Raw genomic sequence first — 56,906 nt, forward strand, 5'->3', positions numbered from 1 at the left:
GTTGCTTGTACTGGGTTCTTTCGTTCATCGCAACACCTTATATGAGACAGGTGTTGCACTTCAGATTTGAGGCCGCCCCACCAAAGCCTTATGCCGATTGGCCTATCGCAGATTTTTGATACTCGTATTAGGTGAGCGAAATATCCGCGACGCGCCGTGGCGCCTCGAGATACTCCTTCGACTGCATCTCGATGATGCGCGACACCGTGCGCGCGAATTCGTTGGCCATGGGCCCTTCCACGTACAGCTCTTCCGCGGGCACGGCTGCCGACATCAGCAGCTTCACCTTGTGGTCATAGAACACATCGATGAGCCACGTGAAGCGACGCGCCTCGGACGCCATGCGTGGCGTCATCTGCGGTACGTCCGACAAGATCACCGCATGAAACCGGTTCGACAGTTCCAGATAGTCGTTCTGCGAGCGCGGCCCGCCGCAGAGCGTCGCGAAGTCGAACCACACGACGCCGTCGGCACGGCGCAGCGCCTTGATCTCGCGCTTTTCGATGTGCAGGATCGGGCTTTCGTCGGGGACGGCCGCGAGCTTTGCGTAGTCCGCGCGCAACGCCTCGCTCGCCGCCGCCCCGAGCGGCGTGTGATACGCCTTCACCTGCGACAGCGTGCGCTTGCGGTAGTCGGTGCCGGCGTCGACGTTGAGCACGTCGAGATGTTCCTTGATGAGCTCGATCGCAGGCAGAAGACGATCGCGATGCAGCCCTTCCGGATACAGCGTGTCCGGCTGGTAATTGGACGTCATCACGAACTGCACGCCGTTCTTGAAGAGGCGGTCGAGCAGGCGATAGAGAATCATCGCGTCGGCGATATCCGAGACATGGAATTCGTCGAAGCAGATCAATCTGAAACGCTTGGCGATGCGTTTCGCGAGTTCGTCGAGCGGATCGGCCTGCCCTTTCAGCTCTTCCAGCTCGCGATGCACCTCGCGCATGAACTCGTGAAAATGCAGGCGCGTTTTGCGCTGCACGGGCACGACGGCATAGAAGCTGTCCATCAAAAAGCTCTTGCCGCGCCCGACGCCGCCCCACAGGTAGACACCGCGCGGCAGGTCCGGACGCACGAGAAACTTCTTGAGCGCGTTGGAGCGGCGGCCCTTGTAGGCGACCCACTCCTCGTAGCAGCGCTGCAGGCGCGCGACCGCCGCGAGCTGCGCCTCATCCGATTGATAACCCCGCGTGCGCAGTTCGCTTTCGTAGTATTCGGTGACGTTCATCTTCTGCCGTATGAAGTGACGAAGGCGAGCGGTTTCATCCGCTCGCCTTCGTGTGCGATGCCTTACTGCCCGAAGCCGAGCTTCTTACATGTTCAGCGCGCGCTTGTCGACGGCCAGCGCCGCTTCGCGCATCACTTCCGACAGCGACGGATGCGGATGGCAAATACGGCCGATGTCTTCCGACGCCGCCTTGAACTCCATCGCGACGACCGCTTCCGCGATCAGATCCGACGCGTCGGCGGCGATCACGTGCACGCCGAGGATTTCGTCGGTCTTCGCGTCCGCGATCATCTTGACGAAGCCTTCAGCCTTGCCGATGCCCAATGCGCGGCCGTTGGCCATCATCGGGAACTGGCCGGTCTTGTACTCGCGGCCTTCGGCCTTGAGCTGCTGTTCGGTCTTGCCGACCCACGCGATTTCCGGTTCCGTGTAGATGACCCACGGAACGCAGTTGTAGTCGATGTGCGGCTTCTGACCATCGATGATCTCCGCCACCGCCACGCCCTCGTCTTCCGCCTTGTGCGCGAGCATCGGGCCGCGCACGACGTCGCCGATTGCGTACACGTTCGGCACGCTCGTCGCGCAATGATCGTCGACGTCGATGAAACCGCGCTCGTTGGCCTTCAGGCCGATCGCTTCCAGACCGAGGTTATCGGTGTTCGGCACGCGGCCGATCGACACGATCAGGCGGTCCGCTACCAGCGTTTGCGCGTTGCCCGCGTTATCCGTGTAAGCGATCGACACGCCGTTGCCCGTCGTCTTCACTTCGCCGATTTTCACGCCGAGGTGAATGTCGAGGCCCTGCTTCTTGAACTGCTTCGCGGCTTCCTTGGCGAGGGCTTCGTCGGCGGCGCCGAGAAATTGCGGCAGCGCTTCGAGCACGGTCACGTCCGCACCCAGACGACGCCACACCGAGCCGAGTTCCAGACCGATCACGCCCGCGCCGATCACGGCGAGCTTCTTCGGCACCGAGTCGAACGAGAGCGCGCCTTCGTTGTCGGCGATCAACGTGTTGTCCACCGGAATGTTCGGCAGATGACGTGCCTTCGAGCCCGTCGCGATGATGACGTTCTTCGCCGTAACGACTTCCGTCTCGCCTTCGCCCGAGACTTCGATCTGCACGCCGGCGTTGTTCTTGCCCGTGAACTTGCCGTGCCCCTTGAGCCACGTGATCTTGTTCTTGCGGAACAGGAACTCGATGCCCTTCGTCATCTTCTCGACGATGCCGTCCTTGCGGGCGAGCATCTTCGACACATCGAGCTTCACATCCGACACGCTGATGCCGTGATCGGCCAGATGCTTCGACGCATTCTCGAATTCTTCCGACGACGCGAGCAGCGCCTTCGACGGAATGCAGCCCACGTTCAGGCACGTTCCGCCGAGCTTCAGCGCGCCGGCCGGATTCTTCCACTTCTCGATACACGCAACCGTCTTGCCGAGCTGCGCTGCGCGAATCGCCGCGATATAGCCGCCAGGGCCCGCGCCGATCACGACGACATCAAATTCTTTGGACATGACTTTCCTTGGTCTATCTCCGCTCATGCGGAGCAGCCTCATGCGATGCGCGCGAGCCTATCGCGCGCATCGAAGGCACTGAGTTCTTACAGGTCCAACAGCAGACGGGCCGGATCTTCCAGCGCGTCCTTCATCGCGACGAGCGACAGCACGGCTTCGCGGCCGTCGATGATGCGGTGGTCGTACGACAGCGCGAGGTAGTTCATCGGGCGGATCACGATCTGGCCGTTCTCCACGACCGCGCGTTCCTTCGTGGCATGCACGCCGAGAATCGCGGACTGCGGCGGGTTGATGATCGGCGTCGACAGCATGGAGCCGAACACGCCGCCGTTCGAGATGGAGAACGTGCCGCCGGTCATTTCTTCGATCGACAGCTTGCCGTCCTTCGCTTTCTGGCCGAATTCGGCGATCTTCTTCTCGATGTCGGCGAGGCTCATTTGATCGGCATTACGCAGGATCGGCACCACCAAACCGCGCGGCGAACCGACCGCGATACCGATGTCGAAGTAGCCGTGATACACGATGTCGTTACCGTCGATCGAAGCGTTCACGAGCGGGAACTTCTTCAGCGCGTGCACGGCGGCCTTCACGAAGAACGACATGAAGCCGAGCTTCACGCCGTGTTCCTTCTCGAAGCGATCCTTGTACTTGTTGCGCAGATCCATGACGGGCGCCATGTTGACTTCGTTGAACGTCGTCAGGATGGCGTTGGTTTGCTGCGATTCGAGCAGACGCTCGGCGATACGCGCGCGCAGACGCGACATCGGCACGCGCTGTTCCGGACGGTCCTTGAGCCATTGATCCGCCGATGCCGGCGCCGAAACTTGCGGCAGCGAGGGCTTGGCGGCGCGCGCGGGCGCGGCGGCCGGAGCCGGCGCGGCAGCCTTGGCGGCGGGTGCGGACGCCGAAGCGGCGAGCGCGTCGCCCTTCGTGATGCGGCCGTCACGACCCGAGCCGGAAACCTGATCCGCCGACACGCCCTTCTCGGCCAGAATCTTCGTCGCCGCGGGCGATGCTGCACCACCGGTCGAACCCGCCGATGCCTGCGCGACTGCGGGAGCTGCCGTCGCGGCGGCCGCTTCAGCTACGGGCGCGGGTTTCACTTCGGAGTCGCCGGCAGCGGCGACCGCTTCGCCCGCTTTCGCTTCGGTGTCGATCTTGGCAATGATTTCGTCGGCGGCAACGATATCGCCGTCGTGCTTGATCACTTGCGCGAGCACGCCTGCGGACGGCGCGGGCACTTCGAGCACGACCTTGTCGGTTTCGATTTCGATGAGGATTTCGTCCTGGGCGACAGCCTCGCCCGGCTTCTTCTTCCATTGCAGCATGGTCGCTTCCGAGACCGACTCGGAAAGCTGGGGAACCTTGACTTCTACGATAGCCATTTCTGTATTGTCCTAATGCGTGTCTGTGTGTTCGAGCGTCGGGACCGGGCTGCGGCGCGCGCGCCCGGTCTCTCAAGCGTTGATTACTTCGCGATGACCTGCGCGCCCTTCAGGCGGCCGAACGCGCCTTCCACGAGCGCCTTCTGCTGCTCGTAGTGCTTCGCGTAGTAGCCGACCGCCGGCGAAGCCGAAGCCGGACGGCCGCTGTAGGCCAGCTTCATGCCTTCGCGCATGCCTTCGCGCAGATGGTGCTCGACGTAGAACCAGGCGCCCTGGTTTTGCGGCTCGTCCTGCACCCAGACCACTTCGGTCGCGTTCTCATACTTCTTGAGTTCCGCGTCGAACTGCTTGTGCGCGAACGGATACAGCTGCTCGATACGCACGATGGCGACATCGTTGCTCTTCGCTTCGCGGCGATGCGCGATGAGGTCGTAGTACACGCGGCCCGAGCACACGATCACACGCTTGACCTTCTTCGCCTCGATCCCTTCTTCCACTTCGCCGATGACCGGCTGGAACGAGCCCTTCGACAGTTCCGCCAGATCCGACACGGCTTCCTTGTGGCGCAGCAGCGACTTCGGCGTGAAGATGATGAGCGGCTTGCGGAACAGGCGGATCATCTGACGGCGCAGCAGATGGAAGACCTGCGCCGGCGTCGTCGGCTGGACCACTTGCATGTTGTGATCCGCGCACAGTTGCAGGAAGCGCTCGATACGCGCCGACGAGTGCTCCGGACCCTGACCTTCGTAGCCGTGCGGCAGCATCATCGTGAGACCGGAGACGCGGCCCCACTTCACTTCGCCCGACGAGATGAACTGGTCGATCACGACTTGCGCGCCGTTCACGAAGTCGCCGAACTGCGCTTCCCACGCGACGAACGTGTTCGGCTCGGCCGTCGAATAGCCGTACTCGAAACCGAGCACCGCTTCTTCGGACAGCACGGAATCGATCACCGTGAACTTGGCCTGGCCTTCCGCGATGTTCTGCAGCGGAATGTACGTGCCGTCGTTCCAGCGCTCGCGGTTCTGATCGTGCAGCACGGCGTGACGGTGCGTGAACGTGCCGCGGCCCGAGTCCTGGCCCGTCAGACGCACGGCGTAGCCCGATGCGACCAGCGACGCGAACGCGAGATGCTCGCCCATGCCCCAGTCGAGCTTGGCTTCGCCGAGACCCATCGCGCGGCGGTCGTTGATCACGCGCTCGACGAGCGGGTGAACCTTGAAGTTCTCGGGAATCGTCGTGATGCGCTCGGCGAGACGCTTCAGTTCGGCGAGCGGCACGGCGGTGTCGGCCGCGTCCGTCCACTTGCGGTTCAGGAACGGCACCCAGTCGACCGCGTACTTGCTCTTGTAGTTCGAGAGCACAGGATCGATCGTGTGATGGCCTTCGTCCATCGCCTGACGATATTCCTTGACGTACTTGTCCGCGTCGTCGGCCGTGATCACGCCTTGCTGCACGAGCTTTTCCGCGTAGACGGCGCGCGTGCCCGGATGCTTCGCGATGGTCTTGTACATCAGCGGCTGCGTGACCGCGGGGGTATCCTGCTCGTTGTGGCCGAGCTTGCGGAAGCAGATGATGTCGACGACCACGTCCTTGTGGAACTTCATGCGGAAGTCGATCGCGAGCTGCGTGGCGAGTACGACGGCTTCGGGATCGTCGCCGTTCACGTGCAGCACCGGCGCTTCGATCATCTTGACGACGTCCGAGCAGTACAGCGTCGAGCGCGCATCGCGCGGGTCCGACGTGGTGAAGCCGATCTGGTTATTGATGACGATGTGCAGCGTGCCGTGCGTGCCGTAGCCGCGCGTCTGCGCGAGATTCAGCGTTTCCATCACGACGCCCTGGCCCGCGAAGGCCGCGTCGCCGTGCACTTGCACCGGCAGCACTTGCAGACCTTCTTCGTCGCCGCGGCGGTCCATACGCGCCTTGGCCGAACCTTCGACCACCGGATTCACGATTTCCAGGTGCGACGGATTGAACGCGAGCGACAGGTGAACCGGGCCGCCTTCGGTCGACACGTCCGACGAGAAGCCCTTGTGGTACTTCACATCGCCGGCCGGCAGGTCATCGACGTGCTTGCCTTCGAATTCGGCGAAGAGGTCCGCCGGCATCTTGCCGAGCGTATTGACCAGCACGTTCAGACGCCCACGGTGCGCCATGCCGATGACGATTTCCTGCACGCCGCTCTTGCCGGCGTGGCGCACGACTTCGTCCATCGACGCGATGAAGCTCTCGCCGCCTTCCAGCGAGAAGCGCTTCTGACCGACGTACTTGGTGTGAAGGAAACGCTCGAGGCCTTCGGCCGCCGTCAGGCGATTCAGGATGTGCTTCTTCTTTTCATTGGAGAAGTTCGGCGTCGAGCGGATCGACTCGAGCTTCTCCTTCCACCAGCGCTTTTGTTCCGGATCGCTGATGTACATGAATTCGGCGCCGATCGTGCCGCAGTACGTATCGCGCAGCGCCTTCACGATGTCACGCAGCGATGCCTGCTCGAAACCGAAGTACAGGTTGTTCGCGTTGAACACCTGATCCATGTCGGCTTCGGTGAAGTCGTAGAAACCGGGTTCGAGTTCGGGGATGGCCGGACGCTCGCGGCGCTTGAGCGGATCGAGGTTGGCCCATTGCGTGCCGAGGAAGCGATACGCCCCGATCAGCGATTGAACGTAGACTTGCTTGCGTGCGGTGGTGAGGTCGCCAGTGCTTTCACGCGGCAGAAAGGCATTCGCCTTCGCGCGCTGGGCAAAAGACTCGACGATCGGGCCGTGGGCCACGTCGTTGTGAGCCGTGCCGTCCGAAGCGGGCACGTTCTGCAACGCGTCGAAGTAGGCTCGCCAGGTCTCGGGCACTGACGCGGGATTATCGAGATATTGCTCGTACAACTCTTCGACGTACGGAGCATTACCGCCGAACAGATAGGAGTTCGACTGGAATTGCTTCATCATTTTACGCTCACCTTTCTTCGAGTTTCTCGAGGAAGTGCGGGTTACGAAACCTTCCGCGCCACGGCCTGACCGTTTAGCGGATTGCGCGAATCAAGTCTGCTTGGAAGGACCTAAAAAGCGACAGCTAATCTGAGAAGCATAGCACAGAACCAATCGTCATATGACCGATCGCCGCATGCGCTCGACCTCGTCATCCTTTATGCAACAAGCATGTGCGGGCTTTCACGAGATAAGCAAGGGACTCTTGCACGCAGTCGAAAAAGGAAAAGCCGCCCGAAGGCGGCTTTTGCCCTGTCAATGCGAACCGATGCCTGAAGCTTACTCGGCGTTCGCCTCGCGGCTCGCGCGGCGGCGCTCGTGCTCCTTCAGATGACGCTTGCGCAGGCGGATCGATTGCGGCGTGACTTCAACGAGTTCGTCGTCGTCGATGAACTCGACCGCGTACTCCAGCGACAGCTGGATCGGCGGCACGAGGCGCACGGCTTCGTCGGTGCCCGACGCGCGCACGTTGGTCAACTGCTTGCCCTTGATCGGGTTCACGACGAGGTCGTTGTCACGGCTATGAATGCCGATGATCATACCTTCATAGAGCGCATCCCCAGGCGACACGAACATGCGGCCGCGATCCTGCAGCTTCCACAGTGCATACGCCACGGCGGCGCCATCGTCCTGCGAGATCAGCACGCCGTTGCGACGCTCGCCGACCGAGCCTTCCTTTACCGGCGCGTACGAATCGAACGTGTGGCTCATCAGACCCGTGCCGCGCGTGAGCGTCAGGAACTCGCTCTGAAAGCCGATCAGACCGCGCGCCGAGATCTTGTACTCGAGACGCGTGCGGCCACGGCCGTCGGAGGTCATATCGAGCATTTCGCCCTTGCGGCGGCCGAGTTCTTCCATCACGCCGCCCTGATGCTGGTCTTCGATATCGACCGTCAGGTTTTCATACGGCTCGCACTTCACGCCATCGATTTCCTGCAGCACGACGCGCGGACGCGACACCGCGAGCTCATAGCCTTCACGGCGCATGTTCTCGACGAGAATCGTCAGATGCAGTTCGCCACGGCCCGACACTTCGAACGTGGTTTCGTCGCCCGTGTCTTTCACACGCAGCGCCACGTTATGGTTCAGTTCCTTGGTGAGACGGTCGCGAATCTGGCGGCTCGTCACGAACTTGCCTTCCTTGCCCGCGAGCGGCGACGAGTTCACGAGGAAGTTCATCGTGAGCGTCGGTTCGTCCACGGTGATCATCGGCAGCGCTTCGGGGTTATCCGGCGAGCAGATCGTCACGCCGATGCCGATTTCCTCGATACCGTTGATCAGCACGATATCGCCGGCCTGCGCTTCTTCGACCTGCACCCGCTCGAGACCGTGGAACGACAGCACCTGATTGATCTTGCGATTGATGATCGCGCCGTCCGGACCCGACCGCACCGCCACCTGCATGCCAGGACGAATGCGGCCACGCGCGACACGGCCCACGCCGATACGTCCGACGTACGAGTTGTAGTCGAGCGACGTGATCTGCAGTTGCAGCGGACCGTCAGGATCGGCCGGACGCACCGGCACGTGTTCGAGAATGGCTTCGAAGAGCGGGCGCATCGTGCCTTCGCGCACTTCGGGGTCGAGGCCGGCGTAGCCGTTCAGACCCGACGCATACACCACCGGGAAGTCGAGCTGCTCTTCGGTCGCGCCGAGCTTGTCGAACAGATCGAAGGTCTGGTTGATCACCCAGTCGATACGCGCGCCCGGACGGTCCACCTTGTTGATGACGACGATCGGCTTGAGACCCAGCGCGAGCGCCTTTTTCGTCACGAACCGCGTTTGCGGCATCGGGCCTTCGACTGCGTCGACGAGCAGCAGCACGGAGTCGACCATCGACAGCACGCGCTCCACTTCACCGCCGAAGTCGGCGTGTCCCGGCGTATCGACGATATTGATGTGCGTGCCTTCGTATTCGACAGCGCAGTTCTTCGCCAGGATCGTGATGCCACGTTCCTTTTCGATGTCGTTCGAGTCCATGACGCGCTCGGCGACCTGCTGGTTTTCCCGGAACGTGCCCGACTGACGGAGCAACTGGTCGACGAGCGTGGTCTTGCCGTGGTCGACGTGGGCAATGATGGCGATATTGCGGAGGGCGCGAGTCATATAGAGATGTCTTGGTTGTGCGCCGTCGGAGCGAGTCTCTTCAGTGAGACTTCATGGCTCGGCAAGCCCCCCTTGAAACCGTCATGCAAGCATGACTACGCGGGCCCGGCGCGGTGAGAACCGTAAATTATAGCACGCATGGATGTCCTTCCCTTGCAATAGGACGCAACCCGTAAGACGGCCAGGCAGGAGCCCCCATCGCACCCGCATGGATTGGATTGTTAAGCAGATTCAGAAAAGCTTCTTGCAGCGACTGAAATGCCCCCCTATAATCCTGCCTAGTCAACTATTGCAACCGCATAATATTTTCCATGAGCGACGCTCCGAAATCTGCGGCGATCGGCGATTACGTGCTCGCCGAGAGCGTCGGCTACCTGATCAGCCGGGTGCGCTCGACCATGTGGAACATGGTCACGCAACACACGACCTCCGAACTGGGCATCACGAGCACACAGGCGAGCATCCTCTTCATGCTGGCGGTCGGCAAGTGCCTGACGGCCGCGGACATCGCTCGTGAATACGGCATAGACGCGAGCGCCGTGACGCGCCTCATCGACCGGCTGGAAAAACGTGACTTGCTTTCGCGCGTCCGCAGCGAGGAAGACCGGCGCGTCGTGCGCCTCGCGCTGACGGACGAAGGCCAGGCAACGGCCGAGAAGATTCCCGCCATCTTTACGCGCGTGCTGGACAACCTCCTCGCGGGCTTCACGCCCGAAGAAGTGGGCTTCCTGAAGAGCATGCTGCGCCGGATTCTGGCCAACTCCTGTGATCCCTCCGTGGCATCGTTGCTCGCCGGAAACGATAAGCCTGGTACGTCATTGCGATGACAAGCAAATTTGTCGTCGGCAGCCTACAAAATGATTGCAACGTCCATCTTTAAGTCTCATCTCAAGAAACGAGATATGAAACAGCTTTCCCTGTCCGCGCTGCGCGGCGAGCGCCGTGTCAATAGCGCCGTGGTCGCCGCAATAGCCGCGCTCGCGCTTGCCGGTTGCGCGAACTACGCAGGCATCTCGAGCGACAAGCAGATTGCCGCGCCTGAAAACTTCGAGGCTACGCAAAGCCTGCCGGGACAAGGCGGCCAATGGCCGGCGCTCGATTGGGCGAAGCAGTTCGGCGATCCGCAGTTGCCGCGACTGATCGACGAGGCGCTCGCGGACAATCCCACCATCGCGCAGGCGCAGTCGCGGATCGCGAAGGCGTCGTCATATATCGAAACGTCACGCTCGGCGCTCTATCCGAAGGTCAACGGATCGTATTCGTGGACGCGCGAATTGTATTCGGCCAACGCCCTCTTCCCGCCACCCTACGGCGGCACCTGGTTCAGCGAGAACAACGTGCTCGCGAGCGCGTCGTGGGAACTCGATCTGTGGGGCAAGAATCGCTCGCGGCTGAACATGGCGGTGTCGCAGGAGAAGGCCGCCGAAGCGGACATGCAGCAGGCGCGTGTGACGCTGGCGGCATCGGTTGCGCGCACGTACAACCAGCTCGCGCTGCTGTACGCGCTGCGTGACGTCGCCCAGCGCGAGATCGCGAACCGGCAGGACGTCGGGCGCATCACGAACGGACGGGTCGCGGCCGGGCTCGACACCAGGGTCGAGAGCCGCACGGCGGAAGGCAACGTCGCGACGAGCCAGACCAATATGACCGAGCTCGACGGACAAATCGAAACCGTCCGCTATCAGCTCGCCGCGCTGCTTGGCAAGGGCCCGGACCGCGGTCTGCAGATCGCCAAGCCCGTGATCGATCCGAACGTCAACATGACGCTGCCGGACAACGTTCCCGCCGACCTCATCGCGCGCCGCCCGGATATCGTCGCCGCGCGCTGGCAGGTAGAAGCCGCGACGCACAACATCAAGGAAGCGAAAGCCGAGTTCTTCCCGGACATCAACCTCGCGGCGGCCTTCGGTTTCGACGCGTTCGGCTGGAGCCGCTTCCTGCAGGCGAGCAGCCGCCAGATCCAGATCGGGCCGGCGGTGCATCTGCCGATTTTCGATGCCGGCGCCCTGCGCGCCCAGTTGAAGGGCCGTTACGCCGACTTCGAGGGCAATGTCGCGAACTACAATCAGACGCTCATCAATGCGATGAACGATGTCGCGACCAACATTTCCGCGATCCGCTCGCTCGACAAACAGATGGCGGATGCGCAGCGCGCGCTCGCGGCGGCGACGAGCGCGTATCAGCTCGCGGTAATCCGCTACAAGGCCGGCCTGTCGCCGCAGTTGCAGGTGCTCAACGCCGACGAAAACCGTCTCGCCAACGAGCAGACCGTAACGAACCTGCGCCTGAAGCGCACCGATCTGCAAATCGCGCTGATCAAATCGCTCGGCGGTGGCTTCGACGCGACGAGCACGAATCTCGCGATCGACGGCAGCGGGCAGAATCAGGCGAACACGCAAGCGGCAAATCAGGCCACGCCATCGAAGTAAGCCGCGCACAAGAACACGCATCAGACCAATACGGAATATTCGGAGTCTTTCATGAGCGACCCTCAACAAACCGCGGCCGCGCCAGCGCCGAAGCAAAACAACGGCAAACGCCGCCGGCTGATGACGCTGATCGTGCTGGTCATCGTCATCGCCGCTGTCGCGTACGGGCTGTATTACTTCCTCGTCGCGCGCTTTCACGAAGCCACCGACGATGCGTACGTCAACGGCAACGTCGTGCAGATCACGCCGCAGGTCGTCGGTACGGTGATCTCGGTGAACGCGGACGACACGCAGACTGTGAAAGTGGGCGACCCGCTCGTCGCGCTCGATCCGGCCGATTCGAAGGTCGCGCTCGACCAGGCCGAAGCGAATCTCGCGCAGACGGTGCGTCAGGTCCGCACGTTCTTCGTCAACAACAACCAGTACGAAGCGCAGATCGCATTGCGCAGATCGGATCTGTCGCGCGCGCAGGACGATCTGAAGCGCCGCATGCAGGTCGCACAGACGGGCGCGGTGTCGCAGGAAGAAATCTCGCACGCACGCGACGCCGTCCGTAGCGCGCAGGCCGCGCTCGACGCCGCCGAGCAGGAACTCGCGTCGAACCGCTCGCTTACGGCAAACACGACGATCGCCGAGCATCCTAATGTGCTTGCGGCCGCCGCCAAGGTCCGCGACTCGTACATCAACTTCGCGCGCAACACGCTGCCGGCGCCGGTGACGGGCTACGTCGCGAAGCGTTCGGTGCAGGTCGGCCAGCGCGTCGCGCCGGGCAATCCGCTGATGGCGATCGTGCCGCTCAACGCCGTGTGGGTCGATGCGAACTTCAAGGAAGTCCAACTTAAGCACATGCGCATCGGCCAGCCGGTGGAACTGACTGCCGATCTGTACGGTTCGAGCGTCGTGTATCACGGCAAGGTCATCGGCTTCTCGGCCGGCACGGGCTCGGCGTTCTCGCTGCTGCCCGCGCAGAACGCGACGGGCAACTGGATCAAGGTCGTGCAGCGCCTGCCGGTGCGTATCGAACTCGATCCGAAGGAACTGGAGCAGCATCCGCTGCGTATCGGCCTCTCGATGAACGTCGACGTGACGATCAAGAACGAGGAAGGCGGCCAGCTCGGCAACGCGCGGAACACGGTGTACCAGACCAACGTGTTCGACAACTACGGCGCGCAGGCCGATCAGGAAATCGCGCGCATCATCCAGCAGAATGCGGGCACGGGCACGGGTTCGTCGGCGCAGAGCACATCGTCGGCGCGCGGCAAGGCGACGAAGTCCGCATCGGCCGCCAAGCTGATGTAAGCGGACTCGCCCAATGTCTTCGCAAAACGTCGTTCATCCCCCGCTGTCGGGCGGAAAACTCGTCATCGGGACGATTGCCGTATCGCTCGCGGTGTTCATGAACGTGCTCGACACGTCGATCGCGAACGTCTCGATTCCATCGATATCCGGCGACCTCGGCGTGTCATCGGATCAGGGCACGTGGGTCATCACGTCGTTCGCGGTCGCCAATGCGATCTCGGTGCCGCTCACGGGCTGGCTCACGCAGCGCATCGGCCAGGTGCGGCTCTTCCTCGGCTCGATCATCCTGTTCGTGCTCGCGTCGTGGCTCTGCGGCCTTGCGCCGACGCTGCCGTTTCTGCTTGCCGCGCGCGTGCTGCAAGGCGCGGTCGCCGGCCCGATGATCCCGCTGTCGCAGACCCTCCTGCTCGCGAGTTATCCGCGCGAAAAAGCGCCGATGGCGCTCTCGATGTGGTCGATGACCACGCTCATCGCACCTGTCGCGGGTCCGGTGCTCGGCGGCTGGATCTCGGACAACATCTCGTGGCCCTGGATCTTCTACGTGAACATTCCGGTCGGAATCGCCGCGGCGATCGCCACGTTCGCGATCTTCCGGGATCGTGACTCCGCGATCCGCAAGTCGCCGATCGACACCGTCGGGCTCGCGCTGCTGGTAATCTGGGTGGGCTCGCTGCAGGTCATGCTAGACAAGGGCAAGGATCTCGACTGGTTCAACTCGACGACGATCGTCGTGCTCGCGCTGATCGCGGTGATCTCGTTCGCCTTCTTCATCGTGTGGGAGCTGACGGCGGAGCATCCGGTCGTGGACCTGTCGCTGTTCGAACTGCGCAATTTCACCGGCGGGACGATCGCGCTGTCGATCGGCTACGGGCTCTATTTCGGCAACCTGGTGCTGCTGCCGCTATGGCTGCAAACCGATATCGGCTACACCGCGACGAACGCCGGCCTCGTGATGGCGCCAGTCGGCCTGTTCGCGATCCTGCTTTCACCGATCACCGGGAAGTTCCTGCCTCGAACCGATCCGCGCTATATCGCGACCGCGGCGTTTCTCGTGTTCGCGTTGTGCTTCTGGATGCGCTCGCGCTATACGACCGGCGTCGATACGTGGGCGCTCACGTTGCCGACGGTGATTCAAGGCATCGGCATGGCGGGCTTCTTCATTCCGCTCGTGTCGATCACGCTGTCGGGCTTGCCTGGGCATCGGATTCCTGCGGCGTCGGGCTTGTCGAACTTCGTGCGGATCATGTGCGGCGGCATCGGCACGTCGATCTTTTCGACGGCGTGGGAGCATCGCTCGATCGTGCATCACGCGCAACTCGTCGAGCAGGCCAACTCGTATAACCCTGTCTTCGCAAACTCGATGCAGCAGATGGGCACGCTCGGCTTCTCGAAGGAACAGTCCTACGGCCTGTACAACAGCATGGCGACACAGCAGGCCGCGCAACTCGGCGTGAACGACATGTTTTATATCTCGGCGGGGATTTTCGTCGCGCTGATCGCGCTGATCTGGATCACACGGCCCGAGCGTTCGGGCGGCGGGGATTCGGCAGCGGCGGCGTCGGCGGCGCATTGACCGAATTGTCGCTGTAGAAAGAAAAGAGCCCGATTGATCGATCAATCGGGCTCTTTTTCATTGCGCTGTAACGATCAGCCGCTCGGGCGCAAGCACACCTTCGCCCGCGCGCGCCACGCCGAGCAAGCGACCGCCGCCCTGCGCATAGACGCGCACGCGGCCTTCTTCGAGACGAGTTTCGACGACGTCAGCCAAACGCAGGCGTTGGCCGTGCAGGAAGCGCTTCGTCGCTTCATCGTTCAACTGGACCGCGGGAAAGGTCGAAAGAAGCGCATCGACGGGCTGAAGCCGTGCATCGCGCTCTGCTTCGTTCATGCCGGTCAGTTCGTCCAGCGTGACCGCGTGCTCCAGAGTCAACGCGCCGACGCCCGTGCGCCGCAGCGCCGTCAGATGCGCGCCGCATCCGAGCGCCTCGCCAATATCTTCCGCCAGCGTGCGCACATACGTGCCCTTGCTGCACGTTACGCGAAACGTCACGAGCGGCAATGCGCATGCGAGCAGCCGCAACGCGTGAATCGTCACCTGGCGACCTTCGCGTTCCACCGTCTGACCCGCACGCGCGTATTCGTAAAGCGGCTTGCCGTCGCGCTTCAGAGCGGAGTACATCGGCGGGACCTGCATGATGTCGCCGAGAAACTTCGTCATCGCTTCGGAAACCGCCGCCTCGTCGCACGTAACGTCACGCGTGTCGATGGCCTCGCCTTCGGCATCGCCGGTCGTCGTGCGAATCCCCAGTCGCATGGTCGCTTCATATGCTTTGTCGGCATCGAGCAGATCTTGCGAAAACTTCGTCGCTTCGCCGAAGCACAGCGGCAGCAAGCCCGTCGCAAGCGGATCGAGCGTGCCCGTGTGGCCCGCCTTTTTCGCGAGATAAATCCGCTTCGCCTTGATGAGCGCGTCGTTGCTCGACAGCCCGAGCGGCTTGTCGAGCAACAGCACGCCATCCAGCGCGCGGCGCGCAATCTTCGGCCGCGCCTCGTTCTTCGAACCGCTCATCGCTCAGGCGCCTTCCTGACCATCGTCGGCATCCTTCGCACGCGAAGCGTTCGCTTCGTCGATCAGGCGCGACATTTCGACGGCCTTCTCGATCGTCTGGTCATAGTGGAAATGCAGCGTCGGCACCGTGTGGATATGCAGGCGCTTGAACAGCATATTGTGAAGATGTCCCGCGGCGTGATTCAGACCCTGCTCGGTCTGTTTCGGATCGCCGGTGAGCGTCGTGAAATAGACCTTCGCGTGGGCGTAGTCGGGCGTGAGCTCGACGCTCTGAATCGTCACGAGACCCACGCGCGGGTCTTTGACCTCGCGCATGAGCTCCGAAAGATCGCGCTGAATCTGGTCCGCAATCTGCACGTTGCGGTTCGTGGATGTCCGTCTTTTAGCCATGATGTCGTTTCCGTGTTTCTTTTCGCGCCGCCTGAAGCAAAAAGGGCGGAGCGAGCCGCCAGGCTCACCCCGCCCTTTTCTCGGCGGCTAGCGCATTACAGTGTGCGAGCCACTTCCGTCACTTCGAAGACTTCGAACTGGTCGCCTTCCACGATGTCGCTGAAGTTCTTGATCGACATACCGCACTCGAAGCCCTGACGCACTTCCTTCACGTCGTCCTTGAAGCGCTTGAGCGAATCGAGCTCGCCGGTGTGGATCACGACGTTGTTGCGAATCACGCGCACCGACGAGGAGCGCTTGACGACACCGTCCGTCACCATACAACCTGCGATCAGGCCGACCTTCGGCACGCGGATGACCTGACGCACCTCGACCATGCCCGTCACCGTCTCGCGCTTCTCCGGCGCAAGCATGCCGGACATCGCCGCCTTCACCTCATCCACTGCGTCGTAGATGATGTTGTAGTAGCGGATGTCGATGCCGTTCGACTCGGCCAGCTTGCGGGCTTGCGCATCCGCACGCGTGTTGAAGCCGATGATGACCGCCTTCGACGCCGTCGCCAGGTTGACGTCCGATTCGCTGATGGCGCCGACCGCGCTGTGCACGATCTGCACGCGCACTTCGTTGGTCGACAGCTTCTGCAGCGACTGAACCAGCGCTTCCTGCGAGCCTTGCACGTCTGCCTTGACGATGAGCGGCAAGTTCTGCACTTCGCCTTCGCCCATCTGTTCCAGCATGTTCTCGAGCTTGGCGGCCTGCTGCTTCGCCAGCTTGACGTCGCGGAACTTGCCTTGACGGAACAGCGCGATTTCGCGCGCCTTGCGTTCGTCCGGCAGCACGATGACTTCCTCGCCCGCCGCCGGCACTTCCGAAAGACCCTGGATTTCCACCGGGATCGACGGACCGGCCGATTTCGTCGGCTTGCCGGTTTCGTCAAGCATAGCGCGCACACGGCCGTAGGCGCTGCCCGCGAGAACCACATCGCCGCGATTCAGCGTGCCCGACTGCACCAGAATGGTCGCGACCGGACCCTTGCCCTTGTCGAGCTTGGCTTCGATGACGAGACCCTTCGCAGCGGCCTCGACCGGCGCGGTCAGCTCCAGCACTTCGGCTTGCAGCGACACGTTTTCCAGCAGGTCGTCGATGCCGCGGCCAGTCTTCGCCGACACTTCGATGAACGGCGAATCGCCGCCGTACTCTTCCGGCACCACGCCTTCCGCGACGAGCTCTTGCTTCACGCGGTCCGGGTTGGCTTCCGGCTTGTCGATCTTGTTGATCGCGACGACGATCGGCACGCCGCCCGCCTTCGCGTGGGCGATCGCTTCCTTCGTCTGCGGCATCACGCCGTCATCCGCCGCGACCACCAGAATGACGATGTCGGTCGCTTTCGCGCCGCGCGCACGCATTGCCGTAAAGGCTTCGTGACCCGGCGTGTCGAGGAAGGTGATGACGCCGCGCGGCGTTTCGACGTGATATGCGCCGATATGCTGCGTGATGCCGCCCGCTTCGCCCGCCGCCACTTTCGCGCGACGGATGTAGTCCAGCAGCGAGGTCTTGCCGTGGTCTACGTGGCCCATGACGGTGACGACCGGCGGACGCGGCAGCTTTTCTGCCGTGTCTTCCGTGGCTTCGCCTTCGACGAGCAGCGCTTCCGGATCGTCCAGCTTCGCCGCAACCGCGCGATGGCCCAGTTCCTCGACGACGATCATCGCCGTTTCCTGATCCAGCACCTGGTTGATCGTGACCATCTGGCCGAGCTTCATCATCACCTTGATGACTTCCGAAGCCTTCACCGACATCTTGTGCGCGAGGTCGGCCACGGAGACGGTTTCCGGCACATGCACTTCACGGATGATCGGCTCGGTCGGCGCCTGGAAAGACGTCGACTGGTCCTGATGCTTGCCGCGACCCTTCGGACCGCCGCGCCAGCCGCGATCAACGCCGCCGCTCGAATCGCCGCGTGTCTTCATGCCGCGGCGCTTCGAGGCGTCGTCTTGCTGCCAGCCGCCCTTGCCGGCCTTCTTCTTGTCGCCAGCGCCTGCCGGAGCCGTCGACGCGGGAGTCGTCGCACCGCCTGCAGCCGGCTTCTTCGCCGCCGGACGTGCCGCCTGCGCGCCTTCCGGCTTCGCGGGCTTGTGCAGCGTGCCCTTTGCTTCGGCGGCCTTCGCCGCTTCCACCGGCTTCGGTGCGGGCGCGGGTTCCGGCGCCTTCACCTGCGCCTTGCGCGGGGTGTTCATCATTTCGCGGATCGCGCGCGCTTCGGCTTCCGCCGCTGCACGGCGCTTCGCGATGGCTTCCTGCTCCAGACGCGTCTTTTCAGCCTTGGCTTTCGCGTCTTCTTCCGCCTTCTTCGCGGCTTCACGCTGAGCAGCACGCTCGCTCGCAGCCTTCTCTTCCGCTGCCTTTTCCGCGGCTTCGCGTCGAGCGGTGTCGTCCTGCTTCGGTTCCGGCTTCGCTTCGACTGCCGGTTGCGTGCGCGTTTCCTGACGCGCGGACTGCACCGAACGCGAGATTTCCGCGGCCTGAGCCGCGGCCGCCGCACGGCGCGCCGCTTCCGCTTCTTGCTTCTTGCGCTCGGCTTCCGCCGCTTCCTCGCGGGCGCGGCGCTCGGCCTCTTCGCGTTCGAGCTTCGCCTGTTGCTCCTTCAGTTCGCGCTCTTCGCGCTCGAGCTGCTCGGCGGCGTGGCGCGCTTCTTCCTCGCGACGCTGCAGTTCGGCCTCGTCGACTTCCGGCTCTTCGACGTGATTCGGCGCCGCCTCGGCCTGCTCGAGACCGGGTTCGTCACGCTTCACGAAAACACGCTTCTTGCGCACCTCGACCTGAATGGTGCGAGCTTTACCCGTTGCGTCGGATTGCTTGATTTCCGACGTATGCCGGCGGGTCAAAGTGATCTTGCGCTTGTCGGCGTCGGCGGAACCGTGCGACTTGCGCAAATGATCGAGCAGACGCGCCTTGTCCGTTTCGGACAGGTCGTCATTCGCGCTCGCTTTCTGGACGCCAGCCGCCTGCAACTGCTCGAGCAGGACGCCCGCAGGCATTTTGAGTTCCGCGGCAAATTGGGCTACGTTGTTACTCGCCATTCATTCCTCTTGATGCAAGGACAGATCCTTGCGGTTAGATCGGGGTCACGCGGCCAAACAGGCCGCCAAATATCAGTGCGCCATGGTCATTTCTCACTGGAACCAGTGTTCACGTGCTTTCATGATCAACGCCTTAGCGGCATCCTCTTCCATACCGGTCATTTCGACCAGTTCATCGACTGCCAGCTCCGCGAGTTCGTCGCGGGTCTGAATCTGGTGCTCCGCGAGCTTTGCAAGCAGCTCGTTGTCCATGCCATCGAGGCTCTTCAGATCGAGCGCGACGCCTTCCACTTTCTCTTCGTTGGCGATCGCCATCGTGAGCAGCGCGTCGCGTGAGCGGTTGCGCAGTTCGTGCACGGTGTCTTCGTCGAAGGCTTCGATTTCGAGCATTTCGTTGAGCGGCACGTAGGCGATTTCTTCGAGGCTCGTAAAGCCTTCGTCGATCAGGATGTCGGCGACTTCCTCGTCCACATCCAGACGCGCCATGAACAGGTCGCGCAACTTGCCACGCTCTTCGTTCTGTTTCAACGCCGACTCGTCCGGCGTCATGATATTGATTTGCCAGCCGGTGAGTTCGCTCGCGAGTCTCACGTTCTGGCCGGCACGGCCGATGGCGACGGCGAGCTCGTTCTCGTCCACGACGACGTCCATCGAGTGCTTTTCTTCATCGACGACGATCGACTGCACGGCTGCCGGCGCGAGGGCGCCGATAACGAACTGCGCGGGGTCTTCCGACCATAGCACGATGTCGACGTTCTCGCCACCGAGCTCGTTGCGCACGGCCTGTACTCGCGAACCGCGGATGCCGACGCACGTGCCGATCGGGTCGATGCGCTTGTCGTAGGCGATCACCCCGATTTTCGCACGCACACCGGGATCGCGCGCTGCCGCCTTGATCTCCAGCAGCCCCTGTTCGATTTCCGGTACTTCCAGTTCGAAGAGCTTCATCAGAAACTCGGGCGCGGTGCGCGAGAGCTCGATCTGCGGACCGCGCGCGGTGCGGTCCACCTTCGCGATATATGCGCGCACGCGGTCGCCCACGCGCAAATTTTCCTTCGGAATCAGCTGATCACGGCGCAGCAGCGCCTCGACCCGGCCCGACTCGACGATGAAATTGCCCTTGTCCAGGCGCTTCACCGAGCCGGTCATAATTTTTTCCCCGCGCTCGAGGAAGTCGTTCAGGATCTGCTCGCGCTCCGCGTCACGCACCTTCTGCAGAATGACCTGCTTGGCGGCCTGCGCGCCGATGCGGCCGAACTCGATCGACGGAATCGGCTCCTCGATGAAGTCGTCCACCTCCGCGTCGGGCTTCTGCTCCTTCGCTTCGAACAACAGGATTTCCTGATCCGGCTCTTGCAGGCCGGCCTCGTCCGGCACGACGCGCCAGCGGCGGAAGGTTTCATGCTCGCCGCTCTCACGGTCGATGGCGACGCGGATATCTACGTCTTCTTCGAAGAGCTTCTTCGTTGCGGAAGCAAGCGCAGCTTCCAGCGCTGCGTACACGACGTCCTTGTTGACGTTCTTTTCGCGTGCCAGCGCATCCGCCAGCATCAATACTTCGCGACTCATTGTTTGCGGCTCCTAAAATCAACCTTGGGGACGAGACGTGCTTTATCGAGGTCCGCGAGCGTGAAATCGAGCATCGCAGCGCCGTCCTTCCCTTCAAATTCCAATCCGATCTTTTCGCCGTCAGGCGCGTGCAAGATGCCACGGAACGATTTGCGCCCGTCCAGCGGCTTTTTCAACGTGATGGAGACTTCGCTCCCCGCGAAGCGCTCGAAATCCGCCAGTTTCTTGAGCGGGCGGTCGAGCCCCGGCGACGATACTTCGAGCCGGTCGTAATCGATGTTCTCGACTTCGAGCAAGTATTGGAGCTGGCGCGTGACCTTCTCGCAGTCTTCGATGGCGATACCAGCCGGCTGGTCGATATAGACACGCAACATGCCGCCTCCCGAACGTTCGAGATCGACAAGCTCGTAGCCTAAGCCCGAGACCGTGGTTTCTATCAATTCCGTCAGTTGCACAGTAACTCCAAGGTGTTTCGCGCGCTCCACGCCAAAACACCTGCGGGCGAGCGCCTTCATGCGGGCGCGCACCCCTGCTCCCGAGATGCCGAACCGAAAAGCCAAAAAAAAATGGGCGCAACGCCCATCTTCTTCAACCGAGGTCGCACCCGGGCAGCGAAAAAACTACGTGCCCAGCGACTTTGTGATTTTAGCCATTTTTCAGGATAAACACAAACGTAACGCGCTCTTTCAGCCTGTTGAGCCCAAGTTCACGTTGATCTGTCTGCGCGATCCCGAAGCGTCAGCCACATGTTTTTCGTCACCGGAAGCAGGCGCGAGTCATCGCACCCGATTCGCGGCGACGTATATGTGCATTCTTTGCGCTTTACCGCGGTCAGCGACCGCGTGAGCGGTTACGCCCGCCCCGGTTGGCGCTGCCGCCGGCCTTGCCCTGCCCCAAACCCTGCTGCGCACCGCCCTGGCGATTGCCACGCGGCGCATTTGCGCCCGCGGCGCGCTTGCCCGCGCCGCCCATGCCCTGCGTCGCGCCTTGCGGACGAGCGCCGCGCGGACCCTGCCGGCCGCCGTTGCCACGATTGCCGTTCGGCTCGTTGCCGACGCGATTGCCGTTCGCTTCGCGCCCGCCGCGACGGCCCATGCCACCGGCGTTGCCCGTGCCCGCGTTGCCGCCGAATCCGCCCATGCCGCCGAGCCCGAAGCCGCCTGCCATGCCGCCCGGCTGACCTCGTCGCCCGCCGCGTCCCGGCGTCTGCTGCTGCGTCATGCGCGCGTGCGAGCTCAGCGCGGGCTCGCGCGTGATGAATCCCATCGACGTCTGCATCGGATCGGGTTGCACGCGCGGCGCCGCATTGCGCCCGCCCTTCTCGGCTGTCGGCAGCTTCAGGCCGACCGACTCCATCAGGCTGCGCACTTGATTGTCTTCGAGTTCCTCCCACCGGCCGCGCTTCAAACCTCGCGGAAGCGCGATCGGACCGTGACGCGTACGGATCAGGCGGCTCACCATCAGACCCGCCGCCTCGAACATGCGGCGCACTTCGCGATTGCGGCCTTCAGCCAGCGCGACGTGATACCAATGATTCGTGCCTTCGCCGCCGCCGTCCTGAATGCGCAGGAAGTTGGCCGGACCGTCGTCGAGTTCGACGCCCTTCAGCAGCTTCTGCTTCATCGCCTCCGACAACTGGCCGACCACACGCACCGCGTATTCACGCTCGACGCTGTAGCGCGGATGCATGAAGCGGTTCGCCAGATCGCCCGACGTCGTCAGCAGCAGCAGGCCTTCCGTGTTGAAGTCGAGACGGCCGACCGCGAGCCATTTCGCGGTTTTCATCGACGGCAGCTTGTCGAACACGGACGGACGGCCTTCCGGATCCGCGTGACTGACGATCTCGCCCGTCGGCTTGTGATAGAGCAGGATGCGCGGCGGCTTGCTCGCGAGCTTGCGCTTGAGCGGCTTGCCGTTGATGCGCACCTGATCGGACGGCATGATGCGCTGGCCGATATGCGCCGGCTCGCCGTTCACCGACACGCGGCCGGCGATGATCAGCTCTTCCATGTCGCGGCGCGAACCCATGCCCGCATCGGCGAGCACCTTGTGCAGCTTCGGCGCATCGTCGTCCGGTTCCAGCACGCGCTTTTGCTGCGGGGCGTTGCGGCCGCGTCGCAGCATAGGTGCACGCACGCCGCCCGAACCGTTGTCGGCGTCGAAAGCCGGGGAAGTCACGTAGGCGAACACGTCGTCGACGGCGGCAGCGGCTGCGCTCTCGGCGGTCGCGGGGCCCGAGTCGTTGCGCTTGCCGCGCTTTTGCTGCGGCGGGTTCTTGCGCCGCCCGCCTTCACGCGGCGCGGGCACGGCGGCCTGCGCGACCGGTTCGTCCGCCGCGTCGACACTGGCCTCACCCGTCGCGGCGCGCACGTTCTTTCGACCGCGCGGGCTGGCCCCTTCGCTCTTGCGCGGCTTTGCGCTTGGGTCCCTGCGCGGGGTGCGGACCGGTGCGGCGACGACGCCATCGGGCGGCGTCTCGTTCACGGCATCCGGCGCGCCTTCGGCGTCCTTGGTCTTCGCGACAGCGCGACGCCGTGCGATCAGGCTGCGTGGCCCGCGGCGCAGTCCGCGACGCGGGCGATCTTCGCCCTCGCTGCCTTCATCGGCGCGGTCGGCGCGCGTGCGTTCGCCGGCATCGGCCGACTCGGGTGCGTCCGCGGCATGCGCCGGGCGCGCGGATTCAGGCGAATCGCTGTCGTGGGAGTGTGTCAAAACAACCTCAAATGTCGAAGCGCGCCCGTCGCGGGCGCGTCTAAAAATCCGCTGATCGGTCCGGCTGGTCGTCTCGAAATGATCTTTATGGAGAGCCGGGTTGCGAGATCAGGGGCCTTGCAATTTGCGTCAGGCGCGGCGCGCCTTCGGTTCTTCGGAGTCGTCGTCCAGTTCTGCGTCGTTCGATGGACTCGCGTCTCGTTCCTCTTCACGCGGCAACGACGCGGGTGCGTCGTGCGCGCTGCTCAGCGGCTGCGCGTGAATCCCGGGCGGCAATGCGACGCGCTCATCTCGCGCATCGAAATGTTCCACTCCGAGTGTTTCCTGCTGTTCTTCTGCCTGTTCTTGCTTCACCGAGACATCGGCTGCGCTCTCATCGCCGCCGGGCACTTCGGTTTCGACGGTTTGAGCCGATTGCATCGCTTCAACGGCGTTGACCGGCGCGAACGCATCGTGTTCCCCGTTATTCATTGCGTCCGGCACGCCGTGCGTCTGGGCGCTGGCCGGCTGCGCGTCCCCGGCAATGCTGTCGGGGAATTCGATGGAATGCTGCGCGAGCAGCGATGCCTCGAGTTGCGCCGCCGGATTGTCCAGCGCAGGCAGCTCGTCGAGCGCGCTCAGGCCGAGGTCGTCGAGAAACTGCTTGGTCGTCGCGTACAGCGCCGGGCGGCCCGGCACATCGCGATGACCGATCACTTCGATCCAGCCACGGTCTTCCAGTTGCTTCACGACCTGCGTGTTCACCGTCACGCCGCGAATCTCTTCGATATCGCCCCGCGTTACAGGCTGCCGATACGCAATGATTGCCAGCGTTTCGAGTACGGCCCGCGAATACCTGGGCGGCTTTTCCGGGTGCAGCCGGTCGAGATAGCCCCGCATGGCAGGCTTGCTCTGAAAACGCCAGCCCGAGGCAAGCGCTACCAGCTCGACGCCGCGTCCCGACCAGTCGGCCTTGAGCGCTTCGAGCAACGTGCGAACGGTATCCGCCGAAATGTCGTCGGCGAACAGCTTGCGCAATTCATTCAGCCTCAGCGGTTCCTGCGCGCAGATCAAGGCAGTCTCGAGGACGATCTTCGCCTCTTGGGTATTCATGCAGCTTGGGTCAACCCTGTATGGTCAATGATTCAATTCAAAATCGGGCTTGCGCAGGACCGAACGCCACCAAACTGGTGCGAACGATAAAGCTGGACGCGGAGTTTCAAGACGCGCTCGCCCGATTGTAATCGGTCATATTGATTGGGAGCACGCACCGGGGAGAGGCGGTAAAGGGCGATCGGTGAGCGAATCGCCGGGCCATCCCAGCCGGACGAGGTGGCGCTTTCCTAGGCGAAAGCGCGTGACTGAGCGCCATATTACGCAAAAACAACCGGGGCGTAAAGGTGATCGCTTGATCGTCGGCCGAACTCACTCGACGCCGGTCCTGACCGACCGGCGTGCGCCGGCACGACTCAGGTGACGGCGCGCGCCGCCAGAAAACGCTGCAAACGCTCGACACCCGCGTCGAGCCGCGCCGGATCGCACGCGTAGCACCAGCGCACGAAGCCTTCGCCTTCCGGGCCGAACGCGCTACCCGGCGCGAGTCCGAGGCCGGCTTCGCGCACGAGCGACTTGCACAGATCGAGACTGCTGGACGCGCCCGGCAGCGAGAAGAACAGATACATCGCGCCATCGGGCGCGCGAACATCGACGCCTTGGATCGTCTTCAGCGCCTTCACCAGATGATCGCGGCTCGCGCGCAAATCGGCGACGAGCGCCTGAGTGAAGCGTTCGCCCTCTTCGACCGCGACGATGCCCGCCTGCTGCACGAACGACGGCGCGCACGAAGTGTTGTATTCCACGAGCTTGCCGAGATCGTCCATCAGTTGCGTCGGCGCGACGAGCCAGCCGAGCCGCCAGCCGGTCATCAGCCAGGCCTTCGAAAACGAATTCACCGCGATCACGCGCTCGTCGCGCGCGGCGAGATCGAGGAAAGAAGGCGCGACGCGCGCGCCATCGCCGTAATACAGACGCTCGTAGACTTCGTCCGCGACGATCCAGATGCCGTGACGGCGGCAATGCTCCAGCACGGTGCGTTGCTGCTCGCGCGTCATCGTCCAGCCGGTCGGGTTGTTCGGCGAGTTGATCATCAGCATGCGGGTGTCCGGCGTGAGCGCCGCGAGCAGGCGGTCGAGATCGAGCGTCCAGCCCCGCGCGCCATAGGTCAGCGAGACCGTGTCGACACTCGCGCCGAGAATTTTCGGAATCTCGACGAGATTCGGCCAGAGCGGCGTCACCGCGACGACGCGATCGCCCGCTCCGACGACGAGCTGCGCCGCGAGCATCAGCGCATTCACGCCGGCGCTCGTGACGGCGATATGCGCCGGCGCCGTCGCGCCATGCAGCGCGCTCACGTAGCGGCTGAGCGACTCGCGCAGCGGCGCGATGCCGAGATTGTGCGTGTAGAAGGTGGCGCCATCGGTGAGCGCGCGGCTCGCGGCGTCGCGAATGAACTGCGGCGTCACGCGGTCCGATTCGCCGAACCAGAACGGAAGCACGTCGGGTACGCCGAAGCCGGCGTTCGCAACCTCGCGGATCTGCGACGGCCTCAACGCGCGCACCGCGTCGCGGGCATTCGGCGCACCGGACCCGTGCAGGCCGGCCAATTGACTCAGTTCGCTGACCACCGCTCCTTCCGACTCACTCATCGCTCGCCCCGTCGTCTTGTCTAAAAAAATGAAGTCTAACGCGCGCGCCGCGTTTTCGAGACGGCAGACCGGCTTATACGAGGTCTTCCGCACGCCGCGGCAGCGATGCGATCAGCGACCAGACCGACTCCGCCGCTGGCGACAGCGAACGATCGCGCCGGCGCACGAGTTCCACGGTGCGCTCGGCGCGCGGCTCGAGCGGCAACGCAACGAGCGACGAGTCCGCCGGCAGCGGCAATGCCAGCCACGGCAATACGCTCACGCCGACGCCCGCCTCCACGAGGCCGAACACCGTCGCCGAATGGCCGAGTTCCTGCACCACTTGCGCTTCGACGCCGTGCTCCTGCATCACGGCGTCGATGATCGGCCGGCTCCCGGACGCGTAGTCGAGCATGACGAGCCGCTCGCCCGCGAGCGCCTCCCATGGCACCGCCGTCTCGCGTCCGAGCGGATGATCTCGCCGCGCGACGAGACAGAACGAATCGGTCATTACGGGCTCGCCATGCAGATCGTCGGAGGAAAATGGTCCGATCACCACGCCGAAATCGACTTCGCCGGACTTGACCTTTCGCAGGACATCGGACTGAACGTCATCGCGCAGACTCAGCGTGATCAGCGGAAATTGCTGCAGGCACGAAGCGATCACGCGCGGCATCAGCCGGCAAGCGACAGTCGGGCTCGCCGCGACGATCACGCGTCCGCGACGCTGCTCCCCGAGATCGCGCACTTCACGCAGCGCCTCGTCGAGATCCGCCAGGAGACGCGACACAGTGCCGACGAGGTTCGCGCCGACGTCGGTCAAGAGCACCTCACGCGTCGTCCGATCGATCAGCTTGAGGCCGATTTCCCCTTCCAGTTCGCGCACGCAACGGCTGACCGCCGACTGCGTCAGGCCGATCTCATCACCCGCGCGGCTGAAGCTGCGCAGCCTCGATACCTCGATAAAGACGCGCAGTTGCCGCAACGTCACGTTCAATGGCGCACTCATTCGAATTGCTCATCAATTAGCCGATTTCATGCGCGAGTATAACGACGGTTCGTATGATTTCATGCGCGAACGTACGTTACGCTGCGGTGCAGCAATTTACTGAAACGCACGCTGGATGGGCCTATTGCACTTGATTGGTGATTGTCCCGATTTCTTAATCAGTCTGTTTCGGGTCTGATACGGGCCATGCTGGCATCGCGTCAGCCTACTGCCATGCGGGTTTCCCGGATTTCGCAACATGCATGGCACGGTTCTCGCATTTCTTTGCGTACAGAGGTCGGAGCGACAGGCGGTCATTGAACGTTGTCCGCCGCCACCGCTTTGACCTTCCCAGGCATTCGTTTATCGGATTCCGCCCAGAGTGCGCGGCGCGGGGCAGCGCACCGGGGTTAGCTTCGCTGAGGTGAGATATGGTGCTGTTCGACGATTTGAGAGATAACGAGTGGGCGCTGGTCGAGGCGTTGTTTTGTGCCGAGCCGGCACGCAGCGAACGGCGCGGACGTCCGCGCGTCGAGGCGCGAGCCGTGGTGAACGCGGTTTTGTGGGTGCTGTCGACTGGCGAAGGCTGGTCGAAGCTGCCCGGACGCTACCCGTCCCCGCCGACCTGCCGCCGCCGCTTCGATGAATGGCAAGCGGACGGTACGCTCGCCGAGATCGTGAAACGTCTTTCCAGCAACGGCCGTGAAGTGTCGCTGCGCGGACGCATAGGGTCGAGCGCCGCGAAACCCCCGGCGCCGCCGAGTCGCGATCGTCTGCGCGGCGCGTTCTGGACGAACCCGGAATCGTGGCGCGCTCCGGCGAAGATGGCCTGATCGGATTTGCTTCAATTCGAGGCCGGTAACCGCCGGCCTCGCGCAGATATTCTGACTCTCGCGCAGGTCACGGCCTTCGCGATCTCCACTCTCTTCCGAATTCGACTAGCGGCATCGATGGACCGCATCTGTCCGTGTCGACGGTCGCACGGCGCGCCGTCGCGACGAAACAACTCTTTACTATTCCTTACAGCGCCACTGCGGAACACAGCATAGCTTGGTGAATGATCGAACAGGCCCCACGAAGGCTTCGAGGATTTCATCATGAAGGCATCGACTCTGCTCGTGCACGGCGCCGTTGTCGCGCTGACGAGCACCGCGGCGATGAGCCAGGCCCAGCCCCCGCCGCCTGCTTCCGATTTCCATGTGGGCACGAAGGCCTCGGTGGCCGCGTCGCAGAGCGCCAGCCGGAATCGCGACGCCGCGCCGCCCGCGCCGCGCGGCGATCTGCGCGGCGACATTGCGAGCAACGCGCGCCCTCGCCCGGATTCGGACCGCGATCCGCATGTCCAACATCGCTGAATGCGCCTGCATCAATGATGCGCGCTTCGCGGAACCACTTCGGCGCGCGTCAGTCACACCCCATGCCATGAACAGCGCGTGGCAACAGTGATATCCGGTCTGCCCGTGTCGTTCGCGGCACGGGCGCTTTTTTGGCTGGAGCGCCGACTGCAGGTCGATTGCCGGGTGTTTTGTCCGACGACAACGTGCCCTCGACCCATGCGTCGACTGTCCACCGCTTCCGGCGTATCCGGCAGGCTAGACGCGCGCCTCCAGAACCGCTTCCTGTCCACCGAACGTGTAAGGCTCCGCACGACGCAGATCCCAGTCGCTCGAGCGTTCATCACGTGAAAGGCGCAGGAATTCGTGCTTGCCGCGCTCGGTGACGACCGCGATATCGACGGGAGCATGAAATCCGGGCGCAGGTGCCACGGTGCGCTGCCGGGTGAGTTCGAGCAAACCTAGCGCGCGCAGGAGGTCGAAAACGTTGGGACGTTTTGCCCAGGGAACCTGACGATACTGCGCTCGGCGAAGTGCTTCGAGTACAACTTCGTTGGAATACGTGGTCATCTCGTTCTTTCTTCCTGTGCAGCCATGACGACGCTCGTGACGGTCGCAAGACGGTTCGCGACGTCGACTAAACGCGGCGCGCCGAATCTCGTCTGCGATGGCGATTCGCAGCTGAATGTTTGGCCGCCGCTTGCGTTAGGTGCTGCTTTCTATTACAAGCCCCCGTTGAGAGCGCGCTAATCACGCGCTTTACTGCGACAACCGCCGATGCGTTCCAAAGCACGCGATGACGGAACGAATTGTCCTCAAACCAATACGTTACCCCAATCAAATTGGTTCTATTCACTTTATTGCTGCTTTTTTTTGCATTATTTGCGCTGTGGCGGCGCCGCCGCTTTCAGATCGCGATCATCGTGGCTGCGCTCGCGTGGGCAGTCGGCTCCGGCTGGCTCGCGACTCCGCTGCTCGATCTCGCCCAGCACGGCTATCGTCATACCGATGTGCCGACCTTCGCTCCCCGGACGACGATGGTGCTCATGGGCGGCGGAACGGCCCGCAGCGAAGGGGGACTTGTTCCGCAGTTCAATGCGATGCGGCGTATCGACGCGATCGGCATGTTGTATCGCGAGTGCCGCGAAACCGGCGCGTCCTGCAAGGTGATCCTGAGCGGCGGCGACCCGCAACGCCACGGGCAGGCCGAAGCCGACAATTACGCGCCTTACGTGCTCGCGCAGGGCGTCGCTCCGGATGATCTTGTGCGCGAGAATCAAAGCCTCAACACTTACCAGAACGCGCGCAACGTGGCCGACATCCTGGGCCCCGCACATGACAACCGTTTGATCGTCGTCACATCTGCGTATCACATGCGGCGCGCGTTGCGTGCCTTCGAGGCGTTCGGCTACGCGCCGGTACCCTATGTGTCGGATGTGCGGCCCAATCGCGTCACGTTGTTTCCGCGCATCCGAGGCTTTGCGAACAGTGAACTCGCCATGCACGAACTTGTCGGGCTCGCGCGCTTCGATGTGTATCGCTGGCTGCATCTCTACTAGCGGCGACGCACCCAGCGCGACGGATGCTAAGGACTCTGGAACAGTTCGACCATGACACGCGACACACCGTTGCCCGATTCCGGGCTTATGATTCACGTTGTCTGAACGTTAGGCGCGTGAAGTTCGCGGCTGACGTCCCGCGATGCGGCGGGAGCGATTTTTGCTCGGATGCAAGCGTCATTCCACCGGATCGGACAGACGATTCCCGGGTTCAACTGCTACTAGGAGGTAACAATGAAGAAAGTGTCCCTGGCTGTTCTGTTGTCCCTCAGCGCGGTCGCATCGGGCGCTTACGCCCAGAGCGATCAGGGCGTGACCATGAGCACCGATCCTGCGAAGATTTCCGATATCGAATCGCGTGCGCAAAATTTGCAGTCGCAGCAAGACAACATGCAAAACATGCGCTCGCAGACACCTTCGCACAAGTCGATGCATCACAAGAAATCGCCTAACAAGCCGGCGGCTGGCTCGAGTCAGTAAGCCCGGCGCGCCTCAGGCACGGGGCCATTCACGCGCCGCCTTCAGTCGACCCGTCGGCACGAAGGCGGCGCGAGAGTATGTGCACGTCGTATTCGCCAACGCTCATGCGCGGTTAGCGCGGTGCGAAACCCAGTCGCCGCTTTCAATGCGCGGCCGTCCGGCAACGGCGGCAGCCGCGACCGGATAGATCAGGCAATCGATCCGATCCGTTCTGCCTTCGACATTCACGTCCACATGCAGGCGATGCGAGCGGAATAACCCTTCGACGCCCGGATACACTTCTTCGATTTCATCGAGCACAGGCACAAGCGCGTCGTCGATGCGATAGACGTCGCCGCGAATCGGCGCGCCCTCTTCGTCGATCACAAGCCCCGGATAGCTGCCGAAGTCGAAAAGCCGCCCCTGAACATGCGCGGCGCCGATCCATTCCGGCATGGCGATGCCGTTGCGCCCGGCCGCCCGGTTGATATCGTTGACCTCGCCAGCGCGCAACGTGCCGTAAACGAAAACGTATTGCATCGAAAAGCCCGCTCCTGTCGTCGGAAGATGATCGACGGCCATTATGCGCCGCGAAAAATCGCGGCGCGCTCCGGTAAGCGCTTTCGGCTACCATCGGCGCGTGCCCCCTGATGACTCCGCACGTCCGATCACACTCCAACCTGAGCGAACATGGCTACGTTAGTCGAATCGAGAACGTCGAGCGAGGAAGTCGAGCATCTCGACATTCCCGTCGAGCATTCACCGACGCTCGATCATCCGATTCGCGTGCGGTCGCGGCCGGTTCCTTATGGCGTGCGTATCGCGCTGCATACGCATCCCTGGGCTCAGGTCGCGTACACCTCGCGCGGCGTGCTGCGCGTCGCAACCGCCGATTCCACCTGGATGGTGCCGCCCTCGCGCGCGATCTGGGTGCCGCCCAATGTCACGCATGAAGTCGTGATCGTGGAGGATGCCTATCTGCGCACGCTGTATGTCGATGCGAGCGTCGTGCCGGCCGGACTCGGCGCCTGCCGGGTCGTCGAAGTGTCGGCGCTCTTGCGCGAAGTCATCGCCGCTCTCGACGACGAAGCGATTTCCCGTCAGCGCGAGCGGCTGCTCGGCACGCTCGCACTCGATGAAATCATCCGTTCGCAGCCGTTGCCGCTTTCTGTGCCGATGCCGAGCGAGAAGCGTCTGCGCGCCTTGTGCAACGCCGTGCTGGCCGACCCGTCGCATTCGGATCTGGAGCGTTGGTCGTCCGAAGCGGGCGCGAGTTCGCGCACCATCGCGCGGCTCTTCAGACGCGAGCTTGGGGTGAGTTTTTCGCAGTGGCGCCAGCAGGCCGTTCTCGCACGCGCGATCCCTTTGCTGAGCCAGGGCCGCCCGCTCGCGCTGGTTGCGCGCGAACTGGGCTATCAGAGCCAGAGCGCGTTCTCCGCGATGTTCCGTCGCGCGTTTGGCGAGAGCCCGCGCGCATTTTTCGCGCGCGATAGCCGCGATGATCGCGATACGCGCGACATCGACGGTGCATAGGACACGGACGCTCCTGCGTCAGACGCGCCGCACCATGTGCCGGATCGCGCCGAGCTGCGCGAGACGCGAGCCGGCCGGCCGGTAGCCGAGACGACTGTAGAGACGCGCCGCCGGGTTATCGACGAACACGCGCAACTGACATTCGGCGAGCCCGCGCGCTCTCGCCCAGCGATGCGCCGTGTTGAGCAGGAACGTTCCGGCTCCGCGCCCGCGATAACCCGGTGCAATTTGAACGTCGCGAATATGCAGGGAATTGTCTTCCTCGGTGACGCGCATGACGCCGATCGGAATGCCGTCCGCCTGCAGGATGAAATTCTCTGACTCGCGCCAGCTCGAGAGGAAGAGATCGCCGCGCCACACGAGGTTATGACGCCGGTAATAACCGACCATGTTGTCGTGCGTGAGCGCTTCGGCGAAGGCGAAGTCCGCCATGGTCGCCTGGCGCAGTTGATAGAGCGAGAGGTCTTCGGTCGGATCGAGCATCGCACGGGCACGAGAACAAGTGCCTAAACACTAAGACAGTGCGCGCGGGCTGGCAATGGCCATTATTACGGTCGAGTGCGGATCGAACGCGTACTTGAGGGATCGTCCCGGCGAGCAGGCAAAAAAAATCCAGCCGACAGGCTGGATTTTTCGCACAACGATTTGGCGGAGCGGACGGGACTCGAACCCGCGACCCCCGGCGTGACAGGCCGGTATTCTAACCAACTGAACTACCGCTCCACTTCTTTTCATCGATTCGCGGCGTGACCTGCGAATCTTGCAGCGCTTCTACTAGCAGCCGCCGATGTTCTGGCGTCCCCTAGGGGATTCGAACCCCTGTACTCACCGTGAAAGGGTGATGTCCTAGGCCTCTAGACGAAGGGGACTTCAACTTCTACGCAGCCTGCGGCGAAAAAAAACCGGCTCTCATTAGCCGGAGTGTTCCTGCTCGCAAGTGTTGGCGGAGCGGACGGGGCTCGAACCCGCGACCCCCGGCGTGACAGGCCGGTATTCTAACCAACTGAACTACCGCTCCACTTCTCTTCATCGACCCGCCGTGTCACCTGCGAGCCTTGCAGCGCTTTCTACTAGCAGCCGCCGATGTTCTGGCGTCCCCTAGGGGATTCGAACCCCTGTACTCACCGTGAAAGGGTGATGTCCTAGGCCTCTAGACGAAGGGGACAGAAACTTGTGATTCTGTCTTTACCACGCTCCGCTTATTGACTCACTTACTGCCGCCAATCAGCGAAGACCGAGATTCTAAACAACTTCGCGTTGCTTGTGAAGTATTTTTTGCGACTTCCGTTTTCGGACAACCAACTTCGCGTTACTTCACCTGTTCTTTGGTGGAGGTAAGCGGGATCGAACCGCTGACCTCTTGCATGCCATGCAAGCGCTCTCCCAGCTGAGCTATACCCCCTTGCAGAACAGAAACGAGATTGTATAGGGCGTTTTTTAAGCTGTAAATACCTTCTGACGACTTAAGTGAAACTTTTTTGTCTCGCCTGACGCCGATGCGCGCAATGGATGGCGCGCGGCGGCCGCCGCGAGCCATCCGCCGTTGCGCGTCAGCCGTTCGCCTTCTCCAGACGCTTCAACACGGTCTCACGACCGAAGAGCATCAGGACCGCGTCGATCGATGGCGTATGGGTCGTGCCCGCGACCAGCAAGCGCACCGGCATCGCGAGTTGCGGCATCTTGAGCTTGTGCGCCGTGAGCGTCGCCTTGAGCGCCGCCGCGATCGCCTCCTTGCTCCACTCGACGTCCGCGAGCGCCGCACGCAAGTCTGCGATGGCCGGACGCACAGCATCGGTGACGTGCTGCGCGAACGCGTCCGGATCGATGGCAGGCTCGCGATAGAACATTGCGGCGTTATCGGCGATCTCTTTCACCGTCGATGCGCGATCCTTCAGGAGCGCGATCGCCTGATCGAGGGGCGCGCCGCCGTCGATGGCAGCCGCATCGATGCCCGCCTGCAGCAGGAACGGCCGGGTCAGCTCCGCGAGCCGCGCGTTGTCCGCTTCCTTGATGTAATGCGCGTTGAGCCAGTTGAGCTTGTCGTGGTCGTACTGAGCCGGCGACTTGCCGAGATGCTCGAGATCGAACCATTCGACGAACTGCTCACGCGAGAAAATCTCGGCATCGCCGTGCGACCAGCCGAGGCGCGCGAGATAGTTCACCACCGCCTCGGGCAAATAGCCGTTGTCGCGATAGCCCGTCACGCTCATCGCGCCGTGGCGCTTGCTCATCTTCTCGCCCTGCTCGTTCAGCACGGTCGGGAGGTGCGCGTACACCGGCACTTCGCCGCCCAGCGCGCGCAGGATGTTGATCTGACGCGGCGTGTTATTCACGTGATCGTCGCCGCGGATGACGTGCGTGATTTTCATGTCGAGATCGTCGACGACCACGCAGAAGTTATAGGTCGGCGTGCCATCGGGACGCGCGATCACGAGATCGTCGAGTTCCTCGTTCGAGATTTCAATGTGGCCTTTCACCGCGTCGTCCCAGGCGACCGCGCCGGTCAGCGGATTGCGAAAGCGCACGACCGGCCTGACGCCCTCCGGAATCGGCGGCAGCACCTTGCCCGGCTCGGGACGCCACGTGCCGTCGTAGCGCGGCTTTTCGCCGGCGGCGCGCTGCCGCTCGCGCAGCGCGTCAAGTTCTTCCGTCGACATGTAGCAGTGGTAAGCGAGCCCTTTCTCCATCATCTGCGCGACGACCTCGCGATAACGGTCCATGCGCTGCATCTGATAGAAAGGGCCTTCATCGTAATCGAGTCCGAGCCACGCCATGCCTTCGAGAATCGCATCGACCGATGCATCGGTGGAGCGCTCCAGATCGGTGTCCTCGATGCGCAGCACGAAGGTGCCCTTCATCTTGCGCGCGAACGCCCACGGATAGAGCGCGGAGCGGATGTTGCCGAGATGGATGAAGCCGGTGGGGCTCGGTGCGAAGCGGGTACGGACTTGGGTGGTCATTGCTGTTTGCTCGATGAATGGCGGTGCGCGCTCGCGCTCGGATTCCGCTCAAAATGAGACGAAATTATACTCGCCGACCGCTTTGCGCCGGTCCGCGCGCCTTTTGTTTTATGATGTGCGCGCTTTTTTCGATCTCCCGCAACGCCCGTGTGCAACGCCCGCACGGACGGGCCGCCCGGGACCCGCTGCATCGCCGGAGCACACCTTGAATTCATCGTCACCCCGTCTTTCGCGGCGCGCGTTCTCGCTCGCGGCCGCATCGTCCATTCTCGCCGCCTGTACGACCACGAAGGGCGGCGTGTCAGGCGAGACCGCCTCCGGCACACCGGTCGCGCCGCCGGCGAACACGGGACCGCAGCGCCCGATGCGCATCGGTCTCGCGCTCGGCGGCGGCGCCGCGCGCGGCTTCGCGCATATCGGCGTGATCAAGGCGCTGGAAGCGCGCAACGTGCGCATCGATCTCGTCGCGGGCACGAGCGCGGGTTCGGTGATCGCGGCGCTGTACGCATCGGGGATGAGCGGCATCGCGATCAACAAGCTCGCGCTGACCATGGACGAAGCCTCGATCAGCGACTGGGCGATGCCCTTTCGCACGCGCGGCATCCTGCAGGGCGTCGCGCTGCAAAACTACCTGAACAAGACGCTCGACAACCGTCCGATCGAAAAGATGGCGAAGCCGCTCGGCATCGTCGCCACGGATCTGAAGAGCGGTCAGCCGATTCTTTTCCAGCGCGGCAACACGGGCATCGCGGTGCGGGCGTCGTGCAGCGTGCCGTCGATTTTCGAACCGGTGAAGATCGGCGATCGCGAGTATGTCGACGGCGGGCTCGTGAGTCCCGTGCCGGCAGCGTTCGCGCACAAGATGGGTGCCGACTTCGTGATCGCGGTCGACATCTCGGCGCGGCCGGAAACCGGGCTCACGTCCAGCTCGTTCGACGTGCTGATGCAGACCTTCACGATCATGGGCCAGACCATCAAGGCCTATGAACTCGACAAATACGCGAACGCGGTGATCCGCCCGAATCTCATGGCGATGAGCAGCAGCGATTTCAGCCAGCGCAACGCGTCGATTCTCGCGGGCGAGGAAGCGGTCGCCAAAATGTGGCCGACGCTGCAGCGCCAGCTTGCGGAGCGCGGCGCGCGAGTCTGATCCCTTCGTCGCGCGCCCAATGCAACGAGGCCACGCAATATCGCGTGGCCTCGTTTTTTTTGGAGCGTCTGGAGTTAGCGCAGCGACTTGACCTTGTCGGCGGTCACATCGCCGGGCTGTCCGCCCCACGTCACGCGAAGATAGTTCGTGAGCTGCGCGATCTGCTCATCGCCATAGGTTCCGGCGAAACCCGGCATGGCCTGCATGTTCTCCACGCCCGGAAAGCGCTGCGCCTCGAGGCCATCGAGAATCGACGTGATGACGTTGCGCGGGTCGGCCTCGCGCAAGGTCGAGTTGCCGTCCATGCCCACCGCGACATGCGGCTTGCCCTGACCGTCGATCCCGTGACAGCCCGCGCACGAATCGAGGTAGAGACCGCGGCCCGCCGACACTTTCGCCGTGTCGTCGATCTTCACGGTGGCGCGCGGTGCGGCTTCCGGCGGCGCGTCGCCGAGCAGATAGGTCGCGAGCGCGCGCAAGTCCTCCGAGCTCAGATGCTGCGTGCTCAGATAGACCACGGGATGCATCTCACCGAACGCGGAGCCTTGCTTCGCCACGCCGGTTGCGAAGAACGCCTGCAGATCCGCGCCCGTCCAGCCGCGCGCGGCAAGCGCGGACGGCGTGATGTCAGGTGCGCCGATGCGTCCGACCCCGCCGCCCTGCAAGGTCTTCGCGTCCTGCAGCTGCCCGAACGCGCCACGCGGCGTGTGACATTCCGCGCAGTGGCCGAGTGCGTTGGCCAGATAGCGCCCTCGCGTCCAGTCGGCCGATTGTCCCGACGATGCATCCGGCAGCGTGTCCTTCAGGAACAGCATGTCCCAGAAGCGCACGGCGAAGCGCACGTTGTACGGAAACTTCAGATCGGGATCGATGTTCGGCACCGCCGCGGGCTTTTGCGTCATCAGGTACGCGTAGATCGCGTCGCTGTCCTCGCGCGACATCTGCCGATACGACGTGTACGGCATCGCGGGATAGAGCTTGTGCTTCGCCGTCACGCCGTCATGCAGCGCGCGGAAAAATTCATCGGAACTCCACATGCCGATGCCGTGCTTCGGATCAGGCGTGATGTTCGTGCCGTAGAACGTGCCGAATTGCGATTCGAGCTTCACGCCGCCCGCGAACGGCGCGCCGCCATGCGCCGTGTGGCACGCGGCGCAATCGGCGGCATGCGCGAGATAGCGTCCGCGCGCGATCTGCTCGGGCGAGGTTTTCGGCGGCGCCGCGACATCGTTCTGACCGCCGCAACCGGCGAGCACAAAGGATGCCGCCGCTAGCGGCGCAACGAGACGGGTCAGGATCGATCTCATCATGCGGCGTCCTTCACGAGTCCGGGCGTGGCAAGCACGAGATCCTTGACCGCTTCGTAGTAGCGCACGTAGCCGGTGCAGCGGCAGATGTGCTCGTTCAGCGCCTCCATGATCGTCGCTTCGATCTGCTCCTTCGCGATCGGATTGCGCTTGAGCCTTTCGATCAGCACGGTCGTCGCGTTGACGAAGCCCGGCGTGCAATAGCCGCACTGGAAGCTGAAGTGCTCGAGGAACTTCTGCTGCACCGCCGACATTTCGACGACTTCGCCTTGCTCGTTGCGCTTGGCGTGCCCTTCGACCGTGCGCACGGTCTTGCCGTCGAAGAAATGCGCGCCGTTGATGCACGTGCGCACTTCCTCGCTGGTTCCGTCGGCGTGGTCGACGATCACCACGCACGCGTGGCAGATGCCCTGACCGCATCCGAGACGCGAGCCGGTGAGCCCGACGTACTCGTGCAGAAAATCGATCATCGACAGACCGGCGGGCACCTGCATCGGGCCGACCTTTTCGCCGTTGATCGTCATCGAGAGTGCGCGCGATTCAACGCCCGCGGCGGATTGGATGGCCGTCATGCGAGCACCTCCTGAATGTTTTGCGGCGTCACCGGCAGATCGGTGAAGCGATGGCCGATCGCGTGCGCGATCGCGTTGACGATGGCGCCGACCACCGGAATCATCACCACTTCGGCGATGCCCTTCGGCGGATCGGTTTCGGACAGCGGCGGCAGCACTTCGCCCGTTTGCTTCCACACGGCGACATCGCTCGCGAGCGGCAGGTGATAGCGGTTGAAGTTCCAGGTGCCGTTGCCCGGGCCGTCTTCGTAGAGCGGCATATACTCGTGCAGCGCGTGCCCGATGCCCATCGCGATGCCGCCCTGCAACTGGCCCGACACGAGTTGCGGCGCGATCTGATTGCCGCACTCCATGATCGAATGATGCGAAAGCAGTTCGACCTCGCCGCTCGATTCGCTCACGGCGAGTTCGACGAGCGTGCCAAGCGCGCTGTAGTACGTGACCGCCGCGTTGTTGCGTTGCACGGGCGGGATGAAGACGCGCTTGCGCTCGAGGACCGTGTAGCCGTTCCCCGTGGCTTTCGCCGCGCTTTTAGCCTTACCGCCGCCGAAGCGCAGCGAAAGGCCGTCGATCGGAAGCCGTTCGACTTCGCCCGCGATGTCGAACTGCGCCTCGCTCCATTGCCAGCGATTGAACGTGTGCACGGCCGCGCCCGTGACGAGCCCGAGCTCGTACGCCTTCTTCGCGAGCTGCTCGAAAGGAATCGGCTCGAGTCCGTCGGCGGACAGCTTGCCGTCCGTCCAGCGCGCGTCTTCGATGCGCACGACGAACGACATCGCCTGACCGCCGCCGATGCCCTGCCCCCAGATCGCGAGCGCAGCGGGCCAGATGCCGTGACGGAAAACCACGCGCGCCGCTTCGCGCGTCGCGTGCGTGAAATAGAACGCCGAATTCGTCGCGCTCGCCGGCGACATGTACGTGGGCGACCAGCGCGGATTCGCGCTCAGGCGATCCTGCTCGGCCTGCGACATGATGTACGGATCGCCGCTCGTGACGACAGGCAGGTCGGTCCAGTCGATCGTCGCCATGTGAACGTCGGCCGCGGGCTTGCCGAGCCATTTCGCGCAGGCGAGCGCCTGCGATGTCGACGCACCGGTGCCGATCTCCGCGCCCGAGTGATGCAGCGCGATGCGGCCATCGGCGGTGAATTCGATCTTCGCGAACGCGCTCTCCGCGCCGGTGCCGAAGTCCTTCTGCGTACACGCGAAACCGACACCGTAGCGCTTGCCCGGGTGCGTCCCTTCGTATTCCGTCTTGCGCTTCTTGCGCTCGGTCCAGAGCGGATGCGCCTGCGCGCGCCGAAGCACGTCCTCGGCGCGCACGGCGCCCGCCGGAATCGCGCCCTGCGTGTTCTTCATGCCGGTGCGCATCACGTTCTTCAGGCGCAGCTCGATTGGATCCATGTCGAGCGTCTGCGCGATGTCGTCGATCATCATCTCGGTCGCCGCCATGCTCTGCAGCGTGCCGTAGCCGCGCGCCGAGCCGGCGTCCACCGCGCGCGATGCGATCGCGGTGGCGGTCAGATCGCTCTTCGGGATGTAGTAGATGGACTGGGCCGCCGTCGCCCCGACCATCGCGACCGACGGCGAGAAGTTGCAGCGCCCGCCACCGTTGGCGACGAAATCGCCCTTGAACGCCTGAATCAGCCCCGATTTCCGGTCGATCGCCATGCGATAGCGCATGTCGAACGCGTGCCGCTTGAGCGAGCACTGGAACTGCTCGAAGCGGTCGTTGGCGAGACGCACCGGCCGGCCGTCGCCGTACAGCGATGCGAGGAGGCCGTAGAACGGCATGTTGTAGTGGTCCTTCGAACCGTAGCCGACCGTGTAGCACGGATGCAGGAACAGGTTCTTCACCGGAAAATGCGACTTCGCCGTCATCTCGATCGCGCTTTCGGCCACTTCATGCGGGCCTTGCGTCGGGATGACCATGTGCAGCGATTGCGTCGCCGCGTCGTACCAGCAATTCGCGTTGTCGGGTTCGAGCGCAGCAGTGTCGACGGATTGCGTGCGGTAATCGCGATCGACGACGAGCCATTCCGCCGGTGGGTGATCGAGCGCTTCGGCGATTGCGTTCGCATGGAACACGCCCTGCTCGTCGAGCTTGCCGTGCTCGGCGGCGCTCGCCCAGACCGGCTCGCGCTTCTTCATCATGTGCGGGAAGAGCGGCGTGTCCTTCAGACTCGAGAAGGTATCGTCGTCGTAAGGCGTCTTGCCGCCGACGCGCACGAAGCGGAACGCCGCCCACGGGTCGCGCTCGAGCGGGCCGGTCGTCGCGCCGTAACGGATGACGCCTTCGCGGAACTGGAGCTTGTCCTTCGCGAAGCGAAAGCGCGCGAAATCGCGATAGATCAGGATCGCGACCGCCTGCCCGAGATACGCCGGCGTCTTGCCGGCGGGCAGCAGCATGTCATCGCCGTAGAAGGCGGGGAACGCGAGCTTGTCGCGCGCGAGATCGTCCGCCGTGACGATGCGATCGGGCGCGAGGCCGCCGTCGAGCATCGAGAGATCGAAACCTTCATAGATGCAATCGGCGCGCGTCGTGCGCAGGATCATTGCGTGCGATTGCTCTTTCGGCCAATGCGGCATGTCCGCGGCGCGGACATCGCGCGCGAATACTTTCGCGCCCGTCACCTTCGCAATACCGTCGATGCGAAACTTCGCGCCGCCGCTCGTCGCATCCCACTGAACGGGAGTCAGAATCTTTTCTTCGAACAACGCGGCGAACGCACGGCTGCCGAGCGGCGCTACGAACACCGACACGCCAGCGAGCGCACTCGCCTTCAGAAAACCGCGCCTCGACAGGCCGAGTTTCCCCATTTACTTCTCCCCAAGTGATCGCCAGCGGATCGTCCGCAGCGGGACCGTGGCCCGCCGCCAGTTCGGCAATGTGAAATTTGTTTGCAATGCGAAGCACTGCCACGCGGGCGATTCCTTTCCGGACGCGTGACTCAGCGCATCGACATTAGTTGCCGACGCGCAGCGGGGGCGATTTTAAGTCGCAGGGGAAGGGGCAACAACGCGCGCAACGTCAAGTTCTGTCAAACATGAAATGCGTTGCGGATGTTTGGAAAGTCGCGAATGAAAACAAAAACGGCGGCTCGCAAGAGCCGCCGTTCGAGAAATGCAGGCAGGACCGGGTCAGTAATCCGCGTCCTCGATCCACGCCGCCTGGATCGCCTCCAGAATCTTCTCGTTGGATTTTTCCGGATCGTCGTCGAAACCGTCCAGTTCAGTAATCCAGCGATGCAGGTCAGTGAAACGCACATATTGGGGATCGATATCCTGATGCGCGTCGGTGAGTGCCATCGCGATCTCCTGAGTATCTGTCCACTTCATGGGCGAGCCTCCTGTCAGTGATTTTCTTTGGCGTGATTGATGGAGTACCGCGGGATCTCGATCACCAGATCCTCGTCGGCAGGCACCATTGCCTGACATGATAACCGCGATGTCGGTTCGAGACCCCACGCTTTGTCTAGCAGATCGTCCTCGTCCTCCTCGGACGGCTCGAGCGCGTTGAATCCTTCCCGGATGATGACGTGGCACGTCGTGCACGCGCACGATTTCTCGCAGGCGTGCTCGATCTCGATGCCGTGTTCCAGCAGGTTGTCGCAGATGCTCTTGCTCACGTCGGCGTCGATCACCGCGCCGTCCGGACAGAGCTCCACGTGAGGCAGCACAACGATTTGAGGCATGGGGCTGATTTTCCGTAAATGCTTCTTTGTTCAATAACTGCGCGACGATCAGACGTCGTCGAGCTTGCGGCCCGCGAGCGCGCGGCGGATGCTCTTGTTCATGCGGCGCGCGGCGAACTCGTCGGTGCCGGTCGCGAGCGCTTTCGTGGCCTCTTCGATCTTCTCGACCGAATCGCCGTTCGCAAGCGCCGCAAGCGCGGTCACGAGCTTCAGAATCTCGGCGCGCTCTTCGTCGTCGAGCAGTTCGCCATCGGTCTCGAGCGCGGCGTGCGTCGCTTCGATGAGACGCTCCGCTTCGACCTGCGCCTCGCGCAACGCACGCGCGTGCATGTCCGTTTCGGCGGTCTTGAAGCTCTCTTCGAGCATGCGGGCGACTTCGTCGTCGGCAAGACCGTACGACGGCTTCACCACCACCGACGCCTCCACGCCCGACGCCTGCTCGCGCGCGAACACGGAAAGCAGGCCGTCCGCGTCCACCTGATAGGTCACACGAATGCGCGCGGCGCCGGCCGCCATCGGCGGAATGCCGCGCAGCTCGAAGCGCGCGAGCGAACGGCAGTCGGACACGAGCTCGCGCTCGCCCTGGACGACGTGAATCGCCATCGCGGTCTGGCCGTCCTTGAAGGTCGTGAAATCCTGCGCGCGCGCGGTGGGAATCGTCGAGTTGCGGGGGATGATCTTTTCGGTGAGGCCGCCCATCGTTTCGACGCCGAGCGACAGCGGAATCACGTCGAGCAGCAGCCAGTCGTCGCCTTCGCCCCGGCGGTTGCCGGCGAGCAGGTCGGCCTGGATCGCGGCGCCGAGCGCGACGACCTGATCCGGATCGAGATTGACGAGCGGCGGCTGGCCGAAGAACGCCTCGACCGCGCGGCGGATGACCGGCATGCGCGTCGCGCCGCCGACCAGCACGACGCCCTTGATGTCCTTGGGCGTGACCTTCGCGTCGCGCAGCGCTTTTTTCGTCGGCCCGAGCGTGCGCGCGACGAGCGATTCGGCCAGCGCGGCGAATTGCGCTTCGCTCACGGCGACGTCGATTTCGACGCCCGTGGACAGCGTCGCCTGCACGCGCGTCTCGGGCACGTCCGAGAGCGCTTCCTTGGCCGAGCGCACGCGATCGAGCATGAGGCGCACGTCCTCCGGCACATCGAGCGTAACGCCCGCCTGCTCCAGCACATGGCGATACAGCGCGTGGTCGAAATCGTCACCGCCGAGGGCGGAATCGCCGCCCGCCGCGAGCACTTCGAAGACGCCTTTCGTGAGCTTCAGGATCGACAGGTCGAAGGTGCCGCCGCCGAGGTCGTAGACGGCGAAGAGGCCTTCGGAGCCGTTATCGAGACCGTAGGCGATCGCGGCCGCGGTCGGCTCGTTCAGGAGCCGCAGCACGTTCAGGCCGGCGAGCTTCGCCGCGTCCTTGGTCGCCTGCCGCTGGGCTTCGTCGAAATAGGCGGGCACCGTGATCACCGCGCCGACGATATCCTCGCCGAGCGTATCTTCCGCGCGGTGCCGCAGCGTCGCGAGAATTTCCGCCGATACTTCGACCGGGCTCTTCACGCCGTCGATCGTGCGGATCTGCACCATGCCGGGCGCGTCGATGAAATCGTACGGCGCGTTCTCCGCGCCCTCGACCTCGCTCTTGCCGCGGCCCATGAAGCGCTTGACCGATACGATCGTGTTGTGCGGATCGGTGACGGCTTCTTCCTTCGCGGTCCGGCCGATGCGCCGCCCGCCCTTCTCCAGATAGCGCACGACCGACGGCAGCAGCACATGACCGTCCTCGTCCGGCAGCGCTTCGGGCACGCTGCTGCGCACGGCCGCGACGAGCGAGTTCGTCGTGCCGAGATCGATACCGACCGCCACGCGCCGTTGATGCGGCGCCGGCGCCATGCCGGGTTCTGAGATTTGCAGTAAAGCCATCTTTGGTCTTATGGGGTTGGGGGCGGCTGACTCGTCTTACGCGTGTTCCAGCCGTTCGATTTGCGTGCCGATTTCATGAGCCACGCGTTCGATGAACATCAACTGCCGTACCGCCTCGCCCGCGGCCTGATCGGAACCGCTGTCGATCAGCGCCTCGAGCTTCGTGAAACGCACGCGCTCTTCCTCACGCAATTCGTCGAGCAGCGCTTCGAGCGCGCCGATGTTCTTCGCGTTCGCGGCATCCTCGATATTTTCGCGCCATTCCATCTGCTGCATGAGGAAGGCGGGCTCCATCGCGGTGTTGTTCTCCGCGCCGACGTCGATGCCGCGCTGCGACAGCATATAGCGCGCGCGCCGGAGGGGATCGCGCAGCGTCTGATAGGCCTCGTTCGCGTGCGTGGCCCATTGCATCGCGATACGTTTCTGCGCGTCGCCCGCCGCGGCGAAACGATCCGGATGCACTTGCGCCTGCACGGTGCGATATGCGTCGTCGAGCTTCTGCGGATCGACGGCGAAGGTTCGCGGCAGATCGAAGAGATCGAAGTGACTGTCGGTGAGCGAGGCCATGCTATGTCTATGGTTTCAGTGTGCGAATGAAAAAGGCGGCACGCGCCGCCTCTTTTGCCGATACCGCCGGCGTGATTCGCGTCAAACGCGGAACGATTCGCCGCAGCCGCACTCGTCCTTCGCGTTCGGGTTGTTGAACTTGAAGCCTTCGTTCAGACCTTCGCGGGCGAAGTCCAGCTCGGTGCCGTCGAGATACGGAAGACTTTTCGGATCGATCACGATCTTCACGCCCGCCGTCTCGAACACGGTGTCTTCGGGCGCGAGTTCATCGACATATTCGAGCTTGTACGCCAGACCCGAACAGCCCGTCGTGCGCACGCCCAGCCGCAGGCCGACGCCCTTGCCGCGCCGCATCAGATACTTCTGCACGTGCTGTGCCGCTTTATCCGTCAACGTGATTGCCATAGTCTTCGCTTCTCTTCGCTTTACCGTGCTTCGCCGGCTCATCGCGGCGCCGCGCTCATGCGCGGCGCTCGCTTCAGTCGTTACGCCGCGTGCTGTTTCGCTTCCACTGCCTGCGCTTCGGGCGCCGCGACGCCATGACGCTGCTTGTAATCGGCAACCGCTGCCTTGATCGCGTCTTCCGCGAGAATCGAGCAGTGGATCTTCACAGGCGGCAGCGCCAGTTCCTCGGCGATCTGCGTGTTCTTGATCGTCAGTGCCTGATCCAGCGTCTTGCCCTTCACCCATTCGGTGACGAGCGAACTCGATGCGATCGCCGAGCCGCAGCCGTAGGTCTTGAACTTCGCGTCCTCGATCACGCCATCCGCGCCCACGCGGATCTGCAGCTTCATCACGTCGCCGCACGCCGGCGCGCCGACCATGCCGGTGCCGACGGTGTCGTCGTCCTTCGAGAACGAGCCAACGTTACGCGGGTTTTCGTAGTGGTCCAGAACCTTGTCGCTATAAGCCATGATTCAAACTCTCCTTTATTCGGTGACGCGCGTCGCTCAGTGCGCGGCCCACTGGATGGTCGAGATGTCGATGCCGTCCTTGTGCATTTCCCAGAGCGGCGACAGATCGCGCAGCTTTGCGATCTTGGTCTTCAGCAGGTTGATCACGTAGTCGACATCCTGCTCGGTGGTGAAGCGGCCGACCGTGAAGCGGATCGAGCTGTGCGCGAGTTCGTCGTTGCGACCGAGCGCACGCAGCACATACGACGGCTCCAGCGATGCCGACGTGCACGCCGATCCCGACGACACCGCGACATCCTTCACCGCCATGATCAGCGATTCACCCTCGACGAAATTGAAGCTGATATTGAGGTTGTGCGGCACACGGCGTTCCATGTCGCCGTTGACGTACACCTCTTCCATGTCCTTCAGGCCTCTCAGCAGACGGTCGCGCAACATGCGGATGCGCTCGTTTTCCGTTGCCATTTCTTCACGCGCGATGCGAAACGCCTCGCCCATGCCGACGATCTGATGCGTCGCGAGCGTGCCCGAACGCATGCCGCGCTCGTGACCGCCGCCGTGCATCTGCGCCTCGATGCGCACGCGCGGCTTGCGACGCACGTACAGCGCGCCGATGCCCTTCGGGCCGTACGTCTTGTGCGCCGAGAACGACATCAGGTCGACCTTGAGCTTTTGCAGGTCGATTTCGATCTTGCCGGTGGCCTGCGCCGCATCGACGTGGAAAATGATGCCCTTCTCACGCGTGATCTCGCCGATCGCCTCGATGTCCTGAATCACGCCGATCTCGTTGTTCACGCTCATCACCGAGACGAGGATCGTGTCCGGGCGGATCGCCGCCTTGAACTTGTCCAGATCGATGAGACCGTCGTCCTTCACGTCGAGATACGTGACTTCGTAACCTTCGCGCTCCAGCTCACGCGTGGTGTCGAGCACGGCCTTGTGCTCGGTCTTCACGGTGATGATGTGCTTGCCCTTGCTCTTGTAGAAGTGCGCGGCGCCCTTGATCGCGAGGTTGTCCGATTCCGTTGCACCCGACGTCCAGATGATTTCGCGCGGGTCGCAGTTGACGAGCGCCGCGACGTTCTCGCGCGCTTCCTCGACCGCACGCTCCGCATCCCAGCCGTACTGGTGGCTGCGCGAGGCCGGATTGCCGAACTGCTCGCGAAGATACGGGATCATCTTGTCCACCACGCGCGGATCGACGGGGGTCGTCGCGCTGTAGTCCATGTAAATGGGCAGGTGGGGAATATCGTTGTTCATCAGTCGCTCCGGGAAATCGGTCAAAGCTCTTGGCTGTGATGCTTCTATCTGCGCGCCCGGCTCTCGTGCCGGCGCAGCGTTCAATGTCATCCGGCCAGGTTGAAAATGGAATTCGGCCCCTTGGGCGCGACGCGCGCGGCCTCGACGCCAGCCGACTCGGCGCGCCGGTCGCGCAGGACCGCCGACGAACCTTCGCGTGCGCGCTGCTGGTCGACCAGATCCTTCAACGAGACGGAATCGAGATACTCGACCATCTTCTGGTTGAGCGTCGCCCAGAGCTCGTGCGTCATGCAGTGGCCGTCGTGCTGCTTCGTGCCTTCACACGTGCCCTTGCCGCCGCATTGCGTGGCGTCGATCGGCTCGTCGACCGCGATGATGATGTCGGCCACCGTGACGTTCTCCGCACGGCGCGCAAGGTTGTAACCGCCGCCCGGTCCGCGAACCGATTCGACGATCTCATGCCGCCGCAGCTTGCCGAAGAGCTGTTCGAGATATGAAAGCGAGATGCGCTGGCGCTGACTGATGCCTGCCAGCGTCACCGGGCCCTGCTCCTGGCGCAACGCCAGGTCGATCATCGCCGTTACGGCGAAACGGCCTTTCGTGGTGAGTCTCATAATTGGGGGCTACCGCTAATACTCGATGATTTTCGTCAAGTATAAATATCCCACAGTTTTAGTCAAGTATCCCGGACGAGATAAGTAGCTTTTTAATTGGTTTTTTCGCACTCGCACGGCGGGCCGTCGGGCGATGGCCGTCAAGCCGTCAATTGGGCACGCAAGGCGTTCAGCAAACCTTGGCACGCGTTCTCGCACTGATCGAGCACTTTTTCGAAACCATCTTCGCCGCCGAAATAGGGATCGACGACGACGCGGCTGTCATCGCCTGTGGCGAACTCCATGAGCAGGCGGATCTTGCCGCGATGTTCGGGCGGGCAGATCGCCGTCAAGGCGGCGGCGTTGGCGTCGTCCATGACGATGAACAGATCGAAACGCGCGAAATCGGCGGCGGCGACCTGACGTCCGCGCAGTGTCGAGAGATCGTAGCCGCGCTTCTTCGCGGCCTTCTGGGCGCGCTCGTCGGGCGGCTCGCCGATGTGCCAGTCGCCCGTGCCGGCCGAATCGACGACGATCCGCCCGACCAGCTTCGCGCGCTCGACGAGATCACGCATCACCGCTTCGGCGCTGGGCGAGCGGCAGATGTTGCCGAGACAGACGAAGCAGATCGCGATCGAGTTCATCTAAAGCCGGAAAGAGTCGTGACGCCCGGCGACGTCGCCGAGGCAAGCCGCCGGAATGCGTGCGCGATTATACAAAGTGGCACACTTTCCCGCCCAATCGGGCGGTGCGGAACGCATTCATTGCTCGTCGCGATGGATGTCGTGTGTGATGAAACGCGATTCGCCGTTAGGCATGTCGAGCCAGTCGCGATGCGCAAGCGTGCGGCGCATATCGGCGAGACCGCTTTCCCAGTGTTCCCGCATCGTCGAGAGGCCGAACTGGTAGTCCTTGTAATGGCCCTCGTATTCCTTTTGCCGGTAGATCAGATGAACGATGTTGTAGCGCTTCGAGCACGCCAGTTCGGCGGCAAGCCTGCACCATTCATCATTCTTGCGAACCTCTTCGGGCACGAGGTCGAGCACGTGCTGCAGGACATTGCGGTAGCGCTGCGAGCGCTGCATCTGATCCGTGACGAGGCGCGTGCGGCTCGAAAACTGCACGTCCTTCACGCGTCCCATGACATCGACGATGCTGTCCGGCACCGGCCCGCGCGCGCTCCACAGATCGACCTGGAAGGCGAGCGTGTCGCGCCGCGGCGTTGCCTGCGCGATCTCGTAGAGCGGCGTGTTCGACATGAGGCCGCCGTCCCAGTAGAACTGGCCATCGATCTCGACTGCGGCGAAACCCGGCGGCAAGGCGCCCGATGCGATGAAATGCTCGGCGCGCAACTCGACCTGCGTGTTGTCGAAATAGGCGAAATTGCCCGTCGCGACGTTCACGGCGCCGACCGAGACGCGGGTCTCGCCGGAGTTGATGCGATCGAAATCGCAAAGACGCTCGAGCGTGGCCTTGAGCGGCGTCGTGTCGTAGTAGCTCGCGGTTTGCGGCGAGCTCGACGCGATCGGCGACGGCGGCGGAAAGCGCGGAACGAAAAAACCCTTCTGCCCTTCGACGACCGCGCCGAATGCCTGCATCGCGGTGAACGCCTTGCGAATCTCATCGGCGGAATCGAAAAGCGCGCGCTCGACGAAGGCTGGCAAAGGAAAACCGTATGCCGGCTGACAGATCGTCTCCCAGAATTCCAGGAGACGCGTCACGCGATGCTCCGGCGCATTACCCGCGATGATCGCCGTGTTGAGCGAGCCGATCGAGATGCCGGCGATCCAGTTCGGATGAATATCCGCCTCGTGGAGCCCTTGATAGACGCCCGCCTGATAGGCGCCGAGCGCGCCTCCGCCCTGCAGCATCAGCGCGATCGTCTCGTAGGGCGGCAAGTGGATGCGGGACGGCGCGCGTTCCACGACGGATGCGGACGCGGCATCGTTCGTCGGTTTCCTGGCATTGCCCCGACGTAGCGTGTCTTCGTTCTCGATTTCCGACATTGCCCGTCGTCTCCCTTATTGCATGAACCAGCCGTGGCTCACGACGAACGATTGCCCCGTCAGCGCCGCCGTTTCGAACGCGGACAGAAAGAGCACGGTCTGCGCGACGTCCTCGACGGTCGTGAACACGCCGTCCACGGTGCCGCCCAGCATCACGCGCTTGACGACTTCCTCTTCGCTGATCTTCAGTTCCTTCGCCTGCTCGGGAATCTGCTTGTCGACGAGCGGCGTGCGCACGAAGCCCGGACAGACGACGTGCGAACGCACGTTATGCTTCGCGCCCTCCTTGGCGAGCACGCGCGCGAGGCCGAGCAAGCCGTGCTTCGCGGTGACATACGCCGACTTGAGCGGCGACGCCTCGTGCGAATGCACGGAACCCATGTAGATCACGACGCCGCCGCGATCGTCCTTGTACATGTGTCTCAGCGCGGCTTTGGTGGTGAGGAACGCGCCATCGACATGAATGGCCATCATCTTCTTCCAGTCGGCGTATGCGTAGTTTTCGATCGGATTGACGATCTGGATGCCCGCATTCGACACAAGGATGTCCACCGAGCCGAGTTCCGACGCGACGCGATCGATGCCCTGATTGACCGCGTCTTCGTTCGTCACGTCCATCGCGATACCGATGGCCTTGCCGCCGTTGCCGCGAATTTCCGCGGCAACGGCGTCGGCGCCCGCCTGATTCAGGTCTGCGATGGCAACCGCAGCGCCCGCGCCCGCGAGCGTGAATGCGATCGCCCGGCCGATGCCGCTCGCCGCGCCCGTCACGACCGCGGTTTTGCCGTCGAGCTTTCCGTTTGATGACATGCGAACCTCCTATCCAGTGGAAGACATCAGGAATGACAACATCCATCGGCACGACCATCAAGCTGGCCGTTCGGCATAGGAAAACGCCTGCGAAACATCAGAATGCCTATGCCGTTCGGTCGACTGTTCATGAATGTCCGGGAGCGGCTATTGTGCATGAAGGATGCAGTGCGCCGCAGCGTAAGCGGGGCGTCAAGACTCGTGCGCCGGGCGGCGTCGGCTAGAATAGGCTCCCTTCCCCGCCCCTTTTCATTCCGGTTTTTTTCGCGCCCCGCGCAGGCCTCTTGTCATGCTCAGTTATCGTCACGCCTTTCATGCGGGCAATCACGCCGATGTGCTGAAACACGCAATCGTCATTCAGATGCTTCGCCATCTCGGCATGAAGGAAAAATCGTATTGGTATATCGACACGCACGCCGGCGCCGGCGTCTACTCGCTCACTGAAGGCTTCGCGACGAAAAACGCGGAGTTCCAAACGGGGATCGGGAAACTTCGGGATCGGGACGACCTGCCGCCGCTCCTCGCCGACTACGTCGATGAAGTCAATGCACTGAATCCCGACGGTGGCCTGCAGTTTTATCCCGGCTCGCCCTATCTCGCCTGGCGCACGATGCGCGAGCAGGATCGCATGCGGCTTTTCGAGTTGCACAGCACGGAGATCGACGTGCTGCGCCACAATTTCCGGGACGCCGGCCGGCGCGCGATGATCTATGAAGGCGACGGCTTCGACGGCATCAAGGCGCTCCTGCCGCCACCGCCGCGCCGCGCGCTCGTGCTGATCGACCCGTCATATGAGGACAAGCGCGACTACGCTCGGACGCTCACGTGTCTCGAGGAGAACATCAAGCGCTTTGCGACAGGGACATACGCGGTCTGGTATCCGATCGTCACGCGCATCGAGTCGCAGCGCTTCGCCGATCAGTTGAAGGCCATCCAGCCGAAGGGTTGGCTGCATGCCGCCTTGATTGTGAAAAAACCGCCGACGGACGGCTTCGGCCTCTTCGGCAGCGGCATGTTCGTGATCAATCCGCCGTACACGCTGGCGAAAGAATTGAAGGGTGCACTGCCCTATCTCGTCAACGCGCTCGGCGAGGACGAGCACGCGTCGTTCAAGCTGGAGCATCGCGCGGACTGAACCGGGCGATCGTCAGGGACGAGGCGTGCGCGGAACGCGTGGGCGGGGGCTTCCCCCGGGCGGCGCGGGCACAGTGCTCTGCCCGGTCGAGTACTCGACGTAGGGCGAAACCACGATCGGCGGCTCCGCTTCCTGCGGCGGCCCGGGCAATGTTGCCATCGGCACCATGCCGGGACCGCCGAGCGGTCCGCTCTGAAGCACGGTTCCGCTCACGCCGCTATGGATGCCTGTTTGCGTATCGAGCACGAGAGGCTCGCCGCCTGGCTTGGCGAACGTCGATTGCGAGCCGAGCAACGCCGCGGCGAGCACGCCGCAAACCCATGCGGCTCTTGCGACGCGATCCTGAATGCGAATATTCGTCGTGTTGATGTGGCCTGGCATCGCGCGCTCTTTTATGTAGACGAAACTGCTTTACCTTACCCCGGTGGCAAGCTTTAGGCTAGGCGTTCCGACTCATATGCAGTTCGCAATCGCCCTCTTCACAGGAGATACGATGAAATCAAAACGAATCGCGCTTGCCATCTTCACCGCCCTCTCTAGCGCATGCGCGATAGCACAGCCCGCCGCGCCGTCGAGCGATGCGATGCCCGGCATGAACATGGAACAGCACGCGCCGAAGCCCACGGACGTCTCGTCGACCGCCGCCTTCCAGGCCGCCGATCAGAAAATGATGTCGGGCATGACTGGCGTCGAGTACACGGGAGACGCCGACCGCGATTTCGTCGCGCACATGATTCCGCATCATCAGGGTGCGGTGGAAATGGCGAAGGTCGAATTGAAGTACGGCAAGGACGCGAAGCTCCGCAAGCTGGCGAAAGACATCATCGCCGCGCAGGAAAAGGAAATCGCGTTCATGAAGCAGTGGGTGGAGCAGCACCCGACGAAGCATTGAACTCTGCGACGCGCATCGAGCAGAAAAGCAAATGCCCCGCAATGCGGGGCTTTCCAACTTTCACGTTGGCGTTTTTCCACGCCAGAACGGAACGCTTACGCGTTATAGCCGTTCGTTTCGAGCGATCGGATACGCTGTTCGAGCTGGACGATGTCCGTGGATTGAGCAAGGTACGCTTCACGGCGACGCTGCTCGGCGGCTTCGAACCAAAAGCTCAGTTTTTCGATCAGGAATGCAAACATGGTGTTCTCCAAGGTCTTTAAAAGATCCCTGGCATTTTCGGGTCAGGGATTACCCGCACTAGGGAATACCCGGATTATAGAGGAGAACGTCCGCGCCCGGGTAGTGAAATGCTTGAATACTGTGCATTCAGTTTCGGAATGGTGCAGTGTAAATTATTGCCTAAGGTTCTGATTTTTCGGACAATTACCAGGTCTTGAAAATCAGGCGCCTATTTACGCACCGAATTGGTGCGTCTACTGCGACAGATTGTCCAAGATCGGGCAGTCCGGTCGTGTATCGCCGTGGCAGTGGGCCGCCAAGTGCGACAGCGTGTCGCGCATTTCCGTCAATTCGGCGATTCGCCGGTCCAGTTCCGCGACATGTTCCAGTGCGATCGACTTCACTTCGGCGCTCGCCCGCGAGCGGTCCTGCCATAAAGCAAGTAGCTTACGGATGTCCTCGACGAGAAAGCCAAGCCGGCGCGCCTGTCGTACAAAGCGCAGCGCATGCACCTCCTGATCACCGTACACGCGATATCCCGACGACGTCCGCCCGACCGGATTCAGCAAGCCGACACTCTCGTAGTAGCGGATCATCTTCGCCGTCACGCCCGAGGCACGGGCCGCTTCACCGATGTTCATGTTCGCTCCTGAAAAAATGTCATCCCGACTCTACACCTTCCCATGATGGGAAGGTATACGATGACGTTGATCCAGGCTTTTTAAAGAGGAAATCGCAATGACCGAGTTCGAAGTTCAGGGCATGAGTTGCCAGCACTGCGTCGCGGCCGTCACGCGCTCAATCCAGGAAATCGATCCGCAGGCGCAGGTTCGCGTCGATCTGGAGCGCGGCACGGTCGCCGTCGAGTCCGGGCAGTCGAACGACGCGCTGAGGGAAGCCATCGACGGGGCCGGCTATACCGTCGTCGGCGTCGCGTCGGCATGAGAAGGAGCGAGGATTTCACCGTCGCGCTCATCGGCGCGTCCGGATTGCTGGGACGCGCCATCGCCGGCGAACTGGCAAGCGCGACCGGCGCGAGACAATGGCGCATCGTGCGCACGGCCCACAGCCGCGCCGACGCACAGAACGCGCAACTCGATCTGCTCGACCGAGACGCCGTGTCCGCCTTCTTTCGTGAGTTCGCGCCCGATGCAATCGTGGTGGCGGCGGCGGAACGGCGTCCGGACATCTGCGAAAACGATCCGGCGCGTGCACGCGCACTGAACGTCGATGCGTTGAGCGTGATCGCGAGCGAAGCGCGCGCGCTCAGTGCGTGGGTCCTGTCGATCTCGACCGATTACGTGTTCGATGGCACCGCCCCGCCCTATTTCCCCGACGATGCGCCCGCGCCGCTCAACGCCTACGGACAGAGCAAGCTGGACGGCGAACGCGCGTTGCTCGCGAGCGACCCGGCGTCCTGCGTGCTGCGCCTGCCGCTGCTTTATGGTCCGTTCACGGACTGGAACGAATCGGCCGTGACGAGCCTCACGCCCGCCATCGTCAAATCAGCCGATCCGGCGAGCCCGCCCGCGTCGATGGACGCCTGGGCGACGCGCTATCCGACTTTCACGCCCGATGTCGCCGCGGTGATTCGCGGCATGCTCGAACATCACGCGAAAGGCGCGACGATCTCCGGCATCACGCAATGGTCCGGCGACGAACCGATGACGAAGTTCGACATCGCCCAACGCATCGCGCGGGCATTGAAAGTGGACGCAAAACTCGTCGCGCAACGCACGCCTGCTGACACGACGCCGCGCCCGCGCGACTGTCATCTCGATTCCGGCCGGCTGGATGCGCTGGGCATCGGCCGGCGTACGCCGTTCGATAGCGCGATTGCCAGACTGCTCGAGAACTATCCGGGCATGCTGGATCAGTGAAAATCGCGGCTGGGGGCGGCGAGGCGGCCGAGCAGCGCGCTATGGTCTTCGAGCCGTTGCGCCACGAGATGACGCACGTCGCCGTCCATTTGCCAGACGCCGTGCACGCCGAGCAGCGACGCCCCTAGCAGCACTTTGCGCTGTTTCTCGACGAGGCCCGGCCAGACGATCACGTTGATCGCACCGGTTTCGTCCTCGATCGACACGAAGATCGTGCCGTTCGCCGTGCCTGGCCTTTGCCGCACCGTCACGATGCCGCACGCCCGCACGACGCGTCCGTTTCTGATTTCCGCGAGTTCGGCGGCGGTCTTGAAACGCAGGCGCGCAAGCTTGCCGCGCAACAGCGCGAGCGGATGACGATTGAGCGTGAGTCCGAGACTCGCGTAGTCGTCGACGATTTCGCGGCCTTCCGATGCTTCCGGCAGCATGAGCGGCGTCTCGCTCATCGGCGCATCGCGCAGCAATTCCGGCGCGCGCTGTTGCGCCGTGACCGCCCACCACGCCTGACGCCGATGCCCCGCGATGCTCGCGAGCGCATTGGCCGCCGCGAGCGCTTCGAGTTCGCGTCGCGACAAGGCGGCACGGCGCGTGAGATCGTCGACATCGACGAAGGGCGCCTGCGCGCGCGCTGCCATGATCCGCTCGGCCGCCGCTTGCGGAAGACCCTTGATCAGTTGCAGGCCGATCCGCACGCCCGGCCCTTTCGCGCCGTATTGCCGTCCATCCAGCTCGACGCGCTTTCTAAAGCTGCGCGCCGCTCGTCGCACGGTCTTCCGAAACACGCGATCCGACGCGGCCGCGCCATAGAACTGCTGACGCCGCCGCTCCTTGCCGGCATCGAACACGACGCGCTCGCCGTTACCGGACCGCGCTTCCAGCACCGATTCCCAATCGCTCAGGGAAACATCGGGCGCGAACACCGGCACGCCGTGACGCCGTGCGTCCTGCACGAGTTGCGACGGCGAATAAAACCCGAGCGGCTGGCTGTTCAGCAAACCGGCCAGAAACGCGGCGGGCTCGTAACGCTTGATCCACGCGCTGAAATAAACAAGCAGCGCGAAGCTCGCCGAGTGACTCTCCGGAAAGCCATATTCGCCGAATCCCTCGATCTGCTTGCACACACGCGCGGCGAAATCGTGCTCGTAGCCGCGCGAAAGCATCTTCTTCATGAGATCGGCCTGATATTTCTCCAGATGACTGCCGCGACGCCACGCGGCCATCGCCCGGCGCAATTGATCGGCCTGTTCCGCCGTGTAGCCCGCCGCAACCATCGCGAGCTTCATCACCTGCTCCTGAAAGATCGGCACGCCGAGCGTGCGGCCGAGCACCGGCCGTAGCTCCTCTTTCGGATACTCCTCCTCTTCCAGTCCCTGTTTGCGGCGCAGATACGGATGCACCATGCCGCCCTGGATCGGGCCGGGCCGCACGATCGCCACTTCGATCACGAGGTCGTAGTACTTCTGCGGCCGCAAGCGCGGCAGCATGCTTTGCTGTGCGCGCGATTCGATCTGAAACACGCCGATGGTGTCCGCGCGGCAGCACATCTCGTAGACGGCCTTGTCCTCGCGGCGAATATGCGACAGCCCGAAACCCGGCACGCCGCGCCGCAGCGCGACGAATTCAAGGGCGCGCCGGATCGCCGACAGCATGCCGAGCGCGAGCACGTCCACTTTCAGGAGCTTCAGCTGATCGATGTCGTCCTTGTCCCACTGAATCACGCAGCGGTCTTTCATCGCGGCGTTTTCGATCGGCACGAGCCGCGACAAGCGTTCCCGCGCGATCACGAAACCGCCGACGTGCTGCGACAGATGCCGCGGAAAGCCTCGCAGCTCGCGCGTCAAACGGATGAGATGCTTCGTGACGTGGGAATCGTCGCTGAAGCCCGCTTCCCTGAGATAACCCGCCACCGCGGACGGTCCGTCCCACCACTGCTGCGACTTCCCGATGCGCTCGATCAGCGACGCATCGAGCCCGAGCGCCTTGCCGACATCCTTCAGCGCGCTGCGCGTGTGATACGTGATGAGCGACGCCGCCAGCGACGCGCGATGCCGCCCATACTTCTGATAGATGTACTGGATGACTTCCTCGCGCCGCTGGTGCTCGAAATCGACGTCGATATCGGGCGGCTCGTTGCGCGCTTGCGAGATGAAGCGCTCGATCAGCAAGCCCATCCGGACCGGATCGAGTTCGGTGATGAACAGGCAATAGCAAATGATCGAGTTCGCCGCCGAGCCTCGCCCCTGACACAAAATGCCCTTGCTGCGCGCAAAGGCGACGATGTCATAGACAGTCAGGAAGTACTTCTCGTATTCCAGCCTGGCGACGAGCGCCAGCTCTTTATCGATGAGACCGATCGTCTCGGCATCCATGCCGTTCGGCCAGCGTTGCAGCGCGCCCGCGATCACGCGTTTGCGCAGATAGCTCGCGGGCGTCTCGCCGGGCGGCACCAGCTCTTCGGGGTATTCGTATTTGAGTTCCTCGAGATTGAAGGTGCAGCGGGCCGCCACCTTCAGCGTTTCCCGGATCGCCTCTTTTGGATACAGCGCGCCGATGCGCAACCGCGTGCGCAGATGTCGCTCCGCGTTCGCTTCGAGCGCGTAGCCGCATTCGGCAAGAGGCCGGTTCAGGCGGATCGCGGTCAGCGTGTCCTGCAAAGGCTTGCGGGAGCGCGCGTGCATCAGCGCGCCGCTCGCCGCGACGAGCGGCAATCCGCTCGCTTCGGCGATCACACGACAGGAAGCAAGACGCTCGTCGTCGCTACCGTCCTGCCAGAGCTCAAGCGCGAGCCACGCACGGCTCGCGGCAAAGCCGGCCAGCCAGTGCGCGCGGTCGAGCGTATCGGCGAGCGTCGCCGATCTCTGCGGCACGAGAATCAGAATGCAATCCGGCAAGTGCTTCAGATGCGCAATATCGCCGCGCAGATCCGCCGCGTTGGATGACGCGGCGGGGTCCGTGAAGTCCTCCGGGCCTATCTTGTAACTGCCCTTGGGCGAACGAGCGCGCGCGTGCGAAATGAGCTCCGACAGGTTGCCGTAGCCCGCCCGATTCGTCGCAAGCGCGATGAGCGTGCAGAACGGCTCGCCGTCGGCATCGGTGAGATGCAGTTCGCTGCCGATGATCAGTTTCAGATCCTGCTTTTTGGGCGGCGGCTCGCCTGCAAGCTGCGCGGCTTCGGCGTCGGCGCGCGCCTTCGCTTCGATGTCCTTGATCGCGGCATGCGCACGCACGACGCCC

General features: G+C 63.2%; 50 protein-coding genes and 5 tRNA genes (1 of these 55 running past the window's edge). 14 read left to right on the plus strand and 41 right to left on the minus strand.

The genetic code is table 11. The features are described 5' to 3' along the window. Window positions 1–127 precede the first annotated feature (127 nt). From zapE to typA, 5 genes are all read right to left on the minus strand, one after another. Window positions 128–1,225 carry a cell division protein ZapE gene (gene zapE / locus NCS58_RS08800; protein ID WP_061121104.1) on the minus strand — a complete coding sequence of 366 codons (1,098 nt, stop codon included), beginning with the start codon at window positions 1,223–1,225 and terminating at the stop codon, window positions 128–130. 84 nt (window positions 1,226–1,309) lie between these two features. Next, on the minus strand, window positions 1,310–2,740 hold the full coding sequence (gene lpdA, locus NCS58_RS08805; protein ID WP_250538261.1) for a dihydrolipoyl dehydrogenase: 1,431 nt from the start codon (window positions 2,738–2,740) through the stop codon (window positions 1,310–1,312). 86 nt (window positions 2,741–2,826) lie between these two features. Continuing rightward, window positions 2,827–4,125, minus strand: a complete 1,299-nt coding sequence (gene odhB, locus NCS58_RS08810) for a 2-oxoglutarate dehydrogenase complex dihydrolipoyllysine-residue succinyltransferase (protein ID WP_061121102.1) — start codon at window positions 4,123–4,125, stop codon at window positions 2,827–2,829. Between the two features lie 83 nt (window positions 4,126–4,208). Beyond that, window positions 4,209–7,067, minus strand: a complete 2,859-nt coding sequence (locus tag NCS58_RS08815) for a 2-oxoglutarate dehydrogenase E1 component (RefSeq protein WP_061121101.1) — start codon at window positions 7,065–7,067, stop codon at window positions 4,209–4,211. A gap of 318 nt (window positions 7,068–7,385) precedes the next feature. Further along, window positions 7,386–9,212 (minus strand): translational GTPase TypA, encoded by a 1,827-nt coding sequence (typA, locus tag NCS58_RS08820; protein WP_061121100.1) that lies wholly within the window; start codon window positions 9,210–9,212, stop codon window positions 7,386–7,388. Window positions 9,213–9,523: 311 nt separating this feature from the next. On the opposite strand from typA, the gene NCS58_RS08825 reads away from it, so the two are divergent. The 4 genes from NCS58_RS08825 (at window position 9,524) to NCS58_RS08840 (ending at window position 14,513) form a co-directional block, all read left to right on the plus strand. Then, window positions 9,524–10,039, plus strand: coding sequence for a MarR family winged helix-turn-helix transcriptional regulator (locus tag NCS58_RS08825; RefSeq protein ID WP_061121099.1), 516 nt, complete (start codon window positions 9,524–9,526; stop codon window positions 10,037–10,039). A 75-nt stretch (window positions 10,040–10,114) separates the two neighbouring features. Further along, window positions 10,115–11,641, plus strand: a complete 1,527-nt coding sequence (locus NCS58_RS08830) for an efflux transporter outer membrane subunit (RefSeq protein ID WP_250538262.1) — start codon at window positions 10,115–10,117, stop codon at window positions 11,639–11,641. 51 nt (window positions 11,642–11,692) lie between these two features. Continuing rightward, on the plus strand, window positions 11,693–12,940 hold the full coding sequence (locus tag NCS58_RS08835) for an efflux RND transporter periplasmic adaptor subunit (RefSeq protein WP_250538263.1): 1,248 nt from the start codon (window positions 11,693–11,695) through the stop codon (window positions 12,938–12,940). A 13-nt stretch (window positions 12,941–12,953) separates the two neighbouring features. After that, the gene (locus tag NCS58_RS08840) at window positions 12,954–14,513 is read left to right on the plus strand and encodes a DHA2 family efflux MFS transporter permease subunit (protein WP_061121096.1); all 1,560 of its coding nucleotides are present in this window, start codon (window positions 12,954–12,956) and stop codon (window positions 14,511–14,513) included. A 57-nt stretch (window positions 14,514–14,570) separates the two neighbouring features. Here the strand turns inward: NCS58_RS08840 and truB are convergent, their stop codons facing one another. From truB to NCS58_RS08885, 9 genes are all read right to left on the minus strand, one after another. Next, the gene (gene truB, locus NCS58_RS08845; protein ID WP_250538264.1) at window positions 14,571–15,509 is read right to left on the minus strand and encodes a tRNA pseudouridine(55) synthase TruB; all 939 of its coding nucleotides are present in this window, start codon (window positions 15,507–15,509) and stop codon (window positions 14,571–14,573) included. A 3-nt stretch (window positions 15,510–15,512) separates the two neighbouring features. Then, window positions 15,513–15,899 (minus strand): 30S ribosome-binding factor RbfA, encoded by a 387-nt coding sequence (gene rbfA, locus NCS58_RS08850; protein WP_061121094.1) that lies wholly within the window; start codon window positions 15,897–15,899, stop codon window positions 15,513–15,515. Between the two features lie 95 nt (window positions 15,900–15,994). Continuing rightward, complete coding sequence (gene infB, locus NCS58_RS08855) at window positions 15,995–18,979, minus strand: translation initiation factor IF-2 (RefSeq protein WP_250476756.1); 2,985 nt, start codon at window positions 18,977–18,979, stop codon at window positions 15,995–15,997. Window positions 18,980–19,072: 93 nt separating this feature from the next. Next, the gene (nusA, locus tag NCS58_RS08860; protein WP_061121092.1) at window positions 19,073–20,548 is read right to left on the minus strand and encodes a transcription termination factor NusA; all 1,476 of its coding nucleotides are present in this window, start codon (window positions 20,546–20,548) and stop codon (window positions 19,073–19,075) included. Further along, the gene (rimP, locus tag NCS58_RS08865; RefSeq protein WP_061121091.1) at window positions 20,545–21,003 is read right to left on the minus strand and encodes a ribosome maturation factor RimP; all 459 of its coding nucleotides are present in this window, start codon (window positions 21,001–21,003) and stop codon (window positions 20,545–20,547) included. Before rimP ends, nusA begins: the two co-directional genes overlap by 4 nt. 376 nt (window positions 21,004–21,379) lie before the next feature. Then, window positions 21,380–23,260, minus strand: a complete 1,881-nt coding sequence (gene rluB / locus NCS58_RS08870; protein WP_250538265.1) for a 23S rRNA pseudouridine(2605) synthase RluB — start codon at window positions 23,258–23,260, stop codon at window positions 21,380–21,382. A gap of 129 nt (window positions 23,261–23,389) precedes the next feature. Beyond that, the gene (scpB, locus tag NCS58_RS08875; protein WP_250538266.1) at window positions 23,390–24,352 is read right to left on the minus strand and encodes an SMC-Scp complex subunit ScpB; all 963 of its coding nucleotides are present in this window, start codon (window positions 24,350–24,352) and stop codon (window positions 23,390–23,392) included. Window positions 24,353–24,708: 356 nt separating this feature from the next. Continuing rightward, the gene (locus NCS58_RS08880) at window positions 24,709–25,944 is read right to left on the minus strand and encodes a pyridoxal phosphate-dependent aminotransferase (RefSeq protein WP_250538267.1); all 1,236 of its coding nucleotides are present in this window, start codon (window positions 25,942–25,944) and stop codon (window positions 24,709–24,711) included. Window positions 25,945–26,017: 73 nt separating this feature from the next. After that, window positions 26,018–26,920, minus strand: a complete 903-nt coding sequence (locus NCS58_RS08885) for a LysR family transcriptional regulator (RefSeq protein ID WP_061121119.1) — start codon at window positions 26,918–26,920, stop codon at window positions 26,018–26,020. Window positions 26,921–27,342: 422 nt separating this feature from the next. On the opposite strand from NCS58_RS08885, the gene NCS58_RS08890 reads away from it, so the two are divergent. After that, complete coding sequence (locus NCS58_RS08890; protein WP_014191699.1) at window positions 27,343–27,744, plus strand: transposase; 402 nt, start codon at window positions 27,343–27,345, stop codon at window positions 27,742–27,744. Window positions 27,745–28,008: 264 nt separating this feature from the next. After that, the gene (locus NCS58_RS08895; RefSeq protein WP_061121087.1) at window positions 28,009–28,266 is read left to right on the plus strand and encodes a hypothetical protein; all 258 of its coding nucleotides are present in this window, start codon (window positions 28,009–28,011) and stop codon (window positions 28,264–28,266) included. Window positions 28,267–28,503: 237 nt separating this feature from the next. Here the strand turns inward: NCS58_RS08895 and NCS58_RS08900 are convergent, their stop codons facing one another. Further along, window positions 28,504–28,815, minus strand: a complete 312-nt coding sequence (locus NCS58_RS08900) for a hypothetical protein (protein WP_061121086.1) — start codon at window positions 28,813–28,815, stop codon at window positions 28,504–28,506. A gap of 353 nt (window positions 28,816–29,168) precedes the next feature. Here NCS58_RS08900 and NCS58_RS08905 point away from each other — a divergent pair, with 353 nt between their 5' ends. Continuing rightward, on the plus strand, window positions 29,169–29,804 hold the full coding sequence (locus tag NCS58_RS08905; protein WP_250490091.1) for a YdcF family protein: 636 nt from the start codon (window positions 29,169–29,171) through the stop codon (window positions 29,802–29,804). 234 nt (window positions 29,805–30,038) lie between these two features. After that, window positions 30,039–30,284 (plus strand): hypothetical protein, encoded by a 246-nt coding sequence (locus NCS58_RS08910; RefSeq protein WP_250538268.1) that lies wholly within the window; start codon window positions 30,039–30,041, stop codon window positions 30,282–30,284. Window positions 30,285–30,386: 102 nt separating this feature from the next. Here the strand turns inward: NCS58_RS08910 and NCS58_RS08915 are convergent, their stop codons facing one another. Next, window positions 30,387–30,803 carry a gamma-glutamylcyclotransferase gene (locus NCS58_RS08915; protein WP_250538269.1) on the minus strand — a complete coding sequence of 139 codons (417 nt, stop codon included), beginning with the start codon at window positions 30,801–30,803 and terminating at the stop codon, window positions 30,387–30,389. Between the two features lie 150 nt (window positions 30,804–30,953). On the opposite strand from NCS58_RS08915, the gene NCS58_RS08920 reads away from it, so the two are divergent. Further along, window positions 30,954–31,796 carry a helix-turn-helix domain-containing protein gene (locus NCS58_RS08920; protein WP_250538270.1) on the plus strand — a complete coding sequence of 281 codons (843 nt, stop codon included), beginning with the start codon at window positions 30,954–30,956 and terminating at the stop codon, window positions 31,794–31,796. Window positions 31,797–31,814: 18 nt separating this feature from the next. Here NCS58_RS08920 and NCS58_RS08925 read toward each other — a convergent pair whose 3' ends face one another. From NCS58_RS08925 to gltX, 7 genes are all read right to left on the minus strand, one after another. Next, window positions 31,815–32,279, minus strand: a complete 465-nt coding sequence (locus tag NCS58_RS08925; protein WP_061121082.1) for a GNAT family N-acetyltransferase — start codon at window positions 32,277–32,279, stop codon at window positions 31,815–31,817. 163 nt (window positions 32,280–32,442) lie between these two features. Next, window positions 32,443–32,519 (minus strand) — tRNA-Asp (locus NCS58_RS08930). 70 nt (window positions 32,520–32,589) lie between these two features. Further along, window positions 32,590–32,665: transfer RNA gene (locus NCS58_RS08935), tRNA-Glu, on the minus strand. 72 nt (window positions 32,666–32,737) lie between these two features. Continuing rightward, window positions 32,738–32,814: transfer RNA gene (locus NCS58_RS08940), tRNA-Asp, on the minus strand. A gap of 71 nt (window positions 32,815–32,885) precedes the next feature. Then, window positions 32,886–32,961: transfer RNA gene (locus tag NCS58_RS08945), tRNA-Glu, on the minus strand. Between the two features lie 161 nt (window positions 32,962–33,122). Then, window positions 33,123–33,198, minus strand: a tRNA-Ala gene (locus NCS58_RS08950). Window positions 33,199–33,346: 148 nt separating this feature from the next. Then, window positions 33,347–34,756: a glutamate--tRNA ligase gene (gene gltX, locus NCS58_RS08955; RefSeq protein ID WP_250538271.1), complete on the minus strand. Its 1,410-nt coding sequence runs from the start codon at window positions 34,754–34,756 to the stop codon at window positions 33,347–33,349. A 205-nt stretch (window positions 34,757–34,961) separates the two neighbouring features. On the opposite strand from gltX, the gene NCS58_RS08960 reads away from it, so the two are divergent. Continuing rightward, window positions 34,962–35,906 carry a patatin-like phospholipase family protein gene (locus NCS58_RS08960; protein WP_250538272.1) on the plus strand — a complete coding sequence of 315 codons (945 nt, stop codon included), beginning with the start codon at window positions 34,962–34,964 and terminating at the stop codon, window positions 35,904–35,906. 74 nt (window positions 35,907–35,980) lie between these two features. Here the strand turns inward: NCS58_RS08960 and NCS58_RS08965 are convergent, their stop codons facing one another. The 14 genes from NCS58_RS08965 to NCS58_RS09030 all read right to left on the minus strand — a co-directional run bounded on the left by NCS58_RS08965 (window position 35,981) and on the right by NCS58_RS09030 (window position 49,543). Continuing rightward, the gene (locus NCS58_RS08965; protein ID WP_250538273.1) at window positions 35,981–37,216 is read right to left on the minus strand and encodes a cytochrome c; all 1,236 of its coding nucleotides are present in this window, start codon (window positions 37,214–37,216) and stop codon (window positions 35,981–35,983) included. Further along, complete coding sequence (locus tag NCS58_RS08970; RefSeq protein ID WP_250538274.1) at window positions 37,213–37,785, minus strand: (2Fe-2S)-binding protein; 573 nt, start codon at window positions 37,783–37,785, stop codon at window positions 37,213–37,215. Before NCS58_RS08970 ends, NCS58_RS08965 begins: the two co-directional genes overlap by 4 nt. Continuing rightward, entirely contained in the window at window positions 37,782–40,604 is a 2,823-nt protein-coding gene (locus NCS58_RS08975; RefSeq protein ID WP_250538275.1) for a xanthine dehydrogenase family protein molybdopterin-binding subunit, read from the minus strand. The genes NCS58_RS08970 and NCS58_RS08975 overlap by 4 nt, the downstream gene beginning before the upstream one ends. 321 nt (window positions 40,605–40,925) lie before the next feature. After that, window positions 40,926–41,123, minus strand: a complete 198-nt coding sequence (gene iscX, locus NCS58_RS08980; protein WP_061121077.1) for a Fe-S cluster assembly protein IscX — start codon at window positions 41,121–41,123, stop codon at window positions 40,926–40,928. Between the two features lie 14 nt (window positions 41,124–41,137). Beyond that, window positions 41,138–41,479 carry an ISC system 2Fe-2S type ferredoxin gene (gene fdx, locus NCS58_RS08985; RefSeq protein ID WP_061121076.1) on the minus strand — a complete coding sequence of 114 codons (342 nt, stop codon included), beginning with the start codon at window positions 41,477–41,479 and terminating at the stop codon, window positions 41,138–41,140. Between the two features lie 48 nt (window positions 41,480–41,527). Continuing rightward, on the minus strand, window positions 41,528–43,393 hold the full coding sequence (hscA, locus tag NCS58_RS08990; protein WP_250538276.1) for a Fe-S protein assembly chaperone HscA: 1,866 nt from the start codon (window positions 43,391–43,393) through the stop codon (window positions 41,528–41,530). A 36-nt stretch (window positions 43,394–43,429) separates the two neighbouring features. After that, window positions 43,430–43,960, minus strand: a complete 531-nt coding sequence (gene hscB / locus NCS58_RS08995; RefSeq protein ID WP_061121074.1) for a Fe-S protein assembly co-chaperone HscB — start codon at window positions 43,958–43,960, stop codon at window positions 43,430–43,432. 81 nt (window positions 43,961–44,041) lie between these two features. Beyond that, window positions 44,042–44,365, minus strand: coding sequence for an iron-sulfur cluster assembly protein IscA (gene iscA, locus NCS58_RS09000; protein WP_061121073.1), 324 nt, complete (start codon window positions 44,363–44,365; stop codon window positions 44,042–44,044). 80 nt (window positions 44,366–44,445) lie between these two features. Further along, window positions 44,446–44,874 carry a Fe-S cluster assembly scaffold IscU gene (iscU, locus tag NCS58_RS09005; RefSeq protein ID WP_061121072.1) on the minus strand — a complete coding sequence of 143 codons (429 nt, stop codon included), beginning with the start codon at window positions 44,872–44,874 and terminating at the stop codon, window positions 44,446–44,448. 36 nt (window positions 44,875–44,910) lie between these two features. Beyond that, window positions 44,911–46,134, minus strand: coding sequence for an IscS subfamily cysteine desulfurase (locus tag NCS58_RS09010; RefSeq protein ID WP_061121071.1), 1,224 nt, complete (start codon window positions 46,132–46,134; stop codon window positions 44,911–44,913). Window positions 46,135–46,220: 86 nt separating this feature from the next. Next, on the minus strand, window positions 46,221–46,748 hold the full coding sequence (iscR, locus tag NCS58_RS09015; RefSeq protein ID WP_061121070.1) for a Fe-S cluster assembly transcriptional regulator IscR: 528 nt from the start codon (window positions 46,746–46,748) through the stop codon (window positions 46,221–46,223). 140 nt (window positions 46,749–46,888) lie between these two features. Then, on the minus strand, window positions 46,889–47,371 hold the full coding sequence (locus NCS58_RS09020; protein WP_250476764.1) for a low molecular weight protein-tyrosine-phosphatase: 483 nt from the start codon (window positions 47,369–47,371) through the stop codon (window positions 46,889–46,891). Between the two features lie 117 nt (window positions 47,372–47,488). Continuing rightward, entirely contained in the window at window positions 47,489–48,733 is a 1,245-nt protein-coding gene (locus NCS58_RS09025) for a patatin-like phospholipase family protein (RefSeq protein WP_250476765.1), read from the minus strand. A 15-nt stretch (window positions 48,734–48,748) separates the two neighbouring features. Continuing rightward, complete coding sequence (locus tag NCS58_RS09030; protein ID WP_061121067.1) at window positions 48,749–49,543, minus strand: 3-hydroxybutyrate dehydrogenase; 795 nt, start codon at window positions 49,541–49,543, stop codon at window positions 48,749–48,751. A gap of 289 nt (window positions 49,544–49,832) precedes the next feature. Here NCS58_RS09030 and NCS58_RS09035 point away from each other — a divergent pair, with 289 nt between their 5' ends. Beyond that, window positions 49,833–50,678: a 23S rRNA (adenine(2030)-N(6))-methyltransferase RlmJ gene (locus tag NCS58_RS09035; protein ID WP_250476766.1), complete on the plus strand. Its 846-nt coding sequence runs from the start codon at window positions 49,833–49,835 to the stop codon at window positions 50,676–50,678. Between the two features lie 12 nt (window positions 50,679–50,690). Here the strand turns inward: NCS58_RS09035 and NCS58_RS09040 are convergent, their stop codons facing one another. After that, window positions 50,691–51,059: a hypothetical protein gene (locus tag NCS58_RS09040; RefSeq protein ID WP_250476767.1), complete on the minus strand. Its 369-nt coding sequence runs from the start codon at window positions 51,057–51,059 to the stop codon at window positions 50,691–50,693. Window positions 51,060–51,171: 112 nt separating this feature from the next. Here NCS58_RS09040 and NCS58_RS09045 point away from each other — a divergent pair, with 112 nt between their 5' ends. Continuing rightward, window positions 51,172–51,570, plus strand: coding sequence for a DUF305 domain-containing protein (locus NCS58_RS09045; protein WP_061121064.1), 399 nt, complete (start codon window positions 51,172–51,174; stop codon window positions 51,568–51,570). A gap of 95 nt (window positions 51,571–51,665) precedes the next feature. On the opposite strand, the gene NCS58_RS09050 is transcribed toward NCS58_RS09045, so the two are convergent. Next, window positions 51,666–51,812 (minus strand): DUF3563 family protein, encoded by a 147-nt coding sequence (locus NCS58_RS09050; protein ID WP_075644455.1) that lies wholly within the window; start codon window positions 51,810–51,812, stop codon window positions 51,666–51,668. A 234-nt stretch (window positions 51,813–52,046) separates the two neighbouring features. Beyond that, a complete protein-coding gene (gene cueR, locus NCS58_RS09055) occupies window positions 52,047–52,433 on the minus strand; it encodes a Cu(I)-responsive transcriptional regulator (protein WP_061121063.1) in 387 nt (128 codons plus the stop codon). Between the two features lie 97 nt (window positions 52,434–52,530). On the opposite strand from cueR, the gene NCS58_RS09060 reads away from it, so the two are divergent. Beyond that, window positions 52,531–52,737 carry a heavy-metal-associated domain-containing protein gene (locus tag NCS58_RS09060; protein ID WP_250476768.1) on the plus strand — a complete coding sequence of 69 codons (207 nt, stop codon included), beginning with the start codon at window positions 52,531–52,533 and terminating at the stop codon, window positions 52,735–52,737. After that, on the plus strand, window positions 52,734–53,672 hold the full coding sequence (locus tag NCS58_RS09065; RefSeq protein WP_250476769.1) for an SDR family oxidoreductase: 939 nt from the start codon (window positions 52,734–52,736) through the stop codon (window positions 53,670–53,672). Before NCS58_RS09060 ends, NCS58_RS09065 begins: the two co-directional genes overlap by 4 nt. Here the strand turns inward: NCS58_RS09065 and NCS58_RS09070 are convergent. Further along, window positions 53,666–56,906, minus strand: the 3' portion of a protein-coding gene (locus NCS58_RS09070) for an error-prone DNA polymerase (protein ID WP_250538278.1). 155 nt of this gene lie beyond the right edge of the window; the window shows 3,241 of its 3,396 coding nt (coding positions 156–3,396); its start codon lies off the right edge, out of view — the gene reads right to left on this strand; the stop codon is at window positions 53,666–53,668. The genes NCS58_RS09065 and NCS58_RS09070 overlap by 7 nt on opposite strands.

The organism is Caballeronia sp. INML3B, from assembly GCF_023631305.1.
GTDB lineage: Bacteria > Pseudomonadota > Gammaproteobacteria > Burkholderiales > Burkholderiaceae > Caballeronia > Caballeronia turbans.

Excerpts from the sequence above, each read along its gene's own strand:
- NCS58_RS09030 (WP_061121067.1), bottom strand. The coding sequence starts at position 49,543 with ATGTCATCAAACGGAAAGCTCGACGGCAAAACCGCGGTCGTGACGGGC.
- iscA (WP_061121073.1), bottom strand. The coding sequence starts at position 44,365 with ATGGCAATCACGTTGACGGATAAAGCGGCACAGCACGTGCAGAAGTAT.
- iscU (WP_061121072.1), bottom strand. The coding sequence starts at position 44,874 with ATGGCTTATAGCGACAAGGTTCTGGACCACTACGAAAACCCGCGTAAC.
- NCS58_RS08975 (WP_250538275.1), bottom strand. The coding sequence starts at position 40,604 with ATGGGGAAACTCGGCCTGTCGAGGCGCGGTTTTCTGAAGGCGAGTGCG.
- NCS58_RS09060 (WP_250476768.1), top strand. The coding sequence starts at position 52,531 with ATGACCGAGTTCGAAGTTCAGGGCATGAGTTGCCAGCACTGCGTCGCG.
- iscX (WP_061121077.1), bottom strand. The coding sequence starts at position 41,123 with ATGAAGTGGACAGATACTCAGGAGATCGCGATGGCACTCACCGACGCG.
- lpdA (WP_250538261.1), bottom strand. The coding sequence starts at position 2,740 with ATGTCCAAAGAATTTGATGTCGTCGTGATCGGCGCGGGCCCTGGCGGC.
- truB (WP_250538264.1), bottom strand. The coding sequence starts at position 15,509 with ATGAGCGGTTCGAAGAACGAGGCGCGGCCGAAGATTGCGCGCCGCGCG.
- fdx (WP_061121076.1), bottom strand. The coding sequence starts at position 41,479 with ATGCCTCAAATCGTTGTGCTGCCTCACGTGGAGCTCTGTCCGGACGGC.
- NCS58_RS09045 (WP_061121064.1), top strand. The coding sequence starts at position 51,172 with ATGAAATCAAAACGAATCGCGCTTGCCATCTTCACCGCCCTCTCTAGC.
- NCS58_RS08830 (WP_250538262.1), top strand. The coding sequence starts at position 10,115 with ATGAAACAGCTTTCCCTGTCCGCGCTGCGCGGCGAGCGCCGTGTCAAT.
- hscB (WP_061121074.1), bottom strand. The coding sequence starts at position 43,960 with ATGGCCTCGCTCACCGACAGTCACTTCGATCTCTTCGATCTGCCGCGA.
- odhB (WP_061121102.1), bottom strand. The coding sequence starts at position 4,125 with ATGGCTATCGTAGAAGTCAAGGTTCCCCAGCTTTCCGAGTCGGTCTCG.
- NCS58_RS08835 (WP_250538263.1), top strand. The coding sequence starts at position 11,693 with ATGAGCGACCCTCAACAAACCGCGGCCGCGCCAGCGCCGAAGCAAAAC.
- NCS58_RS08880 (WP_250538267.1), bottom strand. The coding sequence starts at position 25,944 with ATGAGTGAGTCGGAAGGAGCGGTGGTCAGCGAACTGAGTCAATTGGCC.
- NCS58_RS08840 (WP_061121096.1), top strand. The coding sequence starts at position 12,954 with ATGTCTTCGCAAAACGTCGTTCATCCCCCGCTGTCGGGCGGAAAACTC.
- zapE (WP_061121104.1), bottom strand. The coding sequence starts at position 1,225 with ATGAACGTCACCGAATACTACGAAAGCGAACTGCGCACGCGGGGTTAT.
- NCS58_RS09025 (WP_250476765.1), bottom strand. The coding sequence starts at position 48,733 with ATGTCGGAAATCGAGAACGAAGACACGCTACGTCGGGGCAATGCCAGG.
- iscR (WP_061121070.1), bottom strand. The coding sequence starts at position 46,748 with ATGAGACTCACCACGAAAGGCCGTTTCGCCGTAACGGCGATGATCGAC.
- NCS58_RS08915 (WP_250538269.1), bottom strand. The coding sequence starts at position 30,803 with ATGCAATACGTTTTCGTTTACGGCACGTTGCGCGCTGGCGAGGTCAAC.
- NCS58_RS09050 (WP_075644455.1), bottom strand. The coding sequence starts at position 51,812 with ATGTTTGCATTCCTGATCGAAAAACTGAGCTTTTGGTTCGAAGCCGCC.
- typA (WP_061121100.1), bottom strand. The coding sequence starts at position 9,212 with ATGACTCGCGCCCTCCGCAATATCGCCATCATTGCCCACGTCGACCAC.
- hscA (WP_250538276.1), bottom strand. The coding sequence starts at position 43,393 with ATGGCTTTACTGCAAATCTCAGAACCCGGCATGGCGCCGGCGCCGCAT.
- nusA (WP_061121092.1), bottom strand. The coding sequence starts at position 20,548 with ATGAGTCGCGAAGTATTGATGCTGGCGGATGCGCTGGCACGCGAAAAG.
- NCS58_RS09035 (WP_250476766.1), top strand. The coding sequence starts at position 49,833 with ATGCTCAGTTATCGTCACGCCTTTCATGCGGGCAATCACGCCGATGTG.
- NCS58_RS08910 (WP_250538268.1), top strand. The coding sequence starts at position 30,039 with ATGAAGAAAGTGTCCCTGGCTGTTCTGTTGTCCCTCAGCGCGGTCGCA.
- NCS58_RS08970 (WP_250538274.1), bottom strand. The coding sequence starts at position 37,785 with ATGACGGCCATCCAATCCGCCGCGGGCGTTGAATCGCGCGCACTCTCG.
- NCS58_RS08900 (WP_061121086.1), bottom strand. The coding sequence starts at position 28,815 with ATGACCACGTATTCCAACGAAGTTGTACTCGAAGCACTTCGCCGAGCG.
- NCS58_RS08890 (WP_014191699.1), top strand. The coding sequence starts at position 27,343 with ATGGTGCTGTTCGACGATTTGAGAGATAACGAGTGGGCGCTGGTCGAG.
- cueR (WP_061121063.1), bottom strand. The coding sequence starts at position 52,433 with ATGAACATCGGTGAAGCGGCCCGTGCCTCGGGCGTGACGGCGAAGATG.
- NCS58_RS08825 (WP_061121099.1), top strand. The coding sequence starts at position 9,524 with ATGAGCGACGCTCCGAAATCTGCGGCGATCGGCGATTACGTGCTCGCC.
- NCS58_RS08965 (WP_250538273.1), bottom strand. The coding sequence starts at position 37,216 with ATGATGAGATCGATCCTGACCCGTCTCGTTGCGCCGCTAGCGGCGGCA.
- NCS58_RS08895 (WP_061121087.1), top strand. The coding sequence starts at position 28,009 with ATGAAGGCATCGACTCTGCTCGTGCACGGCGCCGTTGTCGCGCTGACG.
- NCS58_RS09020 (WP_250476764.1), bottom strand. The coding sequence starts at position 47,371 with ATGAACTCGATCGCGATCTGCTTCGTCTGTCTCGGCAACATCTGCCGC.
- infB (WP_250476756.1), bottom strand. The coding sequence starts at position 18,979 with ATGGCGAGTAACAACGTAGCCCAATTTGCCGCGGAACTCAAAATGCCT.
- NCS58_RS09040 (WP_250476767.1), bottom strand. The coding sequence starts at position 51,059 with ATGCCAGGCCACATCAACACGACGAATATTCGCATTCAGGATCGCGTC.
- NCS58_RS08920 (WP_250538270.1), top strand. The coding sequence starts at position 30,954 with ATGGCTACGTTAGTCGAATCGAGAACGTCGAGCGAGGAAGTCGAGCAT.
- NCS58_RS08925 (WP_061121082.1), bottom strand. The coding sequence starts at position 32,279 with ATGCTCGATCCGACCGAAGACCTCTCGCTCTATCAACTGCGCCAGGCG.
- NCS58_RS09010 (WP_061121071.1), bottom strand. The coding sequence starts at position 46,134 with ATGAACAACGATATTCCCCACCTGCCCATTTACATGGACTACAGCGCG.
- scpB (WP_250538266.1), bottom strand. The coding sequence starts at position 24,352 with ATGAATACCCAAGAGGCGAAGATCGTCCTCGAGACTGCCTTGATCTGC.
- gltX (WP_250538271.1), bottom strand. The coding sequence starts at position 34,756 with ATGACCACCCAAGTCCGTACCCGCTTCGCACCGAGCCCCACCGGCTTC.
- NCS58_RS09065 (WP_250476769.1), top strand. The coding sequence starts at position 52,734 with ATGAGAAGGAGCGAGGATTTCACCGTCGCGCTCATCGGCGCGTCCGGA.
- rbfA (WP_061121094.1), bottom strand. The coding sequence starts at position 15,899 with ATGGCTAAAAGACGGACATCCACGAACCGCAACGTGCAGATTGCGGAC.
- NCS58_RS08815 (WP_061121101.1), bottom strand. The coding sequence starts at position 7,067 with ATGATGAAGCAATTCCAGTCGAACTCCTATCTGTTCGGCGGTAATGCT.